This window comes from Kitasatospora sp. NPDC048239, assembly GCF_043202015.1.
In the GTDB taxonomy this organism is placed as follows: Bacteria; Actinomycetota; Actinomycetes; order Streptomycetales; family Streptomycetaceae; genus Kitasatospora.
In genome coordinates this window covers 84,822-137,988 of the sequence record NZ_JBICZP010000007.1, presented here as the reverse complement: position 1 = coordinate 137,988, position 53,167 = coordinate 84,822, and the positions used below count along the sequence as shown (strand labels likewise).

Annotated in this window: 54 protein-coding genes and 4 pseudogenes (1 of these 58 running past the window's edge); 27 read left to right on the top strand and 31 right to left on the bottom strand. The window is 75.2% G+C overall.

What is annotated here, in order from left to right; genetic code table 11:
- Positions 1-87, bottom strand: the beginning of a protein-coding gene (locus ACGFZP_RS20895; protein WP_392934982.1) for a YciI family protein. 213 nt of this gene lie to the left of the window's left edge; 87 of the gene's 300 nt are visible here — the first part of the coding sequence; its start codon is at positions 85-87; its stop codon lies beyond the left edge, outside the window.
- 193 nt (positions 88-280) lie between these two features.
- On the opposite strand from ACGFZP_RS20895, the gene ACGFZP_RS20890 reads away from it, so the two are divergent.
- From ACGFZP_RS20890 to ACGFZP_RS20880, 3 genes are all read left to right on the top strand, one after another.
- Positions 281-586 (top strand): cupin domain-containing protein, encoded by a 306-nt coding sequence (locus ACGFZP_RS20890; RefSeq protein WP_392934980.1) that lies wholly within the window; start codon positions 281-283, stop codon positions 584-586.
- A 246-nt stretch (positions 587-832) separates the two neighbouring features.
- A complete protein-coding gene (locus tag ACGFZP_RS20885; RefSeq protein WP_392934977.1) occupies positions 833-1,147 on the top strand; it encodes a hypothetical protein in 315 nt (104 codons plus the stop codon).
- Between the two features lie 97 nt (positions 1,148-1,244).
- Positions 1,245-2,789: an FAD-binding protein gene (locus ACGFZP_RS20880; RefSeq protein ID WP_392934976.1), complete on the top strand. Its 1,545-nt coding sequence runs from the start codon at positions 1,245-1,247 to the stop codon at positions 2,787-2,789.
- A gap of 137 nt (positions 2,790-2,926) precedes the next feature.
- Here ACGFZP_RS20880 and ACGFZP_RS20875 read toward each other — a convergent pair whose 3' ends face one another.
- Together ACGFZP_RS20875 and ACGFZP_RS20870 are read right to left on the bottom strand one after the other, a co-directional pair.
- Entirely contained in the window at positions 2,927-3,346 is a 420-nt protein-coding gene (locus ACGFZP_RS20875) for a GNAT family N-acetyltransferase (RefSeq protein WP_392934973.1), read from the bottom strand.
- Positions 3,347-3,517: 171 nt separating this feature from the next.
- Positions 3,518-5,047 (bottom strand): multicopper oxidase family protein, encoded by a 1,530-nt coding sequence (locus ACGFZP_RS20870; RefSeq protein WP_392934970.1) that lies wholly within the window; start codon positions 5,045-5,047, stop codon positions 3,518-3,520.
- Positions 5,048-5,300: 253 nt separating this feature from the next.
- Between ACGFZP_RS20870 and ACGFZP_RS20865 the strand changes: the two genes are divergently transcribed.
- Genes ACGFZP_RS20865 through ACGFZP_RS20855 form a run of 3 tightly spaced genes read left to right on the top strand, consistent with a single transcriptional unit; the run spans position 5,301 to position 8,206 of the window.
- A complete protein-coding gene (locus ACGFZP_RS20865; RefSeq protein WP_392934968.1) occupies positions 5,301-6,761 on the top strand; it encodes a pyridoxal phosphate-dependent decarboxylase family protein in 1,461 nt (486 codons plus the stop codon).
- Positions 6,762-6,794: 33 nt separating this feature from the next.
- Positions 6,795-7,529, top strand: a complete 735-nt coding sequence (locus tag ACGFZP_RS20860) for a hypothetical protein (protein ID WP_392934965.1) — start codon at positions 6,795-6,797, stop codon at positions 7,527-7,529.
- Positions 7,526-8,206, top strand: a complete 681-nt coding sequence (locus ACGFZP_RS20855) for a DUF6875 domain-containing protein (RefSeq protein ID WP_392934962.1) — start codon at positions 7,526-7,528, stop codon at positions 8,204-8,206. The genes ACGFZP_RS20860 and ACGFZP_RS20855 overlap by 4 nt, the downstream gene beginning before the upstream one ends.
- 111 nt (positions 8,207-8,317) lie before the next feature.
- Here ACGFZP_RS20855 and ACGFZP_RS20850 read toward each other — a convergent pair.
- Positions 8,318-8,689, bottom strand: a pseudogene (locus ACGFZP_RS20850) (ATP-binding protein); the annotation flags it as partial.
- Positions 8,690-8,718: 29 nt separating this feature from the next.
- Here ACGFZP_RS20850 and ACGFZP_RS20845 point away from each other — a divergent pair.
- The 3 genes and pseudogenes from ACGFZP_RS20845 to ACGFZP_RS20835 all read left to right on the top strand — a co-directional run.
- Positions 8,719-9,075 (top strand): annotated as a pseudogene (locus tag ACGFZP_RS20845) (DUF5753 domain-containing protein); the annotation flags it as partial.
- Between the two features lie 25 nt (positions 9,076-9,100).
- A pseudogene (locus ACGFZP_RS20840) lies at positions 9,101-9,157 on the top strand (hypothetical protein); the annotation flags it as partial.
- Between the two features lie 41 nt (positions 9,158-9,198).
- Complete coding sequence (locus ACGFZP_RS20835) at positions 9,199-9,303, top strand: DUF397 domain-containing protein (RefSeq protein WP_392934960.1); 105 nt, start codon at positions 9,199-9,201, stop codon at positions 9,301-9,303.
- 45 nt (positions 9,304-9,348) lie between these two features.
- Here ACGFZP_RS20835 and ACGFZP_RS20830 read toward each other — a convergent pair whose 3' ends face one another.
- The 12 genes from ACGFZP_RS20830 to ACGFZP_RS20775 all read right to left on the bottom strand — a co-directional run bounded on the left by ACGFZP_RS20830 (position 9,349) and on the right by ACGFZP_RS20775 (position 20,578).
- Positions 9,349-10,191, bottom strand: coding sequence for an alpha/beta hydrolase (locus ACGFZP_RS20830; protein WP_392934957.1), 843 nt, complete (start codon positions 10,189-10,191; stop codon positions 9,349-9,351).
- The gene (locus ACGFZP_RS20825; protein WP_392934955.1) at positions 10,188-10,904 is read right to left on the bottom strand and encodes an indole-3-glycerol-phosphate synthase; all 717 of its coding nucleotides are present in this window, start codon (positions 10,902-10,904) and stop codon (positions 10,188-10,190) included. Before ACGFZP_RS20825 ends, ACGFZP_RS20830 begins: the two co-directional genes overlap by 4 nt.
- Positions 10,901-11,623: an N-(5'-phosphoribosyl)anthranilate isomerase gene (locus ACGFZP_RS20820; RefSeq protein ID WP_392934952.1), complete on the bottom strand. Its 723-nt coding sequence runs from the start codon at positions 11,621-11,623 to the stop codon at positions 10,901-10,903. The genes ACGFZP_RS20825 and ACGFZP_RS20820 overlap by 4 nt, the downstream gene beginning before the upstream one ends.
- The gene (locus tag ACGFZP_RS20815) at positions 11,620-12,765 is read right to left on the bottom strand and encodes an acyl-CoA dehydrogenase family protein (protein WP_392934950.1); all 1,146 of its coding nucleotides are present in this window, start codon (positions 12,763-12,765) and stop codon (positions 11,620-11,622) included. The genes ACGFZP_RS20820 and ACGFZP_RS20815 overlap by 4 nt, the downstream gene beginning before the upstream one ends.
- Positions 12,766-12,818: 53 nt before the next feature.
- A complete protein-coding gene (locus ACGFZP_RS20810) occupies positions 12,819-13,193 on the bottom strand; it encodes an ectoine synthase (protein ID WP_392934947.1) in 375 nt (124 codons plus the stop codon).
- 137 nt (positions 13,194-13,330) lie between these two features.
- Entirely contained in the window at positions 13,331-14,185 is an 855-nt protein-coding gene (gene trpA, locus ACGFZP_RS20805; protein WP_392934945.1) for a tryptophan synthase subunit alpha, read from the bottom strand.
- Positions 14,178-15,221 (bottom strand): hypothetical protein, encoded by a 1,044-nt coding sequence (locus tag ACGFZP_RS20800; RefSeq protein WP_392934943.1) that lies wholly within the window; start codon positions 15,219-15,221, stop codon positions 14,178-14,180. The genes trpA and ACGFZP_RS20800 overlap by 8 nt, the downstream gene beginning before the upstream one ends.
- A 4-nt stretch (positions 15,222-15,225) precedes the next feature.
- Complete coding sequence (locus tag ACGFZP_RS20795; protein ID WP_387944146.1) at positions 15,226-15,489, bottom strand: acyl carrier protein; 264 nt, start codon at positions 15,487-15,489, stop codon at positions 15,226-15,228.
- 110 nt (positions 15,490-15,599) lie between these two features.
- Positions 15,600-17,078, bottom strand: a complete 1,479-nt coding sequence (locus ACGFZP_RS20790) for an AMP-binding protein (protein WP_392934939.1) — start codon at positions 17,076-17,078, stop codon at positions 15,600-15,602.
- Complete coding sequence (locus ACGFZP_RS20785) at positions 17,075-17,971, bottom strand: MaoC/PaaZ C-terminal domain-containing protein (RefSeq protein WP_392934936.1); 897 nt, start codon at positions 17,969-17,971, stop codon at positions 17,075-17,077. Before ACGFZP_RS20785 ends, ACGFZP_RS20790 begins: the two co-directional genes overlap by 4 nt.
- Positions 17,968-19,221, bottom strand: coding sequence for a beta-ketoacyl-[acyl-carrier-protein] synthase family protein (locus ACGFZP_RS20780; protein ID WP_392934933.1), 1,254 nt, complete (start codon positions 19,219-19,221; stop codon positions 17,968-17,970). The genes ACGFZP_RS20785 and ACGFZP_RS20780 overlap by 4 nt, the downstream gene beginning before the upstream one ends.
- 145 nt (positions 19,222-19,366) lie before the next feature.
- Positions 19,367-20,578, bottom strand: coding sequence for an aminotransferase class I/II-fold pyridoxal phosphate-dependent enzyme (locus tag ACGFZP_RS20775; protein ID WP_392934930.1), 1,212 nt, complete (start codon positions 20,576-20,578; stop codon positions 19,367-19,369).
- Between the two features lie 532 nt (positions 20,579-21,110).
- Here ACGFZP_RS20775 and ACGFZP_RS20770 point away from each other — a divergent pair.
- Together ACGFZP_RS20770 and ACGFZP_RS20765 are read left to right on the top strand one after the other, a co-directional pair.
- Entirely contained in the window at positions 21,111-21,962 is an 852-nt protein-coding gene (locus ACGFZP_RS20770) for a BTAD domain-containing putative transcriptional regulator (RefSeq protein WP_392934928.1), read from the top strand.
- 248 nt (positions 21,963-22,210) lie between these two features.
- The gene (locus tag ACGFZP_RS20765) at positions 22,211-22,528 is read left to right on the top strand and encodes an ArsR/SmtB family transcription factor (protein WP_392934925.1); all 318 of its coding nucleotides are present in this window, start codon (positions 22,211-22,213) and stop codon (positions 22,526-22,528) included.
- 60 nt (positions 22,529-22,588) lie between these two features.
- On the opposite strand, the gene ACGFZP_RS20760 is transcribed toward ACGFZP_RS20765, so the two are convergent.
- From ACGFZP_RS20760 to ACGFZP_RS20745, 4 genes are all read right to left on the bottom strand, one after another.
- Positions 22,589-23,584 carry a zinc-dependent alcohol dehydrogenase family protein gene (locus ACGFZP_RS20760; RefSeq protein WP_392934922.1) on the bottom strand — a complete coding sequence of 332 codons (996 nt, stop codon included), beginning with the start codon at positions 23,582-23,584 and terminating at the stop codon, positions 22,589-22,591.
- Between the two features lie 187 nt (positions 23,585-23,771).
- Positions 23,772-24,230 carry a carboxymuconolactone decarboxylase family protein gene (locus tag ACGFZP_RS20755; protein ID WP_392934920.1) on the bottom strand — a complete coding sequence of 153 codons (459 nt, stop codon included), beginning with the start codon at positions 24,228-24,230 and terminating at the stop codon, positions 23,772-23,774.
- A gap of 229 nt (positions 24,231-24,459) precedes the next feature.
- Positions 24,460-24,732 (bottom strand): hypothetical protein, encoded by a 273-nt coding sequence (locus ACGFZP_RS20750; RefSeq protein ID WP_392934917.1) that lies wholly within the window; start codon positions 24,730-24,732, stop codon positions 24,460-24,462.
- Positions 24,729-25,157 carry an ATP-binding protein gene (locus tag ACGFZP_RS20745; protein ID WP_392934915.1) on the bottom strand — a complete coding sequence of 143 codons (429 nt, stop codon included), beginning with the start codon at positions 25,155-25,157 and terminating at the stop codon, positions 24,729-24,731. Before ACGFZP_RS20745 ends, ACGFZP_RS20750 begins: the two co-directional genes overlap by 4 nt.
- A gap of 205 nt (positions 25,158-25,362) precedes the next feature.
- On the opposite strand from ACGFZP_RS20745, the gene ACGFZP_RS20740 reads away from it, so the two are divergent.
- Both ACGFZP_RS20740 and ACGFZP_RS20735 read left to right on the top strand, forming a co-directional pair.
- On the top strand, positions 25,363-26,226 hold the full coding sequence (locus ACGFZP_RS20740) for a helix-turn-helix domain-containing protein (RefSeq protein WP_392934912.1): 864 nt from the start codon (positions 25,363-25,365) through the stop codon (positions 26,224-26,226).
- Between the two features lie 25 nt (positions 26,227-26,251).
- Positions 26,252-26,446 carry a DUF397 domain-containing protein gene (locus ACGFZP_RS20735; protein WP_392934908.1) on the top strand — a complete coding sequence of 65 codons (195 nt, stop codon included), beginning with the start codon at positions 26,252-26,254 and terminating at the stop codon, positions 26,444-26,446.
- 208 nt (positions 26,447-26,654) lie between these two features.
- Here the strand turns inward: ACGFZP_RS20735 and ACGFZP_RS20730 are convergent, their stop codons facing one another.
- Positions 26,655-28,085 (bottom strand): PLP-dependent aminotransferase family protein, encoded by a 1,431-nt coding sequence (locus ACGFZP_RS20730; RefSeq protein ID WP_392934905.1) that lies wholly within the window; start codon positions 28,083-28,085, stop codon positions 26,655-26,657.
- On the opposite strand from ACGFZP_RS20730, the gene ACGFZP_RS20725 reads away from it, so the two are divergent.
- Positions 28,084-29,319, top strand: a complete 1,236-nt coding sequence (locus ACGFZP_RS20725) for an aminotransferase class V-fold PLP-dependent enzyme (protein WP_392934902.1) — start codon at positions 28,084-28,086, stop codon at positions 29,317-29,319. The genes ACGFZP_RS20730 and ACGFZP_RS20725 overlap by 2 nt on opposite strands.
- Entirely contained in the window at positions 29,316-30,650 is a 1,335-nt protein-coding gene (locus ACGFZP_RS20720; RefSeq protein ID WP_392934899.1) for an MFS transporter, read from the top strand. The genes ACGFZP_RS20725 and ACGFZP_RS20720 overlap by 4 nt, the downstream gene beginning before the upstream one ends.
- Positions 30,651-30,742: 92 nt before the next feature.
- On the opposite strand, the gene ACGFZP_RS20715 is transcribed toward ACGFZP_RS20720, so the two are convergent.
- Genes ACGFZP_RS20715 through ACGFZP_RS20705 form a run of 3 tightly spaced genes read right to left on the bottom strand, consistent with a single transcriptional unit; the run spans position 30,743 to position 32,748 of the window.
- On the bottom strand, positions 30,743-31,495 hold the full coding sequence (locus ACGFZP_RS20715; RefSeq protein ID WP_392934896.1) for an SDR family oxidoreductase: 753 nt from the start codon (positions 31,493-31,495) through the stop codon (positions 30,743-30,745).
- Complete coding sequence (locus ACGFZP_RS20710) at positions 31,492-32,475, bottom strand: 3-oxoacyl-ACP synthase III family protein (protein ID WP_392934894.1); 984 nt, start codon at positions 32,473-32,475, stop codon at positions 31,492-31,494. Before ACGFZP_RS20710 ends, ACGFZP_RS20715 begins: the two co-directional genes overlap by 4 nt.
- Before the next feature lie 12 nt (positions 32,476-32,487).
- Complete coding sequence (locus ACGFZP_RS20705) at positions 32,488-32,748, bottom strand: hypothetical protein (RefSeq protein ID WP_387944172.1); 261 nt, start codon at positions 32,746-32,748, stop codon at positions 32,488-32,490.
- Between the two features lie 236 nt (positions 32,749-32,984).
- Between ACGFZP_RS20705 and ACGFZP_RS20700 the strand changes: the two genes are divergently transcribed.
- From ACGFZP_RS20700 to ACGFZP_RS20675, 6 genes are all read left to right on the top strand, one after another.
- On the top strand, positions 32,985-33,872 hold the full coding sequence (locus tag ACGFZP_RS20700) for a class I SAM-dependent methyltransferase (RefSeq protein ID WP_392934891.1): 888 nt from the start codon (positions 32,985-32,987) through the stop codon (positions 33,870-33,872).
- A gap of 14 nt (positions 33,873-33,886) precedes the next feature.
- The gene (locus tag ACGFZP_RS20695; RefSeq protein WP_392934888.1) at positions 33,887-35,437 is read left to right on the top strand and encodes a flavin-containing monooxygenase; all 1,551 of its coding nucleotides are present in this window, start codon (positions 33,887-33,889) and stop codon (positions 35,435-35,437) included.
- A 181-nt stretch (positions 35,438-35,618) separates the two neighbouring features.
- Positions 35,619-37,109 carry an FAD-binding protein gene (locus ACGFZP_RS20690; RefSeq protein ID WP_392934885.1) on the top strand — a complete coding sequence of 497 codons (1,491 nt, stop codon included), beginning with the start codon at positions 35,619-35,621 and terminating at the stop codon, positions 37,107-37,109.
- 145 nt (positions 37,110-37,254) lie between these two features.
- A complete protein-coding gene (locus ACGFZP_RS20685; protein ID WP_392934883.1) occupies positions 37,255-37,737 on the top strand; it encodes an SRPBCC family protein in 483 nt (160 codons plus the stop codon).
- Positions 37,734-38,666, top strand: coding sequence for an alpha/beta fold hydrolase (locus tag ACGFZP_RS20680; protein WP_392934880.1), 933 nt, complete (start codon positions 37,734-37,736; stop codon positions 38,664-38,666). Before ACGFZP_RS20685 ends, ACGFZP_RS20680 begins: the two co-directional genes overlap by 4 nt.
- Positions 38,667-38,743: 77 nt before the next feature.
- Positions 38,744-39,460: a 4'-phosphopantetheinyl transferase gene (locus ACGFZP_RS20675; protein ID WP_392934877.1), complete on the top strand. Its 717-nt coding sequence runs from the start codon at positions 38,744-38,746 to the stop codon at positions 39,458-39,460.
- A gap of 125 nt (positions 39,461-39,585) precedes the next feature.
- Here the strand turns inward: ACGFZP_RS20675 and ACGFZP_RS20670 are convergent, their stop codons facing one another.
- Positions 39,586-40,593 carry an AraC family transcriptional regulator gene (locus tag ACGFZP_RS20670; protein ID WP_392934875.1) on the bottom strand — a complete coding sequence of 336 codons (1,008 nt, stop codon included), beginning with the start codon at positions 40,591-40,593 and terminating at the stop codon, positions 39,586-39,588.
- Between the two features lie 139 nt (positions 40,594-40,732).
- On the opposite strand from ACGFZP_RS20670, the gene ACGFZP_RS20665 reads away from it, so the two are divergent.
- Positions 40,733-41,227 carry a DUF1772 domain-containing protein gene (locus tag ACGFZP_RS20665; RefSeq protein WP_392934872.1) on the top strand — a complete coding sequence of 165 codons (495 nt, stop codon included), beginning with the start codon at positions 40,733-40,735 and terminating at the stop codon, positions 41,225-41,227.
- Between the two features lie 174 nt (positions 41,228-41,401).
- On the opposite strand, the gene ACGFZP_RS20660 is transcribed toward ACGFZP_RS20665, so the two are convergent.
- Positions 41,402-41,758 (bottom strand): hypothetical protein, encoded by a 357-nt coding sequence (locus tag ACGFZP_RS20660; protein ID WP_392934869.1) that lies wholly within the window; start codon positions 41,756-41,758, stop codon positions 41,402-41,404.
- Positions 41,759-43,049: 1,291 nt separating this feature from the next.
- Here ACGFZP_RS20660 and ACGFZP_RS20655 point away from each other — a divergent pair.
- The 3 genes from ACGFZP_RS20655 to ACGFZP_RS20645 all read left to right on the top strand — a co-directional run bounded on the left by ACGFZP_RS20655 (position 43,050) and on the right by ACGFZP_RS20645 (position 46,453).
- Entirely contained in the window at positions 43,050-43,991 is a 942-nt protein-coding gene (locus tag ACGFZP_RS20655) for a GlxA family transcriptional regulator (RefSeq protein WP_392935532.1), read from the top strand.
- Positions 43,992-44,372: 381 nt separating this feature from the next.
- Complete coding sequence (gap, locus tag ACGFZP_RS20650; protein ID WP_392934866.1) at positions 44,373-45,371, top strand: type I glyceraldehyde-3-phosphate dehydrogenase; 999 nt, start codon at positions 44,373-44,375, stop codon at positions 45,369-45,371.
- Between the two features lie 290 nt (positions 45,372-45,661).
- Positions 45,662-46,453: a maleylpyruvate isomerase N-terminal domain-containing protein gene (locus tag ACGFZP_RS20645; RefSeq protein ID WP_392934864.1), complete on the top strand. Its 792-nt coding sequence runs from the start codon at positions 45,662-45,664 to the stop codon at positions 46,451-46,453.
- 468 nt (positions 46,454-46,921) lie between these two features.
- Here the strand turns inward: ACGFZP_RS20645 and ACGFZP_RS20640 are convergent, their stop codons facing one another.
- Positions 46,922-47,635 (bottom strand): TetR/AcrR family transcriptional regulator, encoded by a 714-nt coding sequence (locus ACGFZP_RS20640; protein WP_392934861.1) that lies wholly within the window; start codon positions 47,633-47,635, stop codon positions 46,922-46,924.
- 147 nt (positions 47,636-47,782) lie between these two features.
- On the opposite strand from ACGFZP_RS20640, the gene ACGFZP_RS20635 reads away from it, so the two are divergent.
- Positions 47,783-48,484, top strand: a complete 702-nt coding sequence (locus ACGFZP_RS20635) for an NAD(P)-dependent oxidoreductase (RefSeq protein WP_392934857.1) — start codon at positions 47,783-47,785, stop codon at positions 48,482-48,484.
- An 818-nt stretch (positions 48,485-49,302) separates the two neighbouring features.
- Here the strand turns inward: ACGFZP_RS20635 and ACGFZP_RS20630 are convergent.
- Both ACGFZP_RS20630 and ACGFZP_RS20625 read right to left on the bottom strand, forming a co-directional pair.
- Complete coding sequence (locus ACGFZP_RS20630) at positions 49,303-49,761, bottom strand: DUF4279 domain-containing protein (protein ID WP_392934854.1); 459 nt, start codon at positions 49,759-49,761, stop codon at positions 49,303-49,305.
- A gap of 37 nt (positions 49,762-49,798) precedes the next feature.
- Positions 49,799-49,936 (bottom strand): annotated as a pseudogene (locus ACGFZP_RS20625) (ATP-binding protein); the annotation flags it as partial.
- Positions 49,937-50,173: 237 nt separating this feature from the next.
- Between ACGFZP_RS20625 and ACGFZP_RS20620 the strand changes: the two are divergent.
- Positions 50,174-50,569, top strand: coding sequence for a hypothetical protein (locus ACGFZP_RS20620; protein WP_392934851.1), 396 nt, complete (start codon positions 50,174-50,176; stop codon positions 50,567-50,569).
- A gap of 540 nt (positions 50,570-51,109) precedes the next feature.
- On the opposite strand, the gene ACGFZP_RS20615 is transcribed toward ACGFZP_RS20620, so the two are convergent.
- Positions 51,110-51,703, bottom strand: coding sequence for a DUF1772 domain-containing protein (locus ACGFZP_RS20615; protein ID WP_392934848.1), 594 nt, complete (start codon positions 51,701-51,703; stop codon positions 51,110-51,112).
- 551 nt (positions 51,704-52,254) lie between these two features.
- Positions 52,255-52,911: a hemerythrin domain-containing protein gene (locus ACGFZP_RS20610; protein WP_392934845.1), complete on the bottom strand. Its 657-nt coding sequence runs from the start codon at positions 52,909-52,911 to the stop codon at positions 52,255-52,257.
- Positions 52,912-53,167: the final 256 nt, after the last annotated feature.

The window sequence follows — 53,167 nt, the reverse complement described above, 5'->3', positions numbered from 1 at the left end:
GTGCTCGCGCAGCCAGGCGATGTGCTCGCCGAGGACGGCTTCGATGCGGTCCAGCGGCGCGGTGTAGGTGAGTTCCAGGACGAACATGGCGTCAGGCTAGCGGCCGGGCCCGGCCCGCGGCGGGGCGGGGGCGGGGAACGGGTCGGGGCCGGGAACGGCTGCCGGGAGGTTTTGCCAAACGGTCGACCAACCGGGTCGGCGGCTTCGGTAGCGTCCGGTCTGTTCGTCGGTTCGAGTGGTGCGGGTCCCCGGTGGCGGGGGTCCGCCGGGGAGGTGTGCCATGGGTGCGGTCCGGGTGTCGGAGGCTGCGGCGGGGTTGGCGCGGGCGTGGTGCTCGCAGGTGCTGGCGCGGGTGGGGTCGGCGGAGGTGAAGGTCCTGCGGATGGACGCGATGCCCGTGGAGGAGGAGTGGCACGAGCAGGCGGAGGTGCTGCTGGTGCTCGACGGCCGCCTGGAGCTGGTCGTGGAGGGCGCGGTGGTGCCGGTGGGCCCGGGCGGCCTGTACGTGGTGGAGGCGGGGGTGCGCCACGCCGTCGGGCCGGGCAGCCGGGGCACGCTGGTGATCGTGGAGGCGCCGGCCCGCTGAGCGCCTTTTCCTTCGGCCCCCTGGCAGCGTGTCAGGCACCATCATGCCAGCTCAGGGGTGCCCGCGGTAGGACGTAGCGCACGCCGGTGCGGCCTTGTCCGGGCCCGGTGGCGGCCCGCAGACTTCTCGTCATCCACTCCCCCGGCCCGTGTGCCGTCACCCCTGTGCGGGTGCCGGCGCGTGGGTCGTGCTGTCCGGCCGCCGGCGGGAGTGCGGACTACAGGGGGAACGGCGATGGGTCGACCGGTGGATCAGGACATGGTGCTGCGGGCGCGGGTGCTGCTGCTGAGCACGGACCGGCGGGTGGTGCGCGGAGCGCGCGGGCTGGCGGCGTACCGGCTGCTGGCGCAGGCCGATGCGGCGGTGTACGGGTCCAAGCTCGCCTACGTGCTGCTGGACGCGGCCCGCTCGGCGCAGGTGCAGGACCTGCCGCAGGCGCGGCTGGCGCTGCTGGAGGAGGCGGTCGCGGTGGCGGGGGCGCTGGAGGAGGGCAACCCGTTCCGGGCGAGGGTGCTCGGCCGGGCGGTGGAGGCCCTGCGGGCGGAGCGGGCCGGGCTGTGAGCCCGGCTGCGGGCCCGGCCCGGGCGCGGGGGCTGCCCGTACACGTGCCGATTGCGGTAGAACTTTGGCTATTTGACGATTGATCGGGAGATTCTGGATGAGCACGTCGGCAGTTTCGCGCCGCGGTCTGATCACCGGTGTGGCCGCGGCCGTGGTGGGCTGGAACACCGCCGGCCGGTCCTGGGCGGTCACCGGCGGCGCGGGCGGGGACGGGAGCGGGGCCGCGGACGGCGGCGCGGGCACGGGCGGCGGGGCCGCGGGCGCGGTGGCCGCGCTGCCGGCGCTGGACGGGAGCGTGGTCGTCGACCCCGCCGTCCTGGAGGGCTTCGCCGGGGACTTCGGGCACCTGGTGGCCGCCGTGCCGCGGGCCGTGCTGCGGCCCGGGTCGGTCCGGGACGTGGTGGCGATGGTGGACTTCGCGCGCCGCCACCGGATCCCGGTCGCGATGAACGGCCAGAGCGGGGAGGCGGGCGCCGGCGGGCAGGGCCTGGAGTCGCACTCCAGCTACGGCCAGGCCACCGCGCCCGGGGGCGTCGCCGTCGACGCGCGCGGCCTGGACCGGATCGTGTCCATCACCCCGGGGCGGGCCGTGGTGGAGGCGGGCGCCACCTGGGCGCAGCTGACCGACGCCGCGCTGGCGCAGGGGTGGATGCCGCCGTGCCTGACGGACTATCTGCACCTGTCGGTGGGCGGGACGCTGAGCGTGGGCGGGATCGGCGGCGGTGTGCAGCGCTACGGGCTGCAGGCGGACACGGTGGAGTCGATCGACATCGTGACCGGGACCGGGCGGCTGGTCACCGCCTCGGCCAACTGCGAGCGGGAGCTGTTCGAGGCGGCGCTGGCGGGCGGCGGGCAGGTGGGGATCATCGTGCGGGCGACGCTGCGGCTGGTGCCGGCGCGGGAGCGGGCGCTGGTGTTCAGCCTGTTCTACGACGACCTGGCGGCGTATCTGGGCGACCAGGAGCGGCTGATGGCCGAGGGCCGGTTCGATCTGCAGGTCGGGGAGGTGCTGCGCAGTGCGGCGGGGAGCGCGTGGCGGTACCGGATCGAGGCGGTGGCCCTGTACGACGGGGGCGCGGTGCCGGACCGCAGGGCGCTGCTGCAGGGGCTTCGGCACGTGGCCGGGGAGACGGTCGTGGTGGACCAGGAGTTCCGCGCGTACGCGTTCCGGGTGGACGCGTTCGCCGGGTACCTGAAGGCGGCGGGTTTCTGGGGGCTGCCCAAGCCGTGGCTGAGCCTGTTCCTGCCGGCGTCCACGGCGGGCGTGTTCATGCGGGAGGCGGCGCGGGAGCTGACGCCGGAGGATCTGGGGGCGGGGATCCTGTTGTTCTACCCGTACGCGGCCGGGCGGTTCACCCGCCCGTTCGCGATGGTGCCCGAGGAGCCGGTCGGCTTCCACTTCGACCTGTTGGCCTTCCCCGCGCCGGGTGCGGACGTGGCCGCGATGCTGGAGCGCAACCGGCGCCTGTACGAGCGGGCGGTGGCGCTGGGCGGCAAGCGGTACCTGGTCGGGGCGGTTCCGCGGATGGGCCGCGAGGACTGGCGGCGCCACTACGGGCGGCGCTGGCCGGCGCTGGTGGCGGCCAAACGGCGCTGGGACCCGGCGGGGATCCTGACGCCGGGCCAGCGCATCCACGCCTGAGCGGGCGGGGCTCTGCCCGGTCACCGGGCGGTGCGGTGGGCCCCGGGGGCCGGCCGGTGGCCTGGCGCGTGCCCGGGACCCGCAGGGCGCCGCCGGTGAGGGCGGCCGCCGGTGCCGGATTCTTCGGCGGACCGGGTTCAGACCAGCCGGTGCATGCCCACCGAGCGGGGGGCGGTCGGGGTGAACCCGTACTGCGCGTACAGGTGGTGGGCCGGTCCGTCGGCGATCAGCGACACGTACGCCCCGGCGGGCGCGCGGCTCTCCAGCTCCGCGGTCAGCCGGGCCATGATCCGCCGGCCCAGCCCCCGGCCCTGGTGCTCGGGCAGGACGCACACGTCGACGATCTGGAAGACCGACCCGCCGTCGCCGACCACCCGCCCCATCCCGACGGTGCGCCCCTCGTGGTGCGCGGTGACGCCGTACCAGGTGTTGGGCAGTCCGGCCGCCACCGCCGCGGCGGGCCGGTCGCTCATGCCGGCACCGGTGCGCAGGCGGCGGAAGGTGTCGACGTCGGGCACGCCGGAACACAGCTCGTAAGGGTTGCCAATGGTGTTCATAGGTTACATGGTACGGGTGGGGCGCGATTGGCAGGGAGGTCGGGGAGGGGGTGCCGGTGGGCTGCTGGACGCGAACCTGGCCGGCGCGCTGGGCGACCGGGCGACCGGGGCCTGGGCGCGCCCGGCCGCCCGGCCTTTCGGGGAAGGGGTTTTGACGGTTCGCCAGGTTCGTCAGGTGATCTCCATCTGGGCCATCATGCCCATGGCGGAGTGGTCGAGGAGGTGGCAGTGGTAGGGGTAGCGGCCGCGGTAGGAGTCGAAGGTGGCCTGTAGGCGGACCGTCTCCCCCGGCAGCAGGCGCACGGTGTCCTTCAGGCCCGCCTCGGCGGGTGCGGCGGGGGCGCCGTTGCGCTCCAGGACGCGGAACTGCACCAGGTGCAGGTGGAAGTTGTGCGGCACCAGCTGGTTGGCGTTGGTGACCGTCCACACCTCGCTGGCGCCGAACGCGATGCGGGTGTCCACCCGGTTCTCGTCGTAGACGCGGCCGTCGATGGTGGCCTGCGGGTCCGCCCGTCCGTCCTCGTCCATCCGCAGCACGACGGAGCGCTGCGCCGTGGGCGCGGCCAGCGCGGGCAGGGTGCGCAGCCGGGAGGGCACGGAGCTGGCGTCGTAGGCGGCGCGTACGACGTCGAAGCGCAGGACCTGGCCGGTGAGTTCGGCGGGGCCGGGCGGCAGGGTGTTCTGCAGGACGAGGCGGGTGCCGATCGGGTAGCGGGAGAAGTCGATGACGACGTCGGCGCGTTCGCCCGGCGAGAGGTCGACGGTGTCGGTGGTGAAGGGGCGCTCCAGCAGGCCGCCGTCGGTGCCGATCAGGGTCATCGGGCCGCCGTCGGCCAGGCGCAGGGAGAAGAAGCGCAGGTTGGAGGAGTTGAGCAGGCGCAGGCGGTACTTGCGGGCGGCGACCTCGACGTAGGGCCAGGGGCGGCCGTTGGCGAGGATGGTGGTGCGGTTGAAGGGGTCGTCCATCTGGTAGACGAGGCGGCCCGCGTCGTCGAAGCGGGCGTCGCGCAGGGCGATGGGCAGTTCGTACTGGCCGGAGGGCAGCGGCAGGGCGCGTTCGGCCTCGTCGGTGAGCAGGTAGGAGCCGGACAGGCCGCGGTAGACGTGTTCGGACTCCAGGTGGTGGGCGTGGTCGTGGTACCAGAGGGGGGCGTGGGGCTGGTCGTTGGGGTAGCTGTAGGTCTTGGCGGCGCCGGGGTTGATGAGGTTCATCGGGCCGCCGTCGCTGTCGACGGGCACGCGGGCGCCGTGCAGGTGGACGGAGACGGGCTCGTCCAGGCGGTTGACCTGTTTGATGACCACCCTGCGTCCGGAGCGGGCCCGGATGGTGGGGCCGGGGAAGCTGCCGTTGTAGGTGAGGACCTCGGTCAGGCGCCCGGGCAGGATGCGGGTGCGGACCTTGAGCATGGTGACGGTGTAGGTGTCGGCGCCGCCGTCGGTGGAGGTGGGGCTGAGCACCGGGGGGATCGGCATCGCGGTGGTGAACGGGACCACCGGGGCGGCCGTCCCCGCGCCGGCCTCGGCGCCCGCGCCGCCGGCCCCGGCCATGCCGGCCATGCCGGCCATGCCGGCCATGGCGTCGGTGCCGCCCGAGCCGTCGGCGGCGGTGGCGGTGGCCGCCGGGTGCAGGGTGGAGCGCATGACCAGCACCCCCGCCCCGCTCGCCAGGGCGGCGCCGATCATCCTGCGTCTGGTCACCATCGGGTCCTCCTGCACGCGGTGCGCGTGGGCGTGCGCCGGCCGCCCGGCTGCGGCCTGCTTCCGAGGGTGATTGCAACAGCGCCCGCCTACGTGCCGCTTGAGTCCCGCTGAGGCGGGGCGGGGCGCTCGCCGGCGGCCCCGGGGGGCCGGGCCGGCGACGGGCCGGTGAGCTGGGCGTGTTGCGCGGGGGTTGCGGTGGGCGCGTCACGGTACTCGGGAAGGAGTCGAAGAGCCCTCAAGGAAGGGTCGAAACGTGGACCTGCGGTACTGGCTGCCCCGCGCGGTCGAGGTCGCCGAGCGGTGGGGCGAGCGGTTCGGCCCCTGGCGGGCGCACCCCTCGCACCAGGTGGGCGATGAGGAGTTCGCCCCCGTCTTCGAGCGGTTCGCCAAGCGGATGGAGCACAACTACCCGTTCTTCCATCCCCGTTACGTCGGACAGATGGTCAAACCGCCGCACCCGGCCGCGCAGGTGGGCTACGTGACGGCGATGCAGTACAACCCCAACAACCACGCCTACGAGGGCGGGCCCGCCACCAACGACATGGAACGCGAGTGCGTGGCCGCGCTGGCCGCCATGTTCGGGCTGCCCGCGCACGTGGGCCATCTGACCAGCAGCGGCACCATCGCCAACCTGGAGGCCCTGTACGTGGCGCGCCAGTGCCACCCCGGGCGCGGCATCGCCTACAGCGCGGAGAGCCACTACACCCACAGCCGGATGTGCCACGTGCTGGGCGTCGAGGGCCACGCCGTGCCCGCCGACGGCGCCGGGCGCATGGACCCGGGCGCGCTGGAGCGGCTGCTGGCCACCGGGCGGATCGGCACCGTCGTCGTCACCGCCGGCACCACCGGCCTGGGCGCGGTGGACCCGGTGCACGAGGTGCTGGCCCTGGCCCGGCGCCACGGCGCCCGCGTCCACGTGGACGCCGCCTACGGCGGGTTCTTCGCCCTGCTGGCCCTGGCCGAGGACCCCGCCCGGCGCCTGGGCATCGACCCGCGCCCGTGGCGGGCCATCGCCGGCTGCGACTCGGTGGTCGTCGACCCGCACAAGCACGGCCTGCAGCCCTACGGCTGCGGGGCGGTGCTGTTCGCCGACCCCGGCATCGGGCGCCACTTCGCCCACGACTCCCCCTACACCTACTTCACCGACGCCGAGCTGCACCTGGGCGAGATCAGCCTGGAGTGCTCGCGGGCCGGCGCCTCGGCGGCCGCGCTGTGGCTGACCCTGCAGCTGCTGCCGCTCACCGCGGACGGCTTCGGCGCGGTGCTGGCCGGCGGGCGCCGCGCCGCCCTGCGCTGGGCCGAGCTGATCAAGCGCTCCCCCGAGCTGAAGCTCTACCAGAGCCCGCAGCTGGACATCGTCACCTACTTCCCCGCCACCGGCCCGCACGGCGTGCCCGTCGCCGGCCCGACCGGCTGCCCCGCCACCGGCCCCGGCAGCCGCGCCCCCGGGCACCTGTCGGAGGTCGACGCGGCGAGCGAGCGGATGCTGCGCGCCGGCATGGACAGCCCCGACGACCCGCTCTACCTGAGCCTGCTGCGCACCGACGCCGCCGCGTTCACCCGCCGCCACCCCGACGCGGTGCCCGACGCCGCCACCGCGCGGGTCCTGCGCAGCGTGCTGATCAAGCCCGAGGCCGAGGACCACCTCGACCTCCTGCACGAGCGCGTCACGCGGCTGGCCGCCGAGAGCCTGCCCCAGCCCTCCCTGCACTGAGCTGTCACCGCGCCGCCACCGAGGAGAGTCCCGTTGACCACCACCACCCCTGCCCTCGCCACCGCCCTCGCCCCGCTCGACCGCGCGCCGATCGACCGCACCCCGCTCGACCGCGCACCGGTCGCCCCCGCGCCGCTTGACCGCGCACCGCTCGGGCGTACGCCGGCGCCGCCCGCCCGGGCCGCCCGCCCGCAGGAGGGCGCCGCGCTGGCCGCCCTGCTCGCCGCGGCCTTCCAGGAGGACCCCCTCACCCTGTGGGCGTTCCCCGACGAGGAGCACCGGCGCCGGATCCTGCCCGCCTTCTTCCGCGTCTTCCTCGACCAGGCCCTGGCCTGGGAGGGCGTGCTGACCACCGACGCCCTCGACACGGTCCTGCTGTTCCTGCCGCCCGGCGCCTGGGAGCAGGGCGAGGCCGACGGCGAGGCGTTCGCCGCCCGCCTCGCCGAGGCCGTCCAGGACCCCGCCGCGGTGCGGGCGCTGGAGGCCATCACCCGCCTGCAGGCCGAACGCCACCCCCGCCACCGCCCGCACTACTACGTGTCCTTCGCCGCCGCCGCCCCCGGGCGCCGGCGCACCGGAGCCGTCTCCGCCCTGGTGCAGCACCTGCTGGCGCGCGTCGACGCCGAGGGCCGCGCCGTCTACACCGAGGCCAGCTCCGCCGGCGGGGCGGCGGCCGCCCGGCGCGCCGGCTTCACCCCCTTCGGCGAGGCCATCGCCCTGCCCGGCGGCGGCCCGCAGCTGCGCCCGATGTGGCGGGGCCCGCGGTGAGCGGCGGCCTGCGGCTGTTCTCCGCCGAGCAGATCGAACGCGGCGAGGCCGCCGCCCACCCGGAGGTCGGCGAGATCCTCGCCTGGAGCCGGCGCTTCCTCACCACCGCCCACCCCGACCTCGGGCGCAGCGGCCCGGTCTGCCCGTACACGCAGCCCTCGCTGCGCCGGGGGCTGTTCCATGTGGCGGTGGTGGAGGGCGGGGACGGGCCCGGCGGCGGTGACCTGCCGGCGGTGGTGGGGCGGCTGCGGTCCTGGTATGACCGGTTGTCGCAGCGGCTGTCGGAGGAGTCGGACCGGGAGCTGCTGACGGTGCTGCTGGTGCTGCCGCAGCTGGACCGCGCGGACTCCACGGTGCTGGACGAGCTGCAGCGCAAGGCCAAGGACGAGTTCGTCTCGCAGGGCCTGATGATCGGCCAGTTCCATCCGGTGTGTGCGGAGGGGGGCCTGTGGAACGCCGCGTTCCGTCCGCTGCGCTCGCCGGTGCCGCTGCTGGCGGTGCGCAAGCTGCTGGTGTTCGACCTGCCGTTCCTGGTGGGCGACGAGACGCACCTGGACCACTACCTGCGCCGCTTCGCTCCCGAGGTGCCGGCCCGCATCCGTGACCAGCTGGTCTCCGGGATGATGGGCGTGGACACGGGCATGGGCGCGCGCGTGGTGGCGACGGCGGGGGTGTGACCCGTCGTGGGTGACGCCGGGCCCCCGTGCCCCGGGGCGCCCGGTGCGGTCGTGGAGTGGGAAGTCGCACCGGCCGACTTCCCACTCCACGCGCGTTCGGGCCCGGCGGGCTTACGGCCACCCGGCGCACGGGGGCGCCGGGTGGGCGGGCAGTTGCGCCCAGACCGTCTTGTGGCGGGTGCCGTGGTGGGTGCCCCATCGTCTCGACAGGGCCTGGACCAGCAGGAGGCCCCTGCCTCCCTCGCTCTCGTCGCCGGGGCTGGTGAGCACGGGCGCCTCGGGTGACACGTCCCGGACCTCGATGACGATGCTGTCGCGCAGGCCGAGCACCCGCACGGTGATGAGATCGGCGGTGTCCGGCCGCGGCCGGGCGGCGGTCGCCTTGACGGAGTTGCTGACCAGTTCGCAGACGACGAGGGCCGCGTCGTCCTCGACGGCGCCGGCCTTCCACTTGTCGGGGGCGAGCGCGGTGAACCGGCGGGCGAGGCAGGCCGCGGAGCGGGCACGCCCCGGTACTGCACTTCATCCTGAGCGAGTCGGTGATCCGTCGGAACATCGGCGGCGGGGCCGTCATGCGTGAACAGCTGCTTCGCCTGGCCGAGGTGGCGGAGCGCCCCAACATCGAGCTCCAGGTGCTTCCGTTCGACGCCCAGACGTTCGGCGCCGCCTGGGTGGGCTTCACGATCATGCGCTTCGACCACGACGCCGCCTCCGACGTCGTCTATCTGGAGGACTACACCGATGCCACCTACCTGGACAGGCCGGACGGCGTGCAGTCCTACTCCGCTCTGTGGAATCGCCTGCAATCCGCAGCCCTGGGGCAAGTAGAGTCGGCGAACATGATCCTTGGCCTGGCAGGCGCCGACTAGCACAGGGCGCCCGACAGCTACCTCCATGAACATCCCAGACTTCACCGGCGCCGCGTGGCACAAGAGCACCCACAGCGGTGACAACGGCGGGCAGTGCGTAGAAGTGGCGGTCCACCGGGTGCCGTGGGAGTGCGGGACTCCAAGGCCGGGGGGCGGGGGCCGGTGCTGGCCTTCACGCCCGACGAGTGGCAGGCCTTCGTCGGGAGTGTGGCCGTCGGCGAGCTCTGAGCCGTCGTGCCCCGGCCTGGGGCGGGCCGGGGCACGGGCCTGTGCTCAGGCGGGCTGGCGGGCGGTGAGGCGCCGGTCGGCGAAGGTGAGGGCGCGCCGGTGGTAGGCGGGGGCGGTGCGGGCCAGGGAGAGGTTGTGGCCGGCGCCCTGGTGGTGGTGGACGGTGGCGGCGCCGGGCGGGAAGGCGGCGGTGAGGTCCTGGCCGTCCAGGTGCCACCAGGCCTCGTGGTCGGCGAAGGTCAGCCGCACGGGCACGTGGATGCGGGCGGCGAGGCGGGCGAAGCGGGCGGGCCAGGTGGCCAGTTCGCGGTTCTCCAGGGCGGGTACGGGGGTGAGCAGGCGGCGGGCGGCGTGGAAGGTGCCCGGCGGGTAGAGGTTGAGGGGGCCCCAGTTGAGGCGGGTGGCGCCGGCGGCGAGGGTCTCGGCCCGGTCCCAGGCGCCGGGGGCGTAGTGCTGGGCGAGGCCGGAGACGTCGACGCCCAGCAGCGGCGGCAGGTGCTCGGGCCAGTGCGCGGCGAGGTGCAGGGCGATCTTGCCGCCGAAGGAGTGGGCCAGCAGCAGGACGCCGGCGCCGACCGGGCGGGTGCGGGCGTAGTCGGCGAGGGCGGCGGCGATCGCGGTGCCCTGGTCGGCGATCAGGGCGCCGGCGGGCAGGTGGGGAGCGCTCGCGCCGTGGCCGGGGCGGTCGACGGCCAGCACGGTGAGGCCGTGGCGGGCGCCGTGGGCGAGCAGGCTGGTGGCCGGGTCGGCGGGGCCGTCGAAGTAGGCGGCGCGCATGCCGCGCCCGTGCACGGCCAGCACCAGCGCCCGGGGCTGCGCGGCGGGCTCGGCGACCAGTGCGGACAGCGGCAGGCCGCCGGCGTCGAGGGTGAGCGGGCGCGCGCTCACGGCGCGGCCGGGGCGGTGGTGCGGGCGGGGGCGGTGCGGGCGGCGTCGAGGGCGGCGAGCCAGCCGGGCAGGTCGGTGCTGCGCATCAGGGAGGTGCCGATCAGCAGGCCCGCGTAGCCGGCGTCCAGGAGGCGGGCGCCGTCGCGCGGGTCGGTGATGGCGCTGGCGCTGACGGGGGCGCGGGTGGCGGTGGCCTTGAGGGCGGGCAGCAGGAGCTCGCTGCGGGTGAGGTCGCCCGGGTCGCGTTCGCGGGTGCGGATGTCCTTGTTGTTGACGGCGACGACGCAGTCGCCGGCGTGGGGCAGGGCCGCGATCTCGGCTTCGCCGGTGACCTCGACGAAGGGGGTCAGGCCCTCGTCGAGGGCGGCGTTGACGAGTTTGTGGAGCTGGGCTGCGGAGAGCAGGGCCGCGGTGAGCAGCACGGCGCTGGCGCCCAGGCGCCGGGCGGTGGCGAGTTGGGCGGGCCGGGTGAGGAAGTCCTTCTGCAGGACGGGTAGTTCGGTGCGTTCGGTGACCTGGCGCAGCAGGTCGGGGGTGCCGCCGAACCAGCGGCCGGTGACGACGGACAGGCAGGGGGCGCCGGCCTGTTCGTAGCGGGTGACGAGGTCGTCGACGGTGCGGTGGGCGAGGAGGTCGCGGCCGTGGGGGTCGCGGAGTTTGATCTCCATGATCAGTGGGCGCCGGGCGGCGAGGAGGGCGTCGGTGAAGGTCATGCGGGCTGTTCCTCACGGTGCCAGGTGCGGGCGAGGGCGGTGACGGCGGCGGCGGTGAAGCGGCCGGCGGTGTCGCGGGCGGCGGTGTCGATGTCGGCGCCGCGGTAGAGGGGGTGGGCGGTGACGGCGCGGTAGGCGTGGTGGTTGTCGGGGGTGAGGCCGCCGGCCAGGAGGAAGGGGCGTTCCAGGCGGGGCAGCAGGGCCAGGACGTGGGCGGGGTCCAGGCGTTGGCCGGTGGAGCCGACGCGGCCGTCGGCGGTGGCGGTGTCGAGGAGGAACAGGTCGGTGCCGGCGCGCTGGTAGGCGCCGATGAGGGGGCGTTCCAGGCAGGCGGCGCCCTGCAGGTGGAGGACCTTGAGCAGGACGGCGTCGGGCAGGGCGGCGCGCAGGGCGCGGACCACGGCGGGGCTCTGGTAGGCGTGCAGCTGGATCCAGCGGATGCCGGTGGAGGCGGCGGCGGCGGCCAGGCGGGCGGGGTCGTCGAGGAAGGTGACGAGGGTGGGTTCGATGCCCTGGTCGCGGGCGGCGGCGGCCAGGTGGGCGAGTTGGGCGAGGGTGAGGTCGGCGGGGCCGCCGGGGATGCCGTACCACAGGCCTGCCAGGGTGGCGCCGTGGTCGGCGAGCAGGGCGAGGTCGGCCCGGGTGCGGGCCCCGCACACCTTGAGGTGGCGGGGCCCGGCGGTGCCGGTGTGCGGGGCCGGGGGCGTGGTGGTGGTCATTTGCCCAGGCCCAGCATGGAGGCGATGCGGTTGTACTGGATCTCGTTGCTGCCGGAGTAGATGGTGCCGGCGACCGCGTTGCGGACGTCCTTCTCCAGGCCGTACTCGGACATGTAGCCGTGGCCGCCGAAGACCTGGACGGCGGCGAGGCTGGTGGCGAGGTTGCTCTCGCTGGTGAGGAGTTTGGAGATGGCCATGTCGACGGTGACGTTCTCGCCCGCCTCCAGGCGCTGGGCGGTGTCGTAGAGCCACTTGCGGGCGGTCTCCAGGCGGATCTTGGTGTCGACGATCTTGTTGGCGACGGACTGGTAGGAGCCGATCGGCTTGCCGAAGGACATCCTGGTCTTGGCGTACTCGATGCAGCGGTCCAGGCGGTGCTGCATCTCGCCGACGTTGACGATGAAGGAGTAGAGGATCTCGCGTTTCATGACGTGGTCCAGGACCAGGAAGCCGCCGCCGACGCGGCCGATGACGCGGGTGGCGGGGACGCGGACCTCGTCGAGGTAGAGCTCGCTGAGCGGCGAGGTCCGCAGGCCCATCTTCTTCATCGGGCGCCCGACGGTGATGCCGGGGGTGTCGCGGTCCAGGAGGAAGGCGGTGACCCCGAGTGCGCCGCCCTGGGGGTGGGTGCGGGCGTAGACGACGACCACGTCGGCGACGGGCCCGTTGCTGACGAAGGTCTTGCTGCCCGTCAGGACGAAGCCGTCGCCGTCGCGTTCGGCGCGGGTGCGCATCTGCATGGCGTCGGAGCCGCCCTCGGCCTCGGTGATGGCGTGGGCGCCGATCGCCTCGCCGGAGGCGATGCGCGGCAGGTAGGCCTCCTTGAGGGCGGTGGAGCCGAAGGCCTGCAGGGGGACGCCGGTGGAGGCGAGGCTGGTGGTGACGGAGAAGTTGAGGCCTCCGTCGCGGCAGCCCTCCCCCAGGCCCTCCAGGACGTACATGGTGGTCAGCAGCGACTGGCCGAGCCCTCCGTACTGCTCGTCGAAGGGCAGGGAGAGGATGCCGGTCTTCTGGATCATGCGCCACTTGTCGAAGGAGAAGGTGCCCTCCTCGTCCTGGTCGATGTGGCCGGCGCTCAGGTCGTCGCTCCACCGGGCCAGGCCCTCGCGCAGGGCCGCCTGGTCGGCGTTCCAGCGGATCACGGGACTACCGCCTTCCTCCGGGCCCGGTCGGGCCCGGGGTACTGGGACCGGCTCTAGTAGGCGGAGGAGGAGTGGGCGTCGAGCTGGTGGACCTCGTCGCCCTGCAGGGCGGGGGCGAAGACGCACACCAGGCGCAGGTCCTCGTGGGGGGAGGCGACCAGGTAGTGGGCGTCGTGCTGGTCGAGGGCGTACATGCGCCCGGGGGTGATGGGGTGGGCGTTGCCGTCCAGGTCGATGACCTCCCCGGAGCCCGCGATGCAGTAGCAGGCCTCCATGTGGTTGCGGTACTCCAGGCGGGACTTGGTGCCGGCCCGCACGAGGGTGTCGGTGAGGCTGTAGCCGAGGCCGTCGCCGGCCAGCAGGAAGCGCCGGGACAGGCCGTTGCCCCACTCGACGGTCTTCACGTCTTCGAGGTCGCGGATGAGCATGGTGGTCTGCCTTTCACTCGGGGGTCGCTGAGGGTGTTGGGCGTGCTGGACGTGCTGGGTGTGCTGGGAGTTGCGGCGGTGCGGGTACTGCAAGCGGTGCGGGCGGTGCGGTTCCGGTCCGCGGGGGGCCGGAGGTCTCAGGGGGTGCGCAGGGTGCGCACGAAGGCCCGCAGGTCGGCGACGGTGTCGCGGCGCTGCTCCAGGGCCTGCTCGACGCGGGCGACGGCCGCGGAGCCGACGATGGCGGCGTGGGCGCCGGTGCGGGCGACGGCGGCGACGTCGGCGCCGTCGCGGACCCCGAAGCCGACCGCGACCGGCGCGCCGGTGCGCGCGCGCAGGGCGGCGACGGTGTCGGACAGGGCGCCGTGGCCGGCCGCCGGGGCGGTGCCGGAGCGGCCGTAGTGGGCGACCAGGTAGACGTAGGCGCCGGCGTGCTCGGCGGCGTCGGCGACCACGTGGTCGGCGGAGCCGTGGTAGCAGGTGGTGACCTGGGGCAGGTCCGCGGCGCGGGCGGCCTCGCGGTAGGCGGGGCGCAGCCGGGGCGGCAGGGCGTGGACGAGCAGGGCGTCGGCGCCGGCCTGGGCGATGGCGGTGGTGGCGGCGGCGGGGTCGTGGTGCTTGAGGCTGTGGCTCCAGTCGGCGAGCAGGGCGATGCGCAGGTGGCGCAGGTGCGGGCGCAGTTCGGCGAGGTGGGCCAGGACGGTGTCGAGGGTGGTGGCGTGGGCGAGGGCGCGGGCGGCGGAGCGGCGGATGACGGGGCCGTCGGTGGCGGAGTTCGGGAAGGGGACGGCGAGTTCGAGGACGTCGAGGCGTTCCTCGTCGAGCATCAGGATGAGGTCGGTGAGGGCGGGGGCGGGCGGGTCGCCGGCGTTGAGGAACAGGGCGAGGCCGGGTTGTCCGTCGGGGCGGGGCGGGAAGAAGGCGCGGGCGGGCGCGGGCGCTGCGGGTGTGGTGGTGGTGGCGGGCGCGGGTGTGGTGGTGGTGTCAGGCATGGGTGGCCGCCGGGGTGCGGGAGAGGCGTTCGGCCAGGGCGCGGGGGGCGCCGTCGGCGAGGGCGTCGAGGGCGGCGCGGTAGGCGGTGGGCCAGTGGGGGGTGTGGCCGCAGGCGACGGCGAGGGCGGCGGCGTTGAGGGCGATGGTGCGGGTGGCGGTGGGGTGGGCGCGGTGGGTGAGGGTGTCGAGGAAGTGGGTGGTGAGGCGCTCGGGGGCGGGGGCGAGGTCGGCGAGGGTGCCGGCGGCGTCGTCCAGGGCGTGGGCGGGCAGGTGGAGGGTGGTGTGGGGGGCGCCGGGGGTGTGGGTGTGCAGGGTGTTGTCGGCGAAGGGCAGGAGTTCGTCGGCGCCGGCGGTGTTGGCGGCCAGCCACAGGGTGCGGTCGGTGGTGTGGCGGGCCAGGGCGCGCAGGGTCTCCAGGGGTGCGGTGTGGGAGACGCCGGTGAGTTGGGCGCTGACGGGGACGGCGGCGAGGAAGGGGCCCAGGGCGTTGAGGAAGCGGCCGAAGGGCTTGAGGGGCAGGGGGTGGAGCAGGCGGGCCAGGCGGGTGAGGGGGGCGGGGTAGACGTGGGGGCCGGCGAAGGCGATGCCGTGGCGTTCGAGGTGGTCGGCGGTGTGGCGGTGGGAGGTGGTGAGGGGGATGCGCAGGCGGTCCAGCAGGTCGATGGAGCCGGCGGCGCTGGTGTAGGCGCGGGAGCCGGTTTTGACGACCCGTACGCCCAGGGTGGCGGCGGTGAGGGCGGCGGCGGTGGAGATGTTGAAGGTGGCGGGGCCGCCGCCGGTGCCGACGACGTTGACGGCGTGGGGGTGGACGGGGCCGGGGCGGGGGGCGCGTTCGGTCAGGGAGGTGGTCAGGGCGTGCAGGGTGTCCGGGTCGGGCAGGCGGGTGGTGAGGGAGGCCAGCAGGGCCGCCGCCTGGGCCCGGGCGCTGTCGCGGCCTGGGCCCGGGCGGCGTTCGTCCAGCTGGTCCCACCACGAGCGCCAGGTGTCGGCGTCGACCGGTTCGTGGCGCAGGAGTGTGGTGAGGGCCGGGTGCATGGGATCAGCCCGCGACCGGGGCGGGGGTGCGGCGCTGGGTGATGAAGGCGTCGATGGCGGCGACGGAGCGGAAGTTGTTGGGGTCGAGGTCGGTGTCGTCGACGGGCAGCTCGAAGCGGTCCTCGACCCAGGCGATGAGCTTGAGGACGCCGAGGCTGTCGATGACGCCGTCGGAGAGCAGGTCGTGGTCGTCGGCGAGCTGGTCGGCGCTGACGTCGGGCAGGAACTCCTCGATGAGGAAGCGCTTGATGGTGGCGGTGTTGCTCATGGTGTCCGGTTCTCCTCGGCTGGTGGGGCGGGTGGGACGGCGCGGACCGGGCGGTCCGGGCGCGGGTTGGTACGGGGTGGTGCGGGGTGGTGCGGTGTGGTGCGGGGTGGTCAGGCGGGGGCGGGGTCGACGGCCTTGCGGTCGACCTTGCCGGTGGGGGTCCTGGGCAGCGGGGTGTCGGTGATGGTCAGCTGGGCGGGGACGGCGGCGCGCGGCAGGCGCCGGGCCAGGTGTTCGCGCAGGACCAGGCTGTTGAGGGTGCTGCCGGGGGTGCGGTGGACGGCGGCGAGCAGGCGTTTGCCGGTGAGCGGGTCGGGGCGGGCGGCGACGGCGGCCTCGCGGACCTCGGGGTGTTCCAGCAGGACGCGTTCGATCTCGGCGGTGTTGACGGCGACGCCGCGGACCTTGACCTGGTGGTCGCTGCGGCCGGTGAGCAGCAGGCGTCCGGCCTCGTCGCGGGTGACGAGGTCGCCGGTGCGAAACCAGCGGCGTCCTTCGCCGGCGCCGGGCGGGTGGGTGGTGAAGCGGCCGCTGTCGCGGGCGCGGTCGAGGTAGCCGGCGGCCTGGAAGGGGGTGGAGACGTAGAGTTCGCCGCTGCCGGGGCCCTCCAGGGGCCGGCCCTGGTCGTCGACGAGCAGGGTGTGGACGCCGGGCAGGGGGCGGCCGATGGGCACGGGCAGGGCGGCGGTGGCGTCCAGGGTGTCCAGGGGGTGCAGGAAGCTGTCGTTGGTCTCGGTGCAGCCGTAGATGTTGTAGAGGCGGGCTGCGGGGAGCAGGGCGGGCAGCGCGGCGAGGGTGCGCCGGTCGATGGCGTCGCCGGTGAAGGCGGCGTGTTCGACGCTGTCGAGGACGGCGGCGGTGGGGCGGGCGGCCTCGGCGAGCAGGGCGTAGAACATGGGGACGGCCTGGACGACGTGGGGGCGGTGGTTGTGGAGCAGGGCGAGCAGGTGGCGGCCGTTGGCGGCGTGGTCGGGGTCGACGAGGACGACGTGGCCGCCGTGGGCGAGGGTGGCCCACACGTCGAGCAGGCACAGGTCGAAGTTGAGGGGGGCGTAGTTGAGGACGGTGCGCCCCGGTCCCAGGTCGAAGGTGTCGTGGGCCCAGGCGGTGAAGCGGTCGATGCCGCTCTGGGCGAGGGGGACGGTCTTGGGCAGGTCGGTGGAGCCGGAGGTGGTGAGCAGGAAGGAGGTGCCGGCGGCGAGGGTGGGGGCGGGTCGGGCGCCGGCGGGGGCGTCGGGCTGCGGCTGGTCGTGGGGGGCGAGGAGGTGGCGGGCGCCGGCCTGTTCGAAGAGGGCGGTGAGCAGGGCGGGGGCCAGGGCCGGGGAGGGCAGCAGGAAGGGGCGGCGCTCCAGCAGGCAGGCCAGGACGAGGGCGACGGCGCCGGGGGACTTGGGGGCGAGGACGCCCAGCGGTTCGCCGGGGGCGAGGTCGAGGGCGCTGAGGCGGGCGCGTTCGGTCTCGGCTGCGGCGGCCAGTTCGCGGTAGGTGGTGGTGTGGCCGTGCCAGGACAGAGCGGGGGCGTCGGGCTGCTGGCGGGCCTGGGCGGTGAAGGCGTCCGGGAGGGCGAGGGGCGGCGGTGTGGTGGTCATCGGGCGTCCTTGCGGGGCGGGGTGAGGGTGGCCCAGCCGGCCTTGACGGCGGCGCCGGTGTCGGTGGTGAGGGTGAAGCGCACGACGGCGGCGTCGTCGTGGGGGTGCAGGCGCAGGTGCAGGGCGGTGCCCGGGGTGACGGGGGCGGCGAAGCGGGCGCCGAGGCCGCTGATGCGGGTGGCGTCGCCGTCGGCGTAGCGGTCGGCGATCTCCTCGGCCGCGAGGGCGAGCAGGCTCATGCCGTGGGCGATGGCGGCGGGGAATCCGGCGGCGCGGGCGGCCTGGTCGTCGAGGTGGATGGGGTTGAGGTCGCCGGAGGCGTGGGCGTAGCGGTGGACGGCGGCGGTGTCGAGGGTGCGCAGGGTGGTGGCGGGTTCGCCGGGGGTGGTGCCGGGGACGGGGGCGGGCGGGATGTCGCCGAAGGGTTCGATGGTGCGGGCGCCCAGCAGCAGGGCGGAGGTGAGGAGTTCGGCGAAGACGGTGTCGTCGGCGCTGAGGCGGGTGCGCAGGGCCAGGCGGGTGCCGCGGGCCTCGCGGCGGGCGCCGAGGACGGTGAGGTGGGTGGTGACGTGTTCGCCGGCCCGTACGGGGCGGGTGGTGCGGATCTCCTGGCCGAGGTGGACGACGGCGACGGGGGCGCTCTCGTGGGCGGTGAGGGCGGTGACGGTGTGTTCGGCGAGGGTGTGGGCGAGGACGAAGGGGTGGACCGGTGAGGGGGCGCCGTCGCGGGCGGGGGGCAGGCCGGTGCGGGCGCAGGCCCGGTACTCGGCGAGCTCGCCGGCCGTGACGGTGCGCCGGGCGGTGCGCGGCCCGGTGTCCGGGGCTGCCGCGGGGGCCGTCGCGGTTGCGGGGGCCGGGGCGGGCTCGGTGTGCGGGGTCGTCGTCGTGGTCATGCTGGGGTCACCACCAGGGAGGAGTTGTGGCCGCCGAAGCCGAAGGAGTTGGACAGGGCCGCGCCGGTGGGCACGGGGCGCGGGGCGCGGTGGACGACGTCGATGTCCAGGCCCGGCTCGGTGTGCTCGTGGTTGGCGGTCGGGGGGACCTCGCCGCAGCGCATGGCCTGGACGGCGGCGATGAGTTCGACGGCGCCGGCGGCGCCGATCAGGTGGCCGGTGACGCCCTTGGTGGAGGTGACCGGTACCCGGTGGGGGCCGAAGACGGTGCGCAGGGCGGCCGCTTCGGCGCGGTCGTTGTGGACGGTGGAGGTGCCGTGGGCGTTGACGTGGGCGATGTCGCCGGGGGTCAGGCCCGCGTCGGCGATCGCGGCGCGCATGGCGTCGGCGGCCCCCGAGCCGTCGGGGCGGGGCATCGACAGGTGGTGGGCGTCGGCGGTGGCCGCGTAGCCGGCGAGCAGGGCGTAGGGGCGGGCGCGGCGGGCGCGGGCGTCCTCCAGGCGTTCCAGGACGAGGAAGCCGGCGCCCTCGCCCATCACGAAGCCGTCGCGGTCGGTGTCGAAGGGGCGGCTGGCGCGGGCGGGGTCGTCGTTGCGCAGGGAGACGGCGTTGAGGTTGCCGAACCCGGCGAGGGTGACGGGGGTGAGGGTGGCCTCGCAGCCGCCGGCCAGGACGACGTCGGCGCGGTGGGTCTGCAGGAGCAGCAGGGCGTGGCCGATGGCGTCGGCGCTGCTGGCGCAGGTGGTGGCGATGGTCAGGGCGGGGCCGTGCCAGTCCAGGCGCATGGCGATCTGGGCGGCGGCGGCGTTGGGCATGGTGACCAGCGGCATCAGCGGGTTGACCTTGGCGGGGCCGTGGCTGGTGTAGTGGGCGGACTCGCGGTCGCTGGTGGTGCGTCCGCCGACCGCGTTGCCGACGATGATGGCGGTGCGCCCGGGCGGGGCCTGGGGGTGGCCGGCGTCGCGGTGGGCGGCGAGGGCGGCGAGGGTGCCGTAGTGGGCGAAGGGGTCCAGGCGGCGGGCGTCCTTGGCGGGCAGCCGCTCGGCCTCGGCGAGGGCGGCCTGGTCGAGGCCGCGCACGCGGCAGCCGATGCGCACGCGGTGGCGTTCGAGGCCGAGGTGGTCGAGGGCGGCGGCGGTGGAGGTGCCGGCGCGCAGGGCGGTCCAGAAGTCGCCGGGGGTGGATCCGGCGGGGCTGACCACGCCGAGGCCGGTGATGGCGATCTCGGGCCTGGCTGGGCGGGGTGCCATGGGTGTCTCCCTTCCGGCGCGCGGGTGGTGGCGGCCGATCGGATCGAGCCGGGCGGAGCGGACCTGGGCCCGCCGGGCCGGGCGGACCGGGCCCGCGCGGGTCGCGGGCGGCGGGTCAGATCAGGCCGGTCTGGCGGGCGGCGGGTCAGATCAGGCCGGTCTGGCGGGCGGCGGTGAGGAACGCCTCGGCGGCGAAGTCGATGTCGGCGGGGGTGTGGCGGGCGGTGACGGCGATGCGCAGCCGGGCGAGGTCGTTGGGCACGGCGGGGGTGACGACGGGCAGGCCGATGACGCCGGCCTTGCGGCAGGCGGTGGCGTAGTCGTAGGCGGCGTCGTCGGAGCCGGCGATGACGGGGATGACGGCGGTCTCGCTGGCCATGGTGCGGATGCCGGCCTGGTTGAGGGCGGTGCGCAGGCGCTGGGCCTGGGTCTGGATGTGGGTGACGCGCTCGGGTTCGCGGCGCAGGATGCGCAGGGACTCCAGTGCGGCGGCGGCCTGGGCGGGGGCGAGGGCGGCGGAGAAGAGGAAGGGGCGGGCGGCGTACTTGAGGTGGCCGATGAGGTCGGCGCTGCCGGCGATCCAGCCGCCCATGGAGGGGATGGCCTTGGAGAGGGTGCCGAGTTTGATGTCGACGCGGTGGCGGTGGCCGAAGTGCTCCTCGATGCCGCCGCCGGCCTCGCCGATGACGCCCAGGGCGTGGGCCTCGTCGACCATCAGGAGGGCGTTGTGGGCGTCGCAGACGGCGCGCAGCTCGGGCAGGGGGGCGATGTCGCCGTCCATGGAGTAGACGCTGTCGACGACGACCAGGCGCACGCCGCGCGGGTCGGCGGCCTTGAGGCGGCGCTCCAGGTGCTCGACGTCGTTGTGGCGGAAGCGGGTGACGGTGGCGCCGCTGAGGCGGCAGCCGTCGACGATGCTGGCGTGGTCGTACTTGTCGATCAGGACGGTGTCGCCGGGGCCGACGATGCCGCCGATGGTGCCGACGTTGGCGGCGTAGCCGGAGCCGAAGACCAGGGCCTGTTCGCGGCGGGCGAAGCTGGCGACCTCGGCTTCGAGCTCCTCGTGCAGGGGGATGGTGCCGGCCAGGGCGCGCACGCCGTGGTTGCCGGTGCCGTAGAGGTCGACGGCGGCCTTGGCGGCGGCGACGACGCGTTCGTCGCCGGCCAGGCCGAGGTAGCTGTAGCCGGACATCATCAGCAGGCGCTCGCCGTCGAGGTCGGCGTAGGCGCTGTCGCGTTCGACGGTGTAGGCGACGAAGCTGTTGCGGCGGGAGGGGTCGGACTCCAGTGCGCTCACACGGTTGCGGGTGGCGGCCAGTTTCGGCTCGAGTCGGTCCCATCCTCCGGTTGCGTTCACGTGCCTTCTCCTCATCGACGTCGCGGCGCGGCGGAATTGTCTTCGGCGGTGGTGCGGGGTGTTCCGGGGGCGGTGCTTTTGTCCGGCGGGCGGCGCCCGGGTGTTTCGCCGGATGGCGCCGGCGCGTTTCGGGTGCCGGCGCGTTTCGGGTGCCGGTGTGTTTCGGGTGCCGGTGTGTTTCGGCGGTTTCTTCTTGAGGCCTTCACCGGGGTCGCTCAAGGATGGCTACATTTCTACGGCAGGGCGCGCAAGGCGCGCGCAATACCGCCCTGGTGGGGCTCTGACGTGCGGAAACCGGACGGGTACGACACATCGCGGGGCCGGTTGGGAATGTTGGGCGCCCGGTGTTGACATCGCGCAAGCGGGCGAATGTATGGTCAAAATCCGTCGAAACCGAGCGGGTTTATCGACGTTTCCGGTCCAGGGTTTCCAGAGCTCTCAGTTGGGGGTTGGGGCACGTGAACGGTTTCCGGAGAGATGGCGTGGACGGCAGAGCGGGGGCGGTGTCGTGCTGATCAGGCTTGCGGGTCTCGTGACGATCGAGCACCCCGGGTGCGCTCCGCAGCACCTGTCGAGTGCGCAGGCGCAGGTGGCGTTCGCGCGCCTGGTGCTGGAGCGGGCCGCGGGCACCAGCCGCGACCACCTCGCGGACACGGTGTGGCCGGACGGGCTGCCCGACACGTGGGCGTCGGCGCTGCGCAGTGTGGTGTCGCGGGTGCGGGCGTTCGTGGCGGCGCCGGGGCAGGCGCCGGGGGTCACCCCGCTGATCGCGCAGGGCGGCCGGTACGTGCTGCGGCTGCCCGAGGACGCGGCGGTGGACCTGGAGGCCGCGGAGTCGGCGGTCGGGGAGGCCGGGGAGGCGCTGGGCGCGGGCGCGTTCGCGGTGGCGCAGCAGCTGGCGTCGGGGGCGATCGCGAATCTGCGCGGCTCGTTCCTGCCCGACCACGAGGGCGAGTGGGTGAACGGGGTGCGCGAGCACGTGGACGAGTTGCGGATGTCGGCGCTGGAGACGGCGAGCCTGTCGGCGTCGGCGCTGGGCGAGGAGCACCACGCGCTGCGGTTCGCGGACGAGGCGGTGCGCCGGGCGCCGTTCCGGGAGAGCGCCTACCGGTGCCGGATGGCGGCGCTGGCGGCGGCCGGGAACCGGGCGGAGGCGCTGCGCTGCTACCAGCAGTTGCGGCGGGTACTGGTGGAGGAGCTGGGGATCGATCCGGCGCCCGAGACGCAGGAGCTGTATCTGGAGCTGCTGCGCACGCCGGCGCCGGTGGCGGAGGCGCCGGTGGCGGTGCGGGCGGTGGATCCGGTGCTGATGGGGATCTTCGAGCCGCTGGTGACGCGTCCGGCGCCGGTGCCCGCTCCGGGGCGGGTGGGCCGGGCGGCCTGAGGGCCTGCGCGGCCTGACGGTCCGACAGCGGCCGGGCGTCCGGGTCCCCTTGGGTGGGGGTCCGGGCGCCCGGCCGTTGTTGCGGACCTGTTGCGGGCCGCCCGGGGCGGCGGCGCGAAGGGGCGTTGCCGTAGTAGCGTCGTCGCCCGGCAGGGCGGTGCGGGTCGTCGGGAGAGGGGTGGTGGGGCGTGGTGCGGGCCCGGGGCGGTGTGCGGGTGCTGGCGCATCCGGGGGTGGAGCAGGTGGGGGTGCAGCAGGTGCTGGAGGCGCTGGCGGACCCGGCGCGGCGCTCGGTGGTGCGCCGGCTGGCGCATGCCGGGTGCGATCTGAGCTGCGGGTCGTTCGACCTGCCGGTGTCGCGTTCGACGTCGACGCACCATTTCAACGTGCTGCGCGAGGCGGGGCTGGTGCGCCAGTACTACGTGGGGACGATGAAGATGAACGCGTTGCGCTCCGAGGAGTTGGAGGGGCGCTTTCCGGGCCTGCTGGCGGCGGTGGTCGCGGCGGCGGACGCCGAGGCCGGGCGGCAGCGGCCCGCGCCGGGCGGGCCGGGGCCGGGGGCCTGACGCCGGGGGCCGAGCGCGGGGGCCTGACGGGGGGCCTGGCGGGGGGCGGTTGCGGCGGGGTCAGTGCCGGACGGTGACGACGATCTTGCCGACCTGGGCGTTGGACTCCAGGTAGCGGTGGGCGTCGGCGATGTCGTCGAGGCCGTCGAAGACCCTGTCGACCAGCGGGGCCAGGGTGCCCGTGTCCAGGCCCGCGGTGATGAACGCGACGGCGCGGCGCAGCCGTTCGGGGTCGGTGGCGACCTCGAAGACGGTGTAGAAGCGGCTGGTGATCGGGGCGAAGGTGTCGGCGCCGGGCAGCGGGGTGGGGCGGGGGTCCAGGCGTCCGTAGACGATGAGGGCGCCGCCGGGGGCCAGGGCGCGGGCGAGGTCCTCGACGCCCGGTCCGCTGACGGGGTCGAAGGCGGTGCGGGCGCCGCGTCCGGCGGTGATGGCGGCGACCTCGGCGGGCAGGTCCTGTTCGCCGGTGACGATGACGTGGGCGGCGCCGGCGTCCAGGAGCTGCTGGCGCTTGGCGCGGGTGCGGGTGGTGGCGATGGGGACGGCGCCCAGGTGGCGGGCGGTGCGGATGGCGGCGAGGCCGACGCTGGAGGAGGCGGCGGTGATCAGGGCGTGGTCGCCGGGGCGCAGGTGCCCGTCGGCGGCCAGGGCGCCGTAGGCGGTGAGGTAGGGCATCCACAGGGCGGCGGCCTGGACCGGGTCCAGGCCGCGGGGGCGGTGGACGGTGGCGGCGGCGGGGACGAGGACGAGGTCGCCGTAGGTGGGGTAGTCGTTCTGGGAGAAGACCGGCAGGACGTCGACCCGCTCGCCCGGGGCGAAGCCCTCGACGCCCGGGCCGAGCGCGTCGACGGTGCCGACGGCCTCGCAGCCCAGGCCCGAGGGCAGTCGGGGGCTGGTGAGGTAGGCGCCGGTGCGGAAGAGCACCTCGGCGCGGTTGAGGCCGATCGCCTCGACCCTGATCCTCAGCTCCCCCGGGCCGGGGGCGGGGGTCTCGACGTCGCGGACGGTGAGGACCTCCGGTCCGCCGGTGCGCTCGAACAGTACGGCCCTGGCCATGGTGGCGCTCCCCTGGTGTGTCGCGTGCCGGCCGTGTCGCGCGCCGGCTGCATGTGTGCCGGCCGTGTCGCGTGCCGGTCGGGAACCCACCAAACCCCTTGTTCCGAGAACTGTCAAACTTCGATGGTTCTCGGAACAAGGTGCGGGGCACGGGTGTTGACGCACCGTCACGGACGGGGTGGGGCTGCTACCAGGTGGCGCCGCCGGGCTGGCGGGTGGTGGCGTTGATGCGGTTGAAGAAGTTGGTCAGGCTGATCCACAGCACCAGGCTCGCGAGCTGCTTCTCGTCGTAGTGCGCGGCGGCGGCGTCCCACACCTCGTCGGGCACCACGGCCCGGTCCGCCAGGCGGGTGACGTGCTCGGCGAGTTCGAGCGCGGCGCGCTCGGCGTCGGTGAAGTAGGGGGCCTCGCGCCAGGCGGCGACCGCGTGCAGCCGCTCGTCGCTCTCGCCGTTCTTCTTCGCGCTGGCCACCCCGCCGATCACGCAGTAGCTGCAGCCGTTGACCTGGCTGGCGCGCAGGTGCACCAGCTCCAGGGTCGACTCCGCCACCCCGCCCTTGCGGGCGGCCTTCGCCACGGCGAGGATCGCCGGCATCGCCTCGGGGATGACGACGGCGGGGTTGGCCATACGGGCGTCGGTGTTCATGGTCTCGCTCCCTGGTTCGCGTTCGTGCTGTCCCCTCTTTGACGGAACGCGGCGCGCGAGTGTGACAGGGGGCGCGGAAAACTTTCCCGGCCCCCTCCCCCGGCCTGACCCCCTCCCCCGGTCCGGCCGCCTCGCCTGGCGGCCGGACCGGGGGCTCGCGTCGCCGGGAAGGGTTCGGTGCCGGTTCGGGATACGGGCGTTGGCGAACTCCGGGCGGGGGCGGGGGCGTTCAGGGCCGGAGGGTGGTGATGGTGATCGGGTGGGCGGTCCAGCGGGTGAGCCCGCCGACGTAGAGGGTGGTGCTCCAGTGGCCGCCGCAGGCGAGGCAGCGGGCGACGCCCTCGCCGCCGCCGGGGCCGATGCAGGAGCGGATGAAGTCGCGGTGGGCCTCGCGCACGGGCAGTTCGCGCACGTGCCCCCACAGGACGGGGAGCGCGTGGTCGAGGCCGGGGAAGAGGGCGGGCGCCATGATGCCCGCGATCCCGGCCCGGACGGTGGTCACGCGGCGGCCGCCTCGGGGGCGATGTGGCACCAGACGAACTTGCCGATGCCGCCCCGGCGCGGGCAGCAGCCCCAGCTCTGCGCCAACTCGTGGACGAGGAGCAGCCCCCGGCCGGCCTCGCCGCACTCCAGGGCGTCGCGCAGTGCGGGCCGCCCGCTGTCGGCGTCGTGCACCTCGATGCGCAGGAGGTCGCGGGCGAGCCCGAAGCGGATCTGGATGAGGCGCCCCCGGGCCGTACGGGCGTGCTGGACGGCGTTGGTGACCAGCTCGGAGAGCAGCAACTCGCCGGTGGGGAGCAGGTTTTCGCCGTCCGGGTGGCCGGCGAGGAAGCGGCGCAGCTCCCGGCGGGCCGCGTTCGGGGACTTCCGGTGCCGGGGAAGCCAGCAGGCGTGCTCGGTGGGGGCGGTGGAGACGGTTTCAGGCATGGCGGGGCCACCTCGGGGTGCGGGATGAAGCCGGCTGAAGAAGGCATGGGAATGCCCGGGCGAGAAGTCCACGGTGATCACTTTGTGCTGATCATGGGACTACGCCAAGTAGCATGCTCTGGAAAGAAGTCCATCTGCAACTTGCTTAATGGAAATGTTCCAAGATCTTTTTTTGGGGCGTATGATCTGTGGCTAAACCGGCGTGATGGAGCATCAGATGAGCCAAGCGCGACCTACAGTGCGCCGCAGAAGGCTGGCAGCTGCTTTGGTCAGACTGCGGGAGGAGGCTGGCAAGTCTCCCGAGAGTGCGGCGGAGCGCATCGGCTGTCATCGCTCGAAGATCAGTCGGATAGAGAACGCCAGGCTGGGCATCTCACTCGGAGAACTGCGCGACCTGCTGACGTTCTACGGCGTGGAAGACCAGGACCGCGTGGAGGAACTGGTCGCACTTGCCCGTCGCGGTCGTGAGCCTGGATGGGTGCAGCGGGCGAGTTTGGCGCGGCCGTCCTACTCGGACTTCATCGACTACGAGGAGACGGCTGACTACATCAGGTCATTTGAGAACATGCTGATCTCGGGCCTGTTGCAGACGCCCGACTACGCTCGCGCGGTGATGCAGGCCAAGCCTTCCGGACTGACTGCCGAGCAGGTGGATGCCTTGGTGGCTGCTCGCATGGAGCGGCAGCAGGTGCTGAACAGATCCGATCCTCCCCGTCTTTGCGTGATCGAAGGCGAGTCGGCGCTGCGTGTTCAGGTGGGCGGATCGAAGACGATGGCCGGGCAACTCGACAAGCTGGTGGAGATGGCCGAGCATCCCTATGTGGAGCTCCAGGTCCTGCCGGACCGAGCCGGTGCCCATGCCGGACTGATGGGATCGTTCGTGATGTTCGGCTTCCCTTCGTCCGGCTACTCCGACGTCGTCTGTGTGGAACACCGGACGGGGACGCTCTACATGGAGACGTCGGCCGAGATCGATGAGTACACGTTGATCTTCGACTCCCTCCGCTCAATCGCCTTGAGTCCGGCCGACAGTCTCGACATGATCGCTCAGGTACGGCAGAAGTACTGAGCTTCGAGCAAGGGATGGGTGAGTCGTGGCTGGAGATTCCGAGTGGCACAAGAGCACGTACAGCGGTCAGGGCGGGAACTGTGTTGAGACACAGGTCAGGCTGATGGCGACAGCGGTCCGGGACTCCAAGGACCCGGAGGGGCCGGCTCTGCTCTTCTCGGCCGAGGCGTGGACGTCGTTCCTCGCAGGGGTCAAGTCCGGCGACCTTCCGACCTCCTGAACCAACACGGAGGCACCCCGCCCGGCGTTCGCGCCGACACTGTCGGCGAACTGCGCCTCGCCGCTCTGCGCGGCGAGGCGCAGTTGCGTCAGGGGAGGGTGGCGAGAGGACGCCCGACCGCCCGGGCGCCGAGGCGGGAGAGGTTGATCGCAGCGGCTGTAGCCGACGAGTTCGCCAACAGTGCCGACGGGGACCGGGCGGGCGGCGGTCAGGTCAGGGAGCGGACGGCGAGGGCCAGGCGGCGGGCGGCCTCGGCGAGGTCGCCGGGCTCGGCGGTGGCGGCGAAGGCCAGGCGCAGGTGGGCGGCGGGGGCCTCGGCGGGGAAGTAGCCGGTGCCGGCATCCACGCACACCCCGTGGGCGCGGGCGGCCTCGGCGAGGGCGGTGTCGGTGAGGGCGGGCGCCAGGCGCAGCCACAGGTGCAGGCCGCCGGCCGGGGGGTGGGCGGGGGCGAGGTCGGGCAGTTCGCGGGCCAGTGCCCCGCTCAGGGCGGTGCAGCGCTCGCGCAGTGCGGTGGCGAGTGCGCGCAGGTGGCGTTCCCAGGCGGGGGTGCTGAGGAGTTCGACGGCGGCCTCCTGCAGGGGGCGGGCGATGAAGAAGTCGTCGACGCGGCGCATCGCCTGCAGGCGGTGCATGACCGGGCCGCGGGCGATCAGGGCGCCGATGCGCAGGCTGGGCGAGGCGGGTTTGGTCAGCGAGGTCAGGTGGATGACGGTGCCGTCGCGGTCCTCGGCGGCCAGCGGGGGCGCCAGCGGGCGGCCGTGGCCGAGGTGGCGGGCGAAGTCGTCCTCGATGAGGAACGCCCCCGCGGCGCGGGCCACGTCGACGACCTGGCGCCGGCGCCCGGGGGCGAGGGCGGCGCCGGTGGGGTTGTGGACGGTGGGCTGGCAGTAGAGCAGCCGGGCGCCGGTCATGGCGAAGGCCTCGGCGAGCAGGTCGGGGCGCAGGCCCTCGGCGTCGACGGGGACGGGTACCGGGCGCAGGCCGGCGGCGCGGGCGGCGGCCAGGGCGCCGGGGTAGGTGGGCGATTCCACCAGGACCGGGGCGCCGGGTGCGGCGACGGCGCGGAAGAGCATCGACAGCGCGCCCTGGCCGCCGCCGGTGATCAGGACGTCCTCGGGGCCGGCGCCGGTGGCGCTCAGGCGGGCGAACAGGGCGCGCAGCGGGGCGAGGCCGGCGGCGGGGGCGCGGTGCCAGGCGTCGGGGCGGCGGGCGGCGCGGGCCAGTGCCGCGCCCAGTGCCCGGGTGGGCTGGAGGTTCTCGTGGAGGTAGCCGCCGCACAGGGCCAGCGCTCCGGCGGGCGGCGGGGCCGGGGGGGTGTCCTCCTGCGGCCAGGGCCCGCCCTGGCCGCGGCCGGGGTCGTGGGGGGAGGCGGACAGGGCCAGGGCCTGCCAGGAGGTGTCCGGTGCGCCGCGGCCGCGGTCCGGGCGGCGCGGGGCGGCGTAGGTGCCGCTGCCGGGGCGGGTCACCACCAGTCCCTCGGCGGCGAGTTGGGCGATCGCGCGGGAGACGGTGACCGGGCCGACGCCGTGCCGGGCGATCATGTCGCGGCTGCTGGGCAGCCGGTCGCCGGGGGCGAGTGCGGCGACCTCCGCGCGCAGGATCGCCACCAGGCTTTCAGTACTGCTACTGTCGGACATGAAGATACATGATAGCGCTTTCGCGTCGGTGCAGGAACCGCTCCTCGATGTCGGGGCCCTGCGCGCCGACACCCCCGGCTGCGCCTCGGTGGTCCACTTCAACAACGCGGGCTGCGGCCTGATGGCCCGTCCGGTGCTGCGGGCGGTCCTGGACCACCTGGAGCTGGAGGCCGCCGTCGGCGGCTACGAGGCCGCCGCCGCGCGCGCCGCGAACATCGCCGATTTCCACGCCTCGGTGGCCGAGCTGCTGGGCACCCGCCCCGCCAACATCGCCTTCGCCGCCAGCGCCACCCACGCCTACGCCAAGGCCCTGTCGGCGATCGACTTCCGGCCCGGCGACACCGTCCTGACCACCCGCAACGACTTCGTCTCCAACCAGATCGCCTTCCTCGCGCTGCGCCGGCGCCACGGGGTGCGCATCGTGCACGCCCCCGACCTGCCCGACGGGTCCGGCGTCGACGTGGCGGCGATGGCCGCGCTGATGCGCCGCTACCGCCCGCGCCTGGTCGCCGCCACCCACGTGCCCACCAACTCCGGCCTCGTCCAGCCGGTGGCCGAGATCGGCCGCCACTGCCGCGCGCTGGACCTGCTGTACCTGGTCGACGCCTGCCAGTCGGTGGGCCAGCTGCCCGTCGACGTCGAGGAGATCGGCTGCGACCTGCTCACCGCCACCTGCCGCAAGTTCCTGCGCGGGCCGCGCGGCTCGGGCTTCCTGTACGCCTCCGACCGCGTCCTCGCGGCGGGCTACGAGCCGCTGTTCATCGACATGCACGGCGCGCGCTGGACCGGGCCCGACACCTACCGCCCGCTGGAGGGCGCGGCCCGCTTCGAGGAGTGGGAGTTCCCCTACGCCACCGTGCTGGGCTGCGCGGAGGCCGTGCGCTACGCGCTGCGCCTGGGCGTGGAGCCGGTGGCCCGGCGCACCCCGGCGCTGGCGGCGCGCCTGCGCACCCGGCTGGCCGAGGTGCCCGGGGTGCGGCTGCTGGACGGCGGCCCGGCGCCCGCCGCGCTGGTCACCCTCGCCGTCGAGCGGGCGCAGCCGCGGCCGTTCAAGGCCGCGCTGGACGCGCGCGGCATCAACTCCGCGCTCAGCTTCCGGGAGTTCGCGCAGTTCGACTTCGCCGACAAGGACGTCCAGTGGTGCCTGAGGCTGTCGCCGCACTACTACAACACCGAGGACGAGGTCGACACCGTCGCCGGCGCCGTCGCCGAACTCGCGGGCGCCGCCCGGTGACCCGCTCCCCCGCCGCCGCGGGCCGAACCGGCGGCGCCGCGGACCGGGCGCCGGCGCCGGAGCCGGGCCTGTGGCACAACCGCGACTTCCTGGTCTTCTGGCTCGGCGAGACGCTCTCCCTGCTCGGCTCCCAGGTCACCGCCCTGGCCCTGCCGCTGACCGCGATCCGCGCGTTCGGCGCCGACGACGAACAGGTCGGGCTGCTGCGCTTCCTGCAGCTCGCCCCCTACCTGCTGCTGGCCCTGCCGATCGGCGTCTGGAGCGACCGGATGCGCCGGCGCCCGCTGATGATCGGCGCCAACCTCGCCCGGCTGCTGCTGGTCTCCCTCGTCCCGGTGCTGTACTGGCTGCACGCCCTGGACCTGGGCCTGCTGCTGGTGATCGCCTGCGCCGTCGGCACCGCCTCGGTGGCCTACGACGTCAGCTGGATGTCCTACGTGCCGGTCCTGGTGCGCAGCCGGGCGCACTACGTGGAGGCCGGCGCCAAGATGAGCGCGAGCTCCTCGGGCGCCGACGTGGCCGGGCCGGGGCTGGCGGGCCTGCTGGTCTCCGCGCTCGGCGCGCCGGTGGCCCTGGTGGCGGACGCCTGCTCCTACGCGCTGTCGCTGCTGACGCTGCTGCTGATCCGCGCCCCCGAGCCGGCGCCCGCACCGGTCGCCCGGCGCCACCTGGGGCGCGAGCTGCGCGAGGGGCTGGGCTGGGTGATGGGCGAGCGCGTGCTGCGGGCGCTGGCGCTGGTCGGGTTCTGCTGCAACTTCTCCATGGTCACCGTGTGGACGATGTTCCTGCTGCACGCCGCCAACGACCTGCACCTGTCCGCGGCGGCGCTGGGCGCGGTTTTGGCCACCGCCTCGCTGGGCGGGCTGGCGGGCGCGCTGCTCTCGCGCCGGATCATCGCGCGCTTCGCGCTGGGGCGGGTCTACGCCACCGCCCAGTCGGCCCTGCTGCTGGGCCCGGTCCTGATCGCCGCGGCCGCCGGGCCCCGCCCGGTGGTGCTCGCGCTGTACGTGGTGTCCTTCTTCACCACCTACCTGGGCCTGGGGGTGGCCGGGGTCGTCATCGTGAGCCTGCGCCAGAGCCTGACCCCGCAGGCGATGATGGGGCGGATGACGGCGGCGTTCCGCACCCTGCTGTTCGGCGGCGGCGCCCTGGGCGGGCTGTGCGCGGGACTGCTCGCCGGGCGCATCGGCGCCGCCCACGCGCTGGTGGTGGCCGCCGTGGCCTCGGCCGCCGTCGTGCCCGCCCTGATCGCCTCCCCCGTCAGCCGCCTGAAGGCGCTGCCCGAGGCCGCCCTGCCCGAGGCCGACCCGGCGGCCCCGGCCCAGGTGTGATGACCCGTGAGGGCGGGGCCGGGCGTGCGGGCGGGCCGGTGCACTCCGGAGTGCACCGGCCCGGCCGGACCCGGGCGGGGGGCGGCGCCCGCTCAGGTGATCGACACCCCGCTGTCGATGCTCAGGACCTGGCCGGTCATGCAGTCCTGGTCGAGGAAGAGGCCGATCGCGCGGGCCACCTCCTCGGGGGTGACGAAGCGCGGCACCGGGGCCTTGTCGCGCATCGCGTCGATGACGTGGGCGGGCAGGGTGTCCGTCATCGGGGTGATCATGAAGCCCGGTGAGAGGGCGTTGACGGTCACCCCGCGCCGCCCGCACTCCGCGGCCAGGGTGCGGGTCAGGCCGATCAGCCCCGCCTTGGAGGCGGAGTAGGCGGTCTGCCCGGCGGTGGCGATCAGCCCGGAGGGGGAGACGATGTTGACGATCCGCCCCCAGCGCGAGCGCAGCATCGCCGGCACGCACGCCCGGGCGGTGTGGAACGCGCCGACCAGGTTGGTGTCGATCACGCTGCGCCACTGCTCGGGGTTCTGCATCGCCATCAGGGAGTCCTTGCGGATCGCCCCGTTGTTGACCAGCACGTCCACCGGGCCCAGCCGCTCGGCGACCTGCTCGTACAGGGCGCTGGTCTGCGCCCAGTCGCCGACGTCGCCGGTGACGACGACGCAGTCGTTGACGAGCTTGTCCGCGACGGCCTCGGCCTGGGCGCGGGAGCTGTTGTAGTGCACCGCCACCCGGCAGCCCAGCGCGTCCAGTTCCACCGCCAGCGCCTGGCCCAGGCCGCCGGAGGCGCCGGTGACCAGGGCCACCGGGTGTTCGGGGCGTACGCCCTGGGCCCTGGTGCTCATCGCGCCCCTCCCCACTTCAGCAGGACCGAGCCCCACGTCATCCCCGCCCCGAACCCGGCGAGCAGCACGTGCTGGCCGGCCTGGATGCGCCCGGCGTCCAGCGCCTCCGACAGGGCGATGGGAATCGACCCCGAGGCGGTGTTGCCGTACTTCTCCAGGTTGGTGACCAGCCGGTCGGCGGGGATGCCGGTGTGGTTCAGCACCGAGTTGATGATCCGGATGTTCGCCTGGTGCGGCACGATGTGGTCCACGTCCGCCGGGGCCAGCTTCGCCGACTCCAGCGTCTCGCGCACCGTGCGCACCGTGTAGCGCACCGCGTTGAGGTAGATCTCGTTGCCGTTGATCTGCGCGTAGTGCAGGCCGCGCCGGACGGTGTCCTCGGTGGTGGGCATCCGGCTGCCGCCGGCGGGCACCTTGAGGCTGTCCTTGCAGGTGCCGTCGGCGCCCAGGTTCCACGCCAGCATCCGGTTCTCCGGGCCCGGCTGCAGGACGATCGCGCCCGCCCCGTCGCCGACCAGGATCGACAGGTCCCGGTCGGCGGGGTTGGCGGTCAGCGTGTGCGTGTCGGAGCCGATCAGCAGGATCGGGCGCGGGTCCAGGTGCATCAGACCCGCCGCCGTCACCAGCCCGTACACGAACCCGGCGCACTCGGAGTTGACGTCGTGTGCGCTGCCCGCGATGCCCAGGGCCTCGTGGACGAACGCCGACGTCGCCGGCGAGGGCTGCTCGGGGGTGGCGGTGGCCACGATCAGGTGCGCGATGTCCGCCCCCGTCAGCCCCGCCCGCTCCAGGGCCCGGCGCCCGGCCTCGACGGCCATCGAGGCGGTGCTCTGGCCGGGCCCGACCGCCCGGCGCTCACGGATGCCGCACCGGGAGACGATCCAGTGCTCGTCCACGCCGAAGCGCTTGGCGAGCTGCGCGCTGGTGACCACGCGCTCGGGCACGGAGATCCCCCACCCGGTGATGTCGAAGCCGCTCATCCGGGCGCCCTCCTAGGCGCTCTGCTGCGGCACGAGCGCCAGGATCCGCTCGTGGACGACCCGCAGGGTGGTGGTGTCGTCGATGTCCGCGAACAGCGACTCGTCCGCGGGGATGTGCGGGTACTGGTTCTGGAAGCCGTAGAGCCACTCCATCAGGTCCAGGGAGTCGACGTCCGCGATGTGCTGCAGCGCGGCGTCCGCGTCGATCTCCTGTGCGCCCGAGACCGCCTGCAGCTGGCCGGCCAGGTCCTCGATGGTGGGGATGTCGGACATGAGCGTGATTCCTTCCGTCAGCGCCGGCAACCATGCCTGCGTCGATGCCGCCGGGCCATCTCGTCGTCCCGGGCCTTGCCACGCATGGAACCGGTCGCGGCGCAACCGCTGAGCAAGCCCGGCGGCCGCGGGCGCCTTGCGCCCGCCTTGCGAGGCGCGCGCTTTCCTCAAACCCGAATCCCGCCCCTGCCCCCAGCCCCTGCGCGCACCCCGCCACCCATCACAAGGAGCCCCGCATGACCACCGTCGAGGCCAAGTCCATCAACCCGGACGTCGAGGCGATCCGCCACCACTACGAGGTCGGCAACGACCTCTACCGGCTCATCCTGGGCCCCACCATGATGTACTCCGGCGGCTACTGGGAGGACGGCGAGGACCTCGTCGCCACCCTCGACGAGGCCCAGGAGCGCAAGCTCGACGCCTTCGTCGACCTCGCCGGCGCCGCCGGGGCCGCCAAGGTCCTGGACATCGGCTGCGGCTGGGGCACCATGCTCAACCGCCTCACCACCGTCCACGGCGTCCAGCAGGCCGTCGGCGTCACCCTCTCGCGCACCCAGGCCGACTTCGTCGCCGCCATCAACAACCCCGCCATCGAGGCGAAGGTCGAGAGCTGGGAGGACCACAAGGCCGACGGCGAGCCCTACGACGCCGCGTTCTGCATCAACGCCCTGGAGCACTTCGTCCTGTCCAGCCTCACCCCCAAGGAGCGCACCCAGCGCTACCGCGTCTTCTTCAAGCAGGTCCACTCCCTGCTCAGGCCCGGCGCCCGGTTCGTCCTGCACACCATGACGGTGGAGAACCCGCCGCTGCGCCGCCAGCTCCTGGACGACCTGAAGTTCCTGCAGCGCGAGGAGTTCGAGGGCTGCCACATCCCGCGCCTGCCCGAGCTCGCCGCCGGCCTCGACGGCCTCTTCGAGGTCACCGAGATCCGCAACGAGCCGGAGTCCTTCGCCCGCGCCTGCCGCGCCTGGCTGGAGCTGCTCGCCGCCCGCCGCGAGGAGGCCGTCGCCCTGGAGAGCGAGGAGACCGTCGCCCGCTTCGAGCGCTACCTCGACATCTTCGCCTACACCCTCGAGGACCACGTCTTCAACAACTTCCGCGTCACCCTGACCCGGCGGGCCTGAGGGGAGCGCGCACCATGACCACCACCACCGAACCCCCCGCCACCGCCCGCCCCGAGGAGGGCGGGCGCCCGGTGCGCGACCTGCGCGTCGCCGTCATCGGCTCCGGCTTCTCCGGCCTTGGCACCGCCGTGCGCCTGCTCCAGCAGGGCATCGACGACTTCCTGGTGTTCGAGCGCGCCGACGAGGTCGGCGGCACCTGGCGCGACAACACCTACCCCGGCTGCGCCTGCGACGTCATGTCGCACCTGTACTCCTTCTCCTTCGCCCGCAACCCCGAGTGGAACAGCACCTTCGGCGGCCAGGGCGAGCTGCTGGCCTACCTCAAGGACACCGCCGAGCGCTTCGGCGTGCGCCCCTACCTGCGCCTGGGCCACGAACTGCTCGCCGCCCGCTGGGACGAGGACCTGCGCCGCTGGCACATCGAGACCTCCCAGGGCCGCTACACCGCCCAGGTCCTGGTCACCGGCACCGGCTACCTCTCCGAGCCGTCCGTACCCGACCTGCCGGGCCTGGAGACCTTCCAGGGCACCGTCTTCCACTCCGCGCGCTGGGACCACGGGCACGACCTCACCGGACGCAACGTCGCCGTCATCGGCACCGGCGCCTCCGCCATCCAGTTCGTCCCCAAGATCCAGCCCCGGGTCGGGCGCCTGGACCTCTACCAGCGCACCCCGCCCTGGGTGGGCCCCAAGAACGACAAGCCCACCAGCGCCCGCCAGCGCTGGATGCTGCGCCACCTGCCCGGCTACCAGAGCCTTCGGCGCAACTTCAACAGGCACGGGCGCGAGGTCCTCGCCTTCGTCCTGTCCCGCCCCAAGCTCGCCGCCAAGATGCAGAAGATGGCCAGCGACCACCTGCGCAAGTCCGTCGCCGACACCGCGCTGCGCGCCCGCCTGACCCCGGACTTCGTCCTCGGCTGCAAGCGCCTGCTGTTCTCCAACACCTGGTACCCGGCGATCCAGCAGCCCAACGTCGACATCGTCTCCGACGCCATCACCGCGATCGGCCCCACCTCGCTCACCACCGCCGACGGCACCGTCCGCGAGGTCGACACCATCATCCTGGGCACCGGCTTCCACGCCACCGACCGCCCCGTGGCCAGGCGCGTCTTCGGACGCGGCGGCGCCTCGCTGCGCGAGGCCTGGAAGGACGGCATGTCCGCCCACCGCGGCACCACCGTCGCCGGCTTCCCCAACCTGTTCATGCTGCTCGGCCCCAACACCACCCTCGGGCACTCCTCCCAGGTCGTCATGATCGAGGCCCAGATCGCCTACGTCATGGACGCCCTGAAGGCCATGGACAAGCGCCGGCTGGCCAGCGTCGAGGTCCGCCCCCAGGCCCAGCAGGACTACAACACCGCCCTCGCCGCCAAACTCGACGGCACCGTGTGGAACGCCGGCGACTGCAAGAGCTGGTACATCGACGCCGGCGGGCGCAACAGCTCCATCTGGCCCACCTACACCTGGCGCTTCCGCCGCCAGACGCGCCGCTTCGACCTGGAGTCCTACCAGGTCGCCACCCTCACCGGCGCCGACCGCCTCACCGCCGCCCGCACCGCCGCCTGACCCCACCACCCGCGCCACGCACCACGCACCAGTCGGGCACCACCGCACCACCCGCTCCACCGGGCACCGCCCGCACCGGGGCTCCGCGGCCCGAGGCACCGCGGCGCCACGCCCCGGCACCACCGCCGTCCGGGCGACCGACAGCGCACACCCGCTGACACGACGATCGGGAGAATCTGAGATGAGCAAGGCAGCACTGTCGCGGCGCGGCCTGATCACCGGCATGGCCGCGGCCGTGGTGGGCTGGAACACCGCCACCCGTTCCTGGGCCACCACCGCCGACACCACCCCCCTGAACGCCGCCACCGTCTCCGCCGTACCCGCCCTGGACGGGACCCTGGTCACGGCCCCCGCCACCCTCGCCGGCTACGCCGGCGACTTCGGCCACATGGTCAGCGCGGCCCCCCGCGCCGTCCTGAGGCCCGGATCCGTCCAGGACATCGTCAAAATCGTCAACTACGCCCGCTGCAACGGCCTCAAGGTCGCCATGAACGGGCGCAGCGGCACCGGCGAGGACCTGGAGTCGCACTCCAGCTACGGGCAGGCCACCGCGCCCGGCGGGATCTCCATCGACGCCCGCTCGCTGAACCGGATCCTGTCCGTCGGCGCGGGCAGCGCGGTGGTGGAGCCGGGGGTGACGTGGGCGCAGCTGACGGAGGCGGCGCTGGCGCAGGGCAGGACCCCGCCGTGCCTGACGGACTACCTGCACCTGTCGGTAGGCGGGACGATCAGCATCGGCGGGATCGGCGGGACGGTGCAGAAGTACGGGCTGCAGGCGGACACGGTGGAGTCGATCGACATCGTGACCGGGACCGGGCAGCTGGTGACGGCCTGCGCGACGCGCAACCGGGACCTGTTCCAGGCGGCGCTGGCGGGCGGCGGGCAGGTGGGCATCATCGTGCGGGCGACGGTGAAGCTCGTGCCGGCGCCGCAGCGCGCGGTGGTGTTCAACCTGTTCTACGACGACCTGTCGGTGTACCTGGCCGACCAGGAGCGGCTGCTGGCGGACGGGCGGTTCGGCTCGCAGGTCGGGGAGGTGGTGCGCAACGCCTCCGACAGCGCGTGGCGGTACAAGATCGAGGCGGTGGCGTACTACAGCGGGTCGGCGGTGCCGGACCGCGCGGCGCTGCTGCGGGGGCTGTCGCCGGTGGCGGCGGACACCACGGTGGTGGACCAGTCCTACCGGGAGTACACGTTCCGGGTGGACGCCTTCGCGGACGCGTTGAAGGAGGGCGGGTACTGGCACGAGCCGAAGCCGTGGCTGAGCCTGTTCCTGCCGGCCTCCACGGCGGGTGCGTTCATGCGCGAGGTGGTGCGGGAGCTGACGCCCGGTGACATCGGGGCGGGGTTCCTGCTGTTCTACCCGTACGCGTCGGCGAAGTTCACCCGGCCGTTCGCGGTGATCCCCGAGGAGCCGGTGGGCTGGCTGTTCGACCTGCTGGCGTTCCCGGCGCCGGGCTCGGACGCGGCGGCGATGCTGGAGCGCAACCGCCGGCTGTACGACCGGGCGGTGGCGCTGGGCGCGAAGCGGTACCTGGTGGGTGCGGTGCCGCGGATGACGCGCGGCGACTGGCAGCGGCACTTCGGCACCCGGTGGGACGCCCTGGTGGCGGCCAAGCGCACGTGGGACCCGGCGAGGATCCTGACGCCCGGCCAGGGGTTCTTCGGCTGAGCGGCGGGCCCGGGGGGCGGGGCCCGCGCCCCGGGCCCGGTTCGTCCCTGCTTCCCCTCTTCTGTTCGTTCTCTTCATCGTTTCGCCGGCGTGTGCCCCGCGGTGCGCGCCCTGCCCCGGGCCCCGTGCCCGCCTGGAGGTTCCCGTGAACAGCTACGACATCGTCGACGAGGCGATCATCGACGCGCCGGTGGAGCGGGTCTGGGAGGCGCTGGTCGCCGAACTGGGCGGCGCGGCGCACTGGTGGGTGCCGCACAACACGTTCGAGCCGGGGGCGGTGGGCCCGGAGCGCGAGGGCGGGAGCACCGTGGTGACGGTGCACACCAAGGGCGTCGACAAGGGCGGCCCGAAGCTGCGGTTCACCGCGCGCACGACGGCGGTGGAGCCGGGGCGGCGCCTGGCGGCGGACTACGTGGCGGGGGCGTTCCGCGGCAGCAGCGAGTTCCGGCTGACCGCGGTGGACGGCGGGGCCCGCACCCGGCTGTCGATGGCCTTCCAGGCCGCCCCGCAGGGGTGGCTGCGCCTGCTGGCGAAGGTCGCCGACATCGGTGCGGAGCACTCGCGGGCCACCCGCAACGCCTTCGCGCACCTGGACGCGCTGCTCGCGGGTGCGGGGGGTGCGCGGTGAGCCCGGGCCCGGGTGCGGGCGCGGGTGCGGCCGTGCTGACCGCCCCCGCCGCCGGTGCGGCCGGTGCGGCCGGTGCGGCCGGTGCGGTGGTGGTGGCGGACGCCACGGTGCGCACCGACGACGGGGCGCGGCTGGTGGCGACCGTGCACGCCCCGGCGGGCGGTGCGCGCGAGCGCACGGTGGTCCTGGCGCACGGCTGGGCCGCGGGGCGCACCGTGTGGGAGGGGACGGCGCGGGTGCTGGCGGCCGGCGGGCACCGGGTGGTGTCCTTCGACCAGCGCGGGCACGGCTCCTCCACGGCGGGCGGCGAGCCGGTCGCGGTGGAGCGCCTGGGCCGGGACCTGGAGGCGGTCATCGAGCACCTGGTGCCGGCCGGCGAGGCGGCGGTGGTGGCCGGGCACTCGGGCGGCGGGTTCGCCGCGCTGTCGCTGGCGGCGCGCTGGTTCGCCGAGGACCCGCGGGCCGCGGGCGGGCGGCTGCACGCCCTGGTGCTGGCCGCGAGTGCCGCCCACGGGCAGGACACCCCCGCCGGCGAGGTGCGGATGATGGGCAGTGCGCTGTTCAGCCGGGCCCTTGGGGTTCCGTGGCTGGGGCGGCGGCTGCTGGCGCAGACCCTGGGCGCCGGCGCCCCGCGCGGGGTGCAGGAGGCCAACCGGCGGCTGTTCGCGGCCACCGACCGCGGGGTGCGGGCGGCGTGCTTCGCCTCCACCCGCGGGATGGACCTGCGGGCGGCGCTGGCGGCGGTGACGGTGCCGGCCGTGGTGATCGCCGGCGAGGCGGACAGGGTCGTCGATCCGAAGGACGGCCGGGCCCTGGCCCGGGCGCTGGCGCACGGGCGCTTCGAGTCGCTGCCCGCCACCGGGCACATGCTGCCGCTGGAGGCCCCGCACCGCCTGGCCGCGGTGGTCGCCGGGCTGGCCGGGCGCTGATGGGCGCCGCCGCGCCCGCCGCCGGTACTGCCCGCGTCGGTGCCCGCGTCGGTGCCGGTGGCGGGGGTGGGCGCGGGGTGCTGCTGGCGCGGGTGCTGCCCGCGTCGGTGGCGGTGGCCGAGGCGTTCGACGACCTCGCGCCGGCGCCGCTGTTCGCCGCCGAGCAGGCCCTGATGGCCGGGCGCGGCGAGCGCCGGCGCCGCCAGTTCGCCACCGCCCGCACCTGCGCGCGCCGGGCGCTGGCCCAGCTCGGCCAGCCCGGCGCGGCCCTGCTGCCCGGCCCCGGCGGCGCGCCCGGGTGGCCCGCCGGGACCACCGGCAGCATCACCCACTGCGAGGGCTACCGGGCGGCGGCCGCGGTGCGCACCGGCGCGTTCCTGTCGCTGGGCATCGACGCCGAGCCCGCCCACGCCCTGCCCGCCGGCGTGCTGTCGCTGGCCGCCGGCCCCGGCGAGCAGCGCCACCTGGCGTCGCTGCCGCAGGGCGCGGTGCCGTGGGACCGGCTGCTGTTCTGCGCCAAGGAGGCCGTGTACAAGGCCTGGTACCCGCTGGGGCGGCGCTGGCTGGGCCTGCGCGATGCCGAGGTGCGCCTGGACGCGGCGGGCACGTTCAGCGCCGTGCTGCGGGCGGGCGCGGTGCCCGCGGGGGTGCCCTGGCGCTACCGCGGGCGCTGGACGGCCGGGCAGGGCCTGCTGCTGGCCGCGGTCGCCGTGCCCGCCGCGGCGGGCGGCGCGGGCGCCCTCGGGGTGCCCGGCGCGCCCGGTGCGGGCGTGCCCGTCGCGCGGGCCTGCTGAGGACGCCGCCGCCCGCTGCCCCTTGCTGTGCCCTGCCCGGGAGCCCCGGGCCCCCGGCCGCACACGGCCCCCGGGGCCCGGGGCTGCGGTGCTTCCGGTGCTTCGGGGTGCGGGGTTTCGGGGTGTCAGCCGGCGAGGACGACGGTCTCGGCGGGGCCGCTGAAGGGGGTGGGCCGGGCGGGGGCGCCGGCGGCGGCCAGGCGGCGGTGCTCCTGGGGGCTGATGCCGCGTACCCGTTTGAACGCGGCGCTGAGCGCGAAGGCGTTGCTGTAGCCGACCTTGCGGGCGGCGAAGGCGACGGTGCACTCGGGTTCGCGCAGCAGGTCCGCGGCCACCGCCAGGCGCCAGCCCGCGAGGTAGGCCATCGGGGGCTCGCCGACCAGGGCGGTGAAGCGCCGGGCCAGGCCCGCGCGGGAGACGCCGACCTTCTGGGCGAGGTCGGCGACCGTCCACGGGCGGGCGGGGTCGTCGTGGATCAGGCGCAGGGCGGGTCCGACGACGGGGTCGTGCTGGGCCCGGTACCAGGCGGGGGCGCCGGAGTGGGGGGCGGCGAGCCAGCTGCGCAGGACGCTGACGACCAGGAGGTCCAGGATGCGGTCCAGGACGAGTTCCTGGCCGGGTTCGCTGCGGCCGATCTCGGCGGAGAGGAGTTTGACGAGGGTGTCGTCGGCGCCGGTGCCGGCGGGGCGCACCAGCAGGGCGGGCAGGCAGGCCAGCAGGCGCTGGCCGATCTCGTGTTCGGCCTGGTAGGTGCCGGAGAGCATGACGCAGGAGGTGGTGTCGTCGGGGCGGCTCTCGCCCCAGGTGCGCACGCCCAGCGCCATCGACTCGGCGACGTCGGTGCCGTCGCGCGAGCAGCTCTGGCCGGGGCCGATGAGGACCTGGACGGGGGTGTCGGGGTCGTCGGAGACGGTGTAGGGCTCGGGGCCGCGCACGATGGCCACGTCGCCGGGGCGCAGGAGCAGCGGGGTGCCGCGTTCGGGCAGGATCCAGGCGTCGCCGCGGATCATGGTGACGACGGAGAGGGGGGCGCGGTCCTCGATCCGCAGGGACCACGGGGGGCTGAGGATCGAGCGGAGCAGGAACGCTCCGCGCGCCTTGGGGCCGTCCAGCAGGCCCGTGAGAGTGTCCATGGCCGAAGTGTAGACGCCGGAACATGGATTGACGTCGCGTCATTTGAGAGGGTCTTGAGTGGTCGGGGTGGGTCCCGGCCGCGATCCGTTGGATGATCGCAGGGTATGTGTTGCGCAACTCACCGGAGGGAAGCCCACGATGGAACTGTCGCGTGTGATCGCGCTCGTGGCCGCCACGATCACGACCGGCCTGACGGCCGGCCTGTTCTACGCCTACGCGTGCTCGGTGATGCCGGGTCTGCGGGGGGTGGACGACCGGACGTTCGTGGAGGTGATGCAGCGGATCAACGTGGCGATCCTGAACGGCTGGTTCGTGCTGGGGTTCGTGGGGGCGCTGCTGTCGACGGGGGCGGCGGTGGCGCTGCACCTGCCGGCGGCGGGGCGCGATGTGCTGCCGGCGGCGGTGGCGGCGCTGGTGTTCTACGTGGCGGCGCTGGCGGTGACGCGCAAGGTGAACATCCCGCTCAACGACGCGCTGGCGGCGGCGGGCCAGCCGGGGCGGATCGCGGACCCGGCGGCGGTGCGGGCGCGGTTCGAGGCGCGGTGGGTGCGGTGGAACGTGGCGCGGGCGCTGCTGTGCACGGCGGCGCTGGGGTGCCTGTGCTGGGCGCTGGTGCTGCACGGCGGCGGCTGACCTTCCCGCGCCGCCGTTCGGGCCCCGGGCGGGGTCCGAACGGCGGTGTGCACCGGCGCCCTTGCACTCCTGCACTCCTGTGCTCCTGCACTCCTGTGCCCGTGCGCTCGTGCGCCCGTGTGCCCGTGCTCGTGTGCTCGTGCGCTCGTGTGCCCGTGTGCTCGTGCGGGGTGTTCAGCGCTGCGGCGGGGGCGCGGGCGGGTTGCGGCGCAGCGGGGCGAGTTCGCGTTCCAGGGTGTGGAGGTCGGCGGCGATGCGGTGGGCGATGTCGCCGGCTCCGGCGCCGGGGGGCAGGTGGCGGCTCCAGGAGCGGGCGCGGGCGGGGCCGTCGTGGGTCATGTGGAAGGTCAGGCGCAGGGCGCCGTCCAGGTCGACGAGGGTGATCAGGACGTGGGTGTCGGACAGGTCGATGGCGACCTCGTTGCCGATGCAGGAGCAGCGCACGAGGTCGGCGATCTGGGCGTCCGCGAGGTGTCTGGCGAGTTGGATCGCCTTTCCCTCGATGCGAAAGGGTCGCAGTGCGGGACTCACGGTGGCTGCCGTCCTTCCCTTCGGGGTCCCTGGTGCCCGGTGGCACCGGGGCGCCCGGGCGCCGGTGAGGGGGTGTGTGGCGCGCGGTGCCCGCCATGATGCGCCTGCGGGGTGCCCGGTGTCCAAGTCGCCTGCCCGGTGGGGGGTTTGGGCGGCGGCGCGCGGGGCGCGCGGGGCGCACGCCGCCCCGCCCGCCCCGCGCGCCCCGCGCCGGGGTGCGGGGGCGGGGGGTGTCAGTGCGCCGTGCCGGCGCGGTTCGAGGCCGCGCCGGGCGGCGTCGGCGGCGCGGTAGGAGGAGAGGCCCGCGAGCGCCCCGCCGCTGCCGTGGGGCCGCTCCCCCGTCCGCTCGTTGCGTACCCGGTACAGGCGTGTGCCAAGGTCCCCGCGCGCGCCGTAGCCGTGGAGTCCGGGGGTCTGGACTCGAACGGGCTTGACGGGGGCTCTCCGTGGCCGGAGTTCGACGGGCTGTGTCCGTGGTGTCCCGGCGGTGGCTGCCGTCGGAGGCGGGGGTCTGCTTGGCCGCGGCGTCGGCGCGAGGTGGGGGAACGGCCGTGGACAAGGGGCCCCTTGACCCGACGTCATCGCCCTGGGCCCCGTTCGGTGTGCAGCTTCGCAGGTCACGCGAGGGTCGCGGCCTCACGCGGGCGCAGCCGGCGGCGCAGGTGCAAGGACGACCCGTCCTGCGTCTCGTTCGTCGGACTTGCGCAGCGGCCTCCGGTGAGGGGTTCGCCCTCGCGGCGGGCCAGGTCCTGGAGGCGGGCGGGAGGCTGTCGTTGATGTACTGGCAGCACCGGCACACCGTCCTGGTGCCCGGGTTCCGAGTACGCCGCCTGCGAGTCCCGGGCCGCCGAGGCCGGGCTCCTCGAGGCCGGTGTCGTCCCGGGGCCGCTCCAGGCCGGGGAGTGCGCGGGCGCGCTGGAGGCGGGAATCGCCAGGAGCGGCGGTGCCGCCCGGGAGCAGGCGCAGGGGGGCGTGAGGTTCCTGACGACCCGCCGGCAGTGCCTTGAGCGCGTGCCCGCGCCGCTTGTCCGCGCGGTCAAGGATCCCGGCGGGCCCGCCCCGGTCTTCCCCCGCGACGCCTGGCGGTCCTTCGCCGCCGCGGTGCGCGCGGGCGGGTTCGGCAGCGCCCGACCCCCCGGCCGGCCTTCCGGCCCGCCGCGCGCCGGGTCCGGGCGGGGGCGGTCTCGGCGGTGGGCGGGGGTGTCGGCGTACCCTCGTGCCCGTGTCCGCGCCCCCGCCGTCCCCGCCGTCCCCGCCCTCGCCCCCGTCGCCGTCGCCGTCGTCGCCGTCCCTGCACCGGGTTGCCGTCCTGGTCCTGGAGGGTGCCAAGCCCCTGGATGTCGGGATTCCCGCGCAGGTGTTCACGACCCGGGCGAGCATGCCCTACGAGGTGCGGGTGTGCGGTGCGGCGCGGGGCCTGGTGGCGGGGGGCGACGGCCTGTCGTACGCGGTGGCGCACGGTCTGGAGGCGCTGGCGTGGGCGGACATCGTGTTCGTTCCCGGCTACCGGCGCCCGGACCGCGAGGAGCCGCCGCGGGCGGTGCTGGAGGCGCTGGTGGCCGCGCATGCGCGCGGTGCGCGGCTGGCCGCGATCTCCACCGGTGCGTTCGCGCTGGCGGCGACCGGTCTGCTCGACGGGCGGCGGGCCACCACGCACTGGCACTACACGCGGGCGCTGGCCGCCGGGCACCCGCTCGTGCGGGTCGACGAGAACGTCCTGTTCGTGGACGAGGGCGGGGTGCTGACGTCCGCGGGCGCCGCCTCGGGGATCGACCTGTGCCTGCACATCCTGCGCGGCGACCTGGGGGTGGCGGCCTCCAACCATGCGGCCCGGCGCCTGGTGGCCGCGCCCTACCGCAGCGGCGGCCAGGCCCAGTACGTGCCGCGCAGTGTGCCCGAGCCGCTGGGCGAGCGGTTCGCGGCGACCCGGCAGTGGGCGCTGGGGCGCCTGGGGGAGCCGCTGACGCTGCAGGTCCTGGCGCGTCATGCGGCGGTCTCCCCGCGGACCTTCTCGCGGCGCTTCGCCGAGGACACCGGGTACACGCCGATGCAGTGGGTGATGCGTGCGCGCGTCGACGCCGCCCGCGAGCTGCTGGAGCGCTCCCAGCTGGCGGTCGAGCAGATCGCCGCCGACACGGGGCTGGGCACGGGGGCGAACCTGCGCCAGCACTTCCAGCGGGTCCTTGGCACCACGCCCACCGAGTACCGGCGCACCTTCGCCCGCGGCGAGTAGCCCGCCCCGGCCCGGCCGGCGGCCCCTGCTCCCCCGGTCCGGGCCGGTCCGGCGGCCCCTGCTCCCCCGGCCCCGGCCTGTCCGGCGGCCCCTGCTCCCCCGGTCCCGGCCTGTCCGGCGGCCCCTGCTCCCCCGGCCCCGGCCTGTCCGGCGGCCCCTGCTCCCCCGGTCCCGGCCTGTCCGGCGGCCCCTGCTCCCCCGGCCCCGGCCTGTCCGGCGGCCCCTGCTCCCCCGGTCCCGGCCGGTCCGGCGGCCTGCGGGGCAGGGGTGCGCGGTGTTGGCGCGATCCTTTCGGAGCGTGGCGATCACGGCGCTGTCAGCGCCGGGGGCGGTGCGCGAGCCTGGTGGCGAACCCGCAAGGACCGGAAAGGACCCGCCCCCATGACCCGCATCGCCATCAACGGATTCGGCCGCATCGGACGCAACGTGCTGCGCGCGCTGCTGGAGCGCGACAGCGCCCTGGAGGTGGTCGCCGTCAACGACCTCACCGAGCCCGTCGCCCTCGCCCGCCTGCTCGCCTACGACACGGCCGCCGGGCGGCTGGGGCGCCCGGTGCGCGCCGAGGGCGACGCCCTGGTGGTCGACGGGCGGCGCATCGCCGTGCTCGCCGAGCGCGAGCCGGCCAAGCTGCCCTGGGCCGAACTCGGCGTCGACATCGTCCTGGAGGCGACCGGCCGCTTCACCTCCGCCGCCGGCGCCCGCGCCCACCTCGAGGCCGGCGCCCGCAAGGTCCTGGTCAGCGCGCCGGCCGACGGCGCCGACGTCACCCTCGCCTACGGCGTCAACACCGGCGCCTGGGACCCGCAGGCGCACACCGTCGTCTCCAACGCCTCCTGCACCACCAACGCCCTCGCGCCGCTGGCCGCCGTCCTGGACACCCTCGCCGGCATCGAGCACGGCTTCATGACCACCGTCCACGCCTACACCCAGGAGCAGAACCTCCAGGACGGCCCGCACCGCGACCCCCGCCGCGCCCGCGCCGCGGCGGTCAACATCGTGCCCACCACCACCGGCGCGGCCAAGGCCATCGGCCTGGTCCTGCCGAACCTCGACGGCCGGCTCTCCGGCGACTCCATCCGGGTGCCCGTGCCCGTCGGGTCGATCGTCGAGCTCAACACCACCGTCGCCCGCGACGTGACCCGCGAGCAGGTCCTCGCCGCCTACCGCGAGGCCGCCGACGGGGCGCTCGCCGGGATCCTGGAGTACTCCGAGGACCCGCTGGTGTCCTCCGACATCACCGGCAACCCCGCCTCCGCCATCTTCGACTCCGCCCTCACCCGCGTCGACGGCCGGCGCATCAAGGTCGTCGCCTGGTACGACAACGAGTGGGGCTTCTCCAACCGCGTCGTGGACACCCTCCACCTCCTCGCCGCCCACTGACCCCCCGGCACCCGCCCGCCCGGCACCCGACCCCGCCCGGCACCCGACCCCTCCCGGACCCCGACACCCGCCCGGGGCGCCCCCGCACGGGGCGCGGGCGGGCGGGGCGCGGGCGGGGCGGGGGCGGGGCGGGGGCGGGGCTGATCGGCGACTGCCGGGCGGGGCGGGCGGGTTGTGCGGGTCCGCCGGACCTGTCCGCGGCCCGCCTCCCGGCGGCCGTCGGTCCGGGTCGCCGCGCGGCTGTGAAAAACCGCTGTCCGGCCACCGGAGCGCGGTGGTAGACATCCGGCGTGGAAAAGAATCTTGAGTTCCCCGACCTGCTGCGCCTGATCGACGAGCGGTCGACCGCCTTCCGCGCCGCGGTCGCGGCCGCGCCCGGCCTCGACGCGCCGGTGCCGACCTGCCCCGAGTGGACGCTGTTCGACCTGGTGAAGCACCTGGGCGGGGGAGACCGCTTCTGGGCCGCCATCGTGGGCGCGGGGCCTGCCGACGGCCCCCCGGCCGGGGCCGCCGCCGCGCGCGCCGCGCTGGAGGTGCCGCGGGAGCGCGAGGCCATGCTGGCCTGGCTGGCCGCGTCGACGCGGCTCCTGCTGGACGCCCTGCGCGAGGCGGGCCCGGACGCCGGCTGCTGGGCGTGGTGGAGTGCCCTGCAGACGCCGCGGACCTCCGGAGGAGTGGCCCGCCACCGGGTCCAGGAGAGCGCGGTGCACACCTACGACGCGCTGCTCGCCTCGGGCGCCGCGCAGCCGCTGCCGGCCGAGGTGGCGCTCGACGGGGTGGAGGAGTTCCTGTTCACCTGCGTCGCCTCGCCCGTCGCCTGGCCGCACAAGCCCGCGACCTTCGACTTCCACGCCGCCGAGGGCCGCTCCTGGCGCCTGACGGTCGACGGCGACGGCGCACGCTCCGCCCGCATCCCCGCGCCCGGCGCCGCGACCGGCGAGGACGCGGCCGGTGTCTCCGTCCACGGCACGGCCGGTGAGCTGGTCGTCTACCTGTACGACCGCATCCCGGCCGAATCCCTGCGCGTGGACGGAGACGCAGGGCTGCTCGACCTGCTCCGTGCCTGGGAGCCGGAGGAGTAGGACGCGGGCGCGGCGCGGGCGGCCGCGCCCCGGGCCTGCCGGACGCGGCCCTTCGCCGAGTTCGCCGCCCGCGGCACCGGGCTCACCCCCGCGAGGCGGCCGAGCGGACCGGTCGGCTGCGGCGAGCCGCCTGCGCTCCCCTGCCCGTGCGACCAGTGCGACCAGTCCAACCAGTGCGACCAGTCCAACCAGTGCGACCAGTGCGACCAGTGCGACCAGTGCGACCGGTCGCCCCGGAGCGGCGGACGGCCACCGGTGCGGCGAAAGGGCCCCACCGCCGAGGCGGTGGGGCCCTTTCGCCGCACCCGGCGCCGGCCGGCCCTCGCGTCCGCACCCGGCGCCGGGCCGGGCCCGGGCCGGGCGGAGGGCACCCGCCGGCCCGGCACGCCCGGGTCCCCCGGTCCGGGTCGCGCCGCCGGAGCGCGGCAGCGGCGCGTCCGCGCCCGCATCGGCGGGCACCGGGCGGCCTCAGGCCGCGCCGAGCCCCAAGGAGCGGACCAGCTCGGCGAGTTCGGCGCGAAAGAGCTTGTCGGGTGAGGGCGTCTGGGTGCGCAGGTGGCCGTAGACCTCCAGCGCGACCAGGCCGTGCAGGTGGCCCCAGATCCGCAGGGCCAGGGCCACCCCGTCCGGCGGGAGCGCGGGGAACGCGGGGCGGACCTTGTCGAGCAGGCCGGGGTCGAAGTCGTCCCAGCCGAAGCCGCCGCCGCCGTGGGCCGCCTCGGCCCCGCTCCAGGCGGCGTCCGCCAGCGCGGCGATGCCCACGCACACCCGCCGGGCGGCATCCGGCGCGGCGCCGCCCTCGGGGGCCCGGTAGCCGGGGACGGGGTCGCCGTAGACCAGCCGGAAGCCCTCGGGGTTGGCCAGCGCCCAGGCGCGGAAGGCGTGCGCCCAGGCGCGGATCCGCTGCTGCGGGGCGTCGTGCTCCGTCCGGGCCCAGGAGGCGTCGACGGCGTCGGCGAGCGCGGTGTAGACCTCCGCGACGAGGGCGGTGACCAGGTCGTCGCGGGTCGCGAAGTAGCCGTAGATGGCGTTGGCGGTCATGCCCATCTCGCGGGCGATCGCCCGCAGGGTGATCGCGTCGGGGCCGCCGGCGCCCATCAGCTCCAGCGCCGTGGACTTGATCTCGGCGGTCGTCTCGGCCCGCAGCCGCTCGCGTCGTCCGGTGCTTCGGGTGCCTGCCACGCGCTCACTCTACAGCGTCACCCCGCTGGTTGCCGTCCATAAACTGCACGCCGTATAGTTTTTGCACGGCGTGCGGCCCGGGGGGTCCGCGCCGTCCGCGCGCCGTCCGCCGCGCCGCGGCCACGGCATGGACCAAAGGGGAGAAGCATGCACATCGGCGTCATCGGGGCCACCGGCACCATCGGCAGCCGGGTCGTCACCGAGGCCCTTGAGCGCGGGCACCTCGTCACGGCGTTCAGCCGGGACCCCGCCGCGGCCGCCGACCCCCGCGAGGGGCTCTCCTGGGCCGGCGTCGACGTCCTGGACCCCGCAAGCATCGAGGCCGTCCTGCCCGGCCTGGACGTCCTGATCAGCGGCTTCCAGCCCGGGAACGCGGCGAAGGACTTCGACGACACCCTCCGGCGCTCGATCGCGGACCCGACCGTGTACGCCACCGCCGCCCGGGCCCTGCTCAAGGCCCTGGACAGCCGCCCGCGCACCCGCCTGATCGTCATCGGCGGCGCCGGCAGCCTGGAGAGCGGGCCGGGCGTCGTGCGCGCCGACCACGACGACCTCCTCCACGCCTCGCTGGACGAGCTGGGCCTGCCCCGCGCCTACGCCGCCGCCGTGCGCGGCCACCACGAGGCGCTGAAGGTCCTGCGCGCCTCGAACCGGCTCTGGACCTACTTCAGCCCCGCCGAGCACATCGGCCCCGGCGAGCGCACCGGCCGCTTCCGCATCGGCGGCGACCAGCCCGTGCGGGACGCCGCGGGCCTGAGCCGGATCTCCGCGGAGGACGCCGCGGTCGCCCTCCTCGACGAGGCCGAACTGCCCCGCTTCGTCCAACGCCGCTTCACCGCCGGCTACTGACCCCCCGTCCGCCCCCCCGCCCGCTCCCCCACCCGGCGCTCCCCCACCCGGCGCGCCGCCGCCCGGCGCGCCGCCGCCCGGCGCGCCGCCGCCCGGCGCGCCGCCGCCCGGCGCGCCGCCGCCCGGTGCGCCGCCGCCGGTACGCGGTCCCGCGCGGAAATCCCCTGCCCGCCGCCGGGGCCTTCGGGCAGGAATGCGCCCGTGGACACCACGGCGGGCCCGGCAGGGCGCCCGACGGCGCCGACACGGGCCGCACAGGCCCCGCAGGAGGACCACCACGAGCACGCCCACCGGGCGCTGCCCCGGCAGATGGCGAAGGCGCACAGCGCGGACGGCGGGGGCAGCGCGGACGGCGCGGACGGCGCGGACGGCGGGGGCAGCGCGGACGGCGCGGACGGCGCGGACGGCGGGGGGCAGCGGGGACGGCGGGGACGGCGCGGACGGCGCGGACGGCGGGGGGCAGCGGGGACGGCGGGGACGGCGGGGGGCAGCGGGGACGGCGGGGACGGCGGGGACGGCGGGGACGGCGGGGGGCAGCGGGGAGGGCGGGGACGGCGGGCTGGACGCGCTGCGGGGCGCGGCTGCTGGCCTCGGCCGACGCGCCGGAGCGCAAGGCGGGCTGCGACCTGGTCGCGGGCGCGGCCGGCGCGCACGGGCACCTGCGCGGTCGGGCGGCGACCGCCTGGCGTCAACGGCTTGGTATGGCCCCGCTCTTCCGGTCTGAACTGGCCCCGGCTTGCTGCGACGGGCCCCTGCGTGTTCCGGCCCGGAGCGGCCCCGCTTCCGGTCTGTAGTGGCCCCGCCTTACGGGAGCGGTGTCAGTCGTTGCTGGGCACCATGTCGTATTCGCCGACATCCAGATCTGCGCCGGTCGCGGCGAGGAAGTCCACCACCGCGCGGTCCAGGTGCCGGCCGAAGAGGTTTGTGTCGTCCGGCAAGCCGGAGGGCAGCTCGCCATCCCGGTTGAAGTAGCGGTGGACCTGCAGAATCGCGCCCCCGCGGCCCTCCTCGGCTGCGAGACGGGTTGTCAGATCGGTGAGCGCCTCCATGCGGGGCCGGAGCCTGCCGAGGACCTGGCCGATCTGCTCATCGACTGGCAGGCCGGGCTCGCAGCAGACAACCTTCCAGCAGTGACAAAACGGGATGGTGTGAGGTGAGGTGCTCAGACTCCCCCGCACCGTGACCTCGTCCGGTTCCACGCCAAGCAGCTGGGTAATCTCGTCGGCGGTGGTACCCACGCTGGAGATCGCAAAGTAGACGTACTGAGTCAACGACACCCGCGGAGACTACCGACGCAATCGCACGGCCGCCTGACTATTTCCTCGCCTGCTGCCTGGCTTTGGTCTGCGCGAGGCGGCAGGACTCGGTGCCGGTCTCGATGATGGTGCCGTTGAAGGCGAGGCGGTCGACGATGGCCGCGCAGAGGCGGGGGTCGGTGAAGGTCTTGGTCCAGCGTGCGCCGAGGTCCGCCACGAGGGCGCGCACGGGCTCGCCCGGCGGCACGACCCGAGGGCCGCGCCCCTGATCGCCGGCCTGCTCGCCTCCGGCGGCGCGGACCACGCCTTCGCCCCCGACGCGGCCGAGATCCCGGGCTCCCCCGCACTGCTGCCCGCCCTGGGCGCCCGCGATCCCCGCCCACCCGAGAGGGACCGGGCCCTAGCGGCCTGCGACCCGGTGCGCCGGGCCCGGATGGAGGACGGCGCCTGGAGGGTCGTCGCCGAACTGGAGCGGCTGCGCCCGGGCATCGGCGCGGCGCCCAGCCCGCCGCGCTACGAGTCGGTGCACCGGATGCAGGTGACCCACCGCCAGAGGGCGGGCGCGGCGTACGAGGCGGGCGCCCTGCTCACCCGCGCCGGCGGCGACCCGCTGCGGGCGGCCGACCTGGTGGCAACCGACCTCGCCGCCCCCGCCGCCCCGCCGCAGACCGACCCGCCGCCCCACCGCAGGCCGACCCGCCCGCGCGCCCGCGCGGCCGCGTGTGGAGGGTGCCTGCGCAGGCCGGAAGCAGGGCAGGGCACTGGGCGGCCCGCGGGAAGGCGCCGGCCGTTTTGGCCGCGGAGGTCGGCGACGGGGTCCACGGCGTAGTGATCTTGAAACGGGTGAGGGCCTTCTGGCTCGGTGTGGATTGCGATATCTGCACCGCTATCTGCACCTTCCCCTCCTCGTTGATCGCCGTGCTGGTCACCGCGGTCAAGGAGAGTGGAGTGGATCTGCGCCACAAGCTCTGGAAGATCGGGCCCAACCGCCCTGTGCGGGTGCCGTGGTGGAAACCGGAGGAGGCCCATCCGCCCTGCGCGGTACTCAACGGTCACGGAGCGGGCATCAGGCCACACCGCGTACCGGTGCGACCCGGCGCCGAGTGGCAGCGGCCCGCTGACGGCCCGCGGCCATGGCTTCGGGGTGCTGCGGTGGTACCGGTCGCCGTGGCTGCCCGCTGGTGCCCGGGAACGGGCGGCCGGGCCCGCAGCGGCCCCGGCGGAAGGCGGCGGAAGGCGGCGGAGGCCGTGTGCGGGCAGCGGCCCGCGCCGTGCGCGCCGCGCGCCGCTGCCCGTGCGCCCCGGGGGCGGGGGAACGGGCAGCGGCGCGCGGCGCGCGGGACGGGAGCGGCAGGGGGCCGCAGGCCGGTCAGCGGGAGGCTCGGGAGTGCAGGAGCAGGGCGCGGGTCAACGCCGCCAGGCCCGCCGTGCACAGGGCGGTGCGCAGCATGTTGGTGGCGACCCAGGTGTTCTCGAAATGGGCGCGTACGGCGGCGAAGTCCTGGATCTGGGAGGGGTCTCCGGCCTGGGCGAGCTGGTTGTTGAGGGGGATGTTGACGCCCATGGTGACGATCAGGGCGGCGACGTAGGCGACGGTGGCGGCGGCGGCCCAGAACGCGGCGGTGCGCCGGCCGGCCTTGTGCTCGAGGTAGGCGGCGATGCCGGTGGCCGCGAACGCGCCGACGAAGACGAGGCCGAACAGGCCGTTCTCGATGGACTTGTTGATGTTCTGCATCGCGGTGACGTAGGTGCGGTCGTCGCCCTTGGCCAGGCCGGGCATGACGGAGACGTCGAAGGCGAAGAACAGGCCGGCCATCAGGCCCATGGCGATGGTGGCGGCCACCAGGACGGGGCCGGCGGCCTTGCCCTGGCCGGGACGGGCGGCGGGCACCGGGCCTGCGGGGCTGTAGTGGGCGGCGGGCGGGGCGGCGTGGTAGGCGGGAGCGGTCGGCTCGGAGCGCATCGGGTATTCCTTCGGTGTCGTGTCCCCCCTCACGGACCGGAAGGGGAGCGCCGGGCTGTCGGGCACACGCGCCGCCCGGCCCGCGCCGCCCGGCCCGCGCCGCCCGGCGGGCGGTACGGGGCCGCGCGGCGCAGGCCGGTGCTGGCGGTGCAGGGCGGTGCTGGCGGTGCAGGGCGGTGCTGGCGGTGCGCGGTGGTGCGGGTGGCGCTGGTGGTGTGCGGTGGTGCTGGTGGCGCTGGTGGTGTGCGGTGGTGCTGGTGGCGCTGGTGGTGCAGGCAGTGCTGGTGGCACGGGAAGTGCTGGGCGGTACGGGTGGTGCGGCAGTGCTGGTGGTTCTGGGCGGTACGGGAAGTGCTGGGCGGTACGGGTGGCGCGGTAGTGCTGGCAGTGCGGGTGGCGCGGTAGTGCTGGTGGTACGGGAAGTGCTGGGCGGTACGTGCGGTGCGGCAGTGCTGGTGGTTCTGGGCGGTGCGGGAAGTGCTGGGCGGTACGGGTGGCGCGGTAGTGCTGGCAGTGCGGGTGGTGCGGTGGTGCGGGGTGGTGCGGGGTGTTCAGAGGACCGGGGCCAGGGTGCGGCGGTAGCGGCGGGCCAGGACGGTGTTGCCGAGCAGGCGCACCGGGGCGGGGATGGTGGCGGCCACCGCGGCGGTGGCGGCGCGGTCGGCGCCGTCGAACATCCACGGCTGCAGGTAGGTGCGCACCGCGGCGGGGGCGCTGGCGATGATGCGCCGCTCCAGGGCCAGGTAGGCGCCGGTGGGCATCGCGGCGATGACGGGGAAGACGAGCGACTCCTCCTGGCGCAGGTGGTCGCGGATCAGGGTGTCGAAGCGCTCGGCGGCCTCCACCAGGGGCGCGGGGCCGGCGCCGCGGGCCGCGAGGGCGCCGCCGACGCGGTCCATCGCCTCGTCCAGGGCGCCGTGGTCCTCCACCAGGGCGCGGTCGGCGCCGGCGAAGCCCGGTGAGCGGCGCAGCAGTTCGGGCCAGAGCAGGTCGTCCTCGCTGTGGTGGTGCCAGTCGATGACGGCGCGCAGGCGGCCGAACCAGGCGGCAAGGGCCGGAGCGGTGGCGGCGGTGGTGCGGGGGGCCGCGGCGAGCAGGCGGGCGCCGTCGCGGCGCATCGCGACGTGCATGAGGGCGAAGCCGCGGATGTGCTCGGGCAGACGGCCCAGGCCGTGCTCGCTGGACAGTCGGGCGCTCTCGGGCGGCATGACGCTCCCTCACCCCTTCGGGGCTGTGTGTGGCGGGCGGGCCGGCAGGGGGCCGGCAGCGCAGCCGGCACCGCGCGTGCGGGCGGCCGGGTACCGGCGGTTGGGCGGTGGCGGTGCGACGGTTAGGCGGTGGCGGTTCGGCGGCCGGGTACCGGCGGTCGGGCGGTGGCGGTGCGGCGGTTGGGCGGTGGCGGTTCGGCGGCCGGGTACCGGCAGTCGGGCGGTGGCGGTGCGGCGGTTCGGTGGCGGTTCGGCG

Excerpts from the sequence above, each read along its gene's own strand:
- ACGFZP_RS20890 (WP_392934980.1), top strand. The coding sequence starts at position 281 with ATGGGTGCGGTCCGGGTGTCGGAGGCTGCGGCGGGGTTGGCGCGGGCG.
- ACGFZP_RS20880 (WP_392934976.1), top strand. The coding sequence starts at position 1,245 with ATGAGCACGTCGGCAGTTTCGCGCCGCGGTCTGATCACCGGTGTGGCC.
- ACGFZP_RS20875 (WP_392934973.1), bottom strand. The coding sequence starts at position 3,346 with ATGAACACCATTGGCAACCCTTACGAGCTGTGTTCCGGCGTGCCCGAC.
- ACGFZP_RS20870 (WP_392934970.1), bottom strand. The coding sequence starts at position 5,047 with ATGGTGACCAGACGCAGGATGATCGGCGCCGCCCTGGCGAGCGGGGCG.
- ACGFZP_RS20825 (WP_392934955.1), bottom strand. The coding sequence starts at position 10,904 with ATGACCTTCACCGACGCCCTCCTCGCCGCCCGGCGCCCACTGATCATG.
- ACGFZP_RS20820 (WP_392934952.1), bottom strand. The coding sequence starts at position 11,623 with ATGACCACCACCACGCCCCCGGCCCCGCACACCGGCACCGCCGGGCCC.
- ACGFZP_RS20810 (WP_392934947.1), bottom strand. The coding sequence starts at position 13,193 with ATGCTCATCCGCGACCTCGAAGACGTGAAGACCGTCGAGTGGGGCAAC.
- trpA (WP_392934945.1), bottom strand. The coding sequence starts at position 14,185 with ATGCCTGACACCACCACCACACCCGCGCCCGCCACCACCACCACACCC.
- ACGFZP_RS20800 (WP_392934943.1), bottom strand. The coding sequence starts at position 15,221 with ATGCACCCGGCCCTCACCACACTCCTGCGCCACGAACCGGTCGACGCC.
- ACGFZP_RS20795 (WP_387944146.1), bottom strand. The coding sequence starts at position 15,489 with ATGAGCAACACCGCCACCATCAAGCGCTTCCTCATCGAGGAGTTCCTG.
- ACGFZP_RS20790 (WP_392934939.1), bottom strand. The coding sequence starts at position 17,078 with ATGACCACCACACCGCCGCCCCTCGCCCTCCCGGACGCCTTCACCGCC.
- ACGFZP_RS20785 (WP_392934936.1), bottom strand. The coding sequence starts at position 17,971 with ATGACCACGACGACGACCCCGCACACCGAGCCCGCCCCGGCCCCCGCA.
- ACGFZP_RS20780 (WP_392934933.1), bottom strand. The coding sequence starts at position 19,221 with ATGGCACCCCGCCCAGCCAGGCCCGAGATCGCCATCACCGGCCTCGGC.
- ACGFZP_RS20760 (WP_392934922.1), bottom strand. The coding sequence starts at position 23,584 with ATGGCCAGGGCCGTACTGTTCGAGCGCACCGGCGGACCGGAGGTCCTC.
- ACGFZP_RS20755 (WP_392934920.1), bottom strand. The coding sequence starts at position 24,230 with ATGAACACCGACGCCCGTATGGCCAACCCCGCCGTCGTCATCCCCGAG.
- ACGFZP_RS20745 (WP_392934915.1), bottom strand. The coding sequence starts at position 25,157 with ATGCCTGAAACCGTCTCCACCGCCCCCACCGAGCACGCCTGCTGGCTT.
- ACGFZP_RS20740 (WP_392934912.1), top strand. The coding sequence starts at position 25,363 with ATGGAGCATCAGATGAGCCAAGCGCGACCTACAGTGCGCCGCAGAAGG.
- ACGFZP_RS20725 (WP_392934902.1), top strand. The coding sequence starts at position 28,084 with ATGAAGATACATGATAGCGCTTTCGCGTCGGTGCAGGAACCGCTCCTC.
- ACGFZP_RS20730 (WP_392934905.1), bottom strand. The coding sequence starts at position 28,085 with ATGTCCGACAGTAGCAGTACTGAAAGCCTGGTGGCGATCCTGCGCGCG.
- ACGFZP_RS20715 (WP_392934896.1), bottom strand. The coding sequence starts at position 31,495 with ATGAGCACCAGGGCCCAGGGCGTACGCCCCGAACACCCGGTGGCCCTG.
- ACGFZP_RS20710 (WP_392934894.1), bottom strand. The coding sequence starts at position 32,475 with ATGAGCGGCTTCGACATCACCGGGTGGGGGATCTCCGTGCCCGAGCGC.
- ACGFZP_RS20705 (WP_387944172.1), bottom strand. The coding sequence starts at position 32,748 with ATGTCCGACATCCCCACCATCGAGGACCTGGCCGGCCAGCTGCAGGCG.
- ACGFZP_RS20700 (WP_392934891.1), top strand. The coding sequence starts at position 32,985 with ATGACCACCGTCGAGGCCAAGTCCATCAACCCGGACGTCGAGGCGATC.
- ACGFZP_RS20695 (WP_392934888.1), top strand. The coding sequence starts at position 33,887 with ATGACCACCACCACCGAACCCCCCGCCACCGCCCGCCCCGAGGAGGGC.
- ACGFZP_RS20690 (WP_392934885.1), top strand. The coding sequence starts at position 35,619 with ATGAGCAAGGCAGCACTGTCGCGGCGCGGCCTGATCACCGGCATGGCC.
- ACGFZP_RS20670 (WP_392934875.1), bottom strand. The coding sequence starts at position 40,593 with ATGGACACTCTCACGGGCCTGCTGGACGGCCCCAAGGCGCGCGGAGCG.
- ACGFZP_RS20665 (WP_392934872.1), top strand. The coding sequence starts at position 40,733 with ATGGAACTGTCGCGTGTGATCGCGCTCGTGGCCGCCACGATCACGACC.
- gap (WP_392934866.1), top strand. The coding sequence starts at position 44,373 with ATGACCCGCATCGCCATCAACGGATTCGGCCGCATCGGACGCAACGTG.
- ACGFZP_RS20635 (WP_392934857.1), top strand. The coding sequence starts at position 47,783 with ATGCACATCGGCGTCATCGGGGCCACCGGCACCATCGGCAGCCGGGTC.
- ACGFZP_RS20620 (WP_392934851.1), top strand. The coding sequence starts at position 50,174 with ATGGAGGACGGCGCCTGGAGGGTCGTCGCCGAACTGGAGCGGCTGCGC.
- ACGFZP_RS20615 (WP_392934848.1), bottom strand. The coding sequence starts at position 51,703 with ATGCGCTCCGAGCCGACCGCTCCCGCCTACCACGCCGCCCCGCCCGCC.
- ACGFZP_RS20610 (WP_392934845.1), bottom strand. The coding sequence starts at position 52,911 with ATGCCGCCCGAGAGCGCCCGACTGTCCAGCGAGCACGGCCTGGGCCGT.